We start from the raw sequence: 56,869 nt of genomic DNA, 5'->3' as shown, positions 1-56,869 counted from the left end.
CTCTGGCGGCCGGCGCACCTGAGCAAGAAGGTCGGGAACCTCTACTACACCGGGCAGTACACTCATCCGGGGATCGGGGTGCCGATGACCCTCATCTCCTCGAGCATCGTGGCACGCGAGATCGCCGAACGGCACGGGGGGTAGGGCGGCGAGGTCATGGTCACGCCCACCCATTACCGGATCTTCAGGCACGGGAGCACGACGTACTTTTACAGCACGCTCTTTTTTCCGCGGTCGGTGAGAGAGGACGTCTTTCTTCTGTACTCGTTTGTCAGGACGGCCGACGACTTCGTCGACGCCGTGCCCCAGCAGACCGCCGAATATTTCGCGTTCAAAGAGCGGTACCTGGGAGCGCTCGAGGGCGAACCGGGCGGCGACCTCGTCGTCGACGCTTTCGTCGACCTGATGGAGCGCAAGGAGATCGAACCGGCATGGGTGGAGGCCTTTCTCCGCTCGATGGAGTCCGACCTCTGGACGGCGACCTATGCAACGGTCGCCGACCTCGAGGAGTACCTGTACGGATCGTCGGAGGTGGTCGGGTTGATGATGGCGCGGGTGATGGGACTCTCCGGGGACGCGCTCGAGGCCGCCCGTGCCCTGGGGAAGGCGATGCAATATATCAACTTCATCAGGGACATTGCAGAAGACCTCACGCTCGGCCGGACCTACTTCCCGCAGGACGAACTGGCGGCCTTCGGTCTTTCCTCGCTCGACCCGGAGACGGCCGCGGCCGCACCGGAGGCCTTCGCCTCGTTTGTCAGGGCCCAGGTCGAGCGCTACTTCCGCTGGCAGAAGGAGGGGGAGGCGGGCTTTGCGTTCATTCCGTTCAGGTACCTGGTGCCGGTGAAGACCGCCTCAGACCTCTACCGATGGACGGCCGAGGAGATCCAGAAAGATCCGTTCGTCGTCTACCGCCGGAAGGTCAAGCCCTCGCCCCTGCGAGCGGTCGGCCGCGCCTGTGCCAACACCCTCGTCCTCACCTGGCCGGGCCGGGGTGAGACGGGGTGAACGCTCCCCTCGCCCTTGCCTATTCGGTCTCCAGGCCGCGGTTCTGGATCTACACCGGCGGCACCTATGTGCTCGGCTACGCCCTGGGGATGGCCTCGTGGACGGCCTTTTTCCTCCCGGCGTACACCCTCTATCTCATCTACTTCTTCTTCCCGGCGAACGTCTTCATCTACGGCGTCAACGACCGCTGGGACCGGGAGACCGACCGCCTAAACCGGAAGAAGGGGGAGAAGGAACATTATCTCGTCGACGCCGAGCGCCGGGACCTCGGCACGGTCCTCCTCCTTGTCGGCGGGCTCAGCCTCCTCCTCCTCGTCTCGCAGACCCTGGAAGAGAAGATCGTCTTTCTGCTCTTCCTCTTTCTCTCCTACTTCTACAGCGCCCCGCCGCTCAGGTTCAAGGAGGTGCCGGTCCTCGACTTCTCCTCCAACATGCTCTATATCATGCCCGGCATCTTCGGGTATCTCCTGGCCGCGGGGACGTTCCCGCCCACCCTCCTCGTCGCGGCGGGCTACCTGCACATCGCCGCGATGCACCTCTTCTCGGCGGTGCCTGACATCGAATGCGACCGGGCTGCCGGGATCACCACGACGGCGGTCTACCTCGGCGAACGGGCATCGCTTCTTCTCTGTCTGCTCTTCTGGTCGGGCTTCGCGATCCTGGTGATGGCGCTCGCGGGTTTCTCGCTCCTCGCTCTGCCGGTCCTCCTCTTCCCCGCGGTTCCCCTCTCGCTTCTTCTCTCCAGGAGGATGCGCATCGATGCGGTGTACTGGTACCTCCCGCTCGTCAACACGGCCCTCGGGGGCCTGGCCTTTACGGCCGTCACCCTCTCGAAGGCCATCTAGGAGAAAATGAGATGAACATTCGTGCATGGCGGGCGGCGACGGCCCTGGGGGCCCTGCTCCTCGGCCTCGTTGGACTCGCCCTGGTGGACTTCGGGGCAGAGAGCGGTGCGGCGTCGGCGTTCTTCCTCGTCCTCATGGCCCTCCCCTCCTATGCCGCCCTCCTCGCCTGGCTCGGGTGGCGGCGGGGGGCGGTGCTCCTCGGCGTCCTGACCGTCCTCCCCCTCCTGGTCGAGGCGGCGGCGGTGGCGACCGGCGTGCCGTACGGTTCTTTCGCGTACGCCGACGCGTTGGGCTGGAAGGTCTTCGGGCTGGTCCCCTGGACCGTGGCGGTGGCCTACCCGCCGGTCTTCCTGGGCGCTGTCACGGCGGCAGGCATCTGTGTCGGACCGACTCTTCGCCGTTTTCTCCCGGCAAGCGCCCTCCTCCTCGTCGCCGCCGATCTCGTCCTCGACCCGGCGGCGGTCAGCGCCGGGTTCTGGGCCTGGGGGAACTCGGGGGTCTACTACGGGATCCCGACGGTGAACTTCGTCGGCTGGGCGATCACCGGCGTCTTCTATGCCTGGGTCTTTCACCGCGGTGCCGGCGGGAGCATGCCCCCGCCGTCGGTGGCCGCGAGTGCGGTGCTGATCTTCGGGTTCTGGACCGGCTATCTGCTCCGCGAGAGTCTTTTTGTCCCGGCTTTCGTGGGGGCGGCCCTCGTCGCGCTCTTTCTTCTCCTCCCTGCCGGGAGGCAGGGAGAGAGGCCGACGGACTGAGGGGGCGACGCGTACCTTTATTATTCAGCGGCGCCAACATTGTAAAGCACCTGTAGAGGTGACGCGCCGCTGTGGCTTAGTGGTATAGCGGCTGATTCGTAATCAGCAGGCCGAGGGTTCGAATCCCTCCAGCGGCTCTTTTCTATCGAGGGTTCAAAGCCCTTTCTTTGATTTATGGTTCTTTTCACAGAAATTGATATTACTTACAGGTAGACTCATAGCGGACCCCTGGGATGGCGATTGGGGGGGAAGGCGAGGAGAAGATCATGAAGAGGGGTTGCAGTCCCCCGCCAATTTTCATCCGTGGGAGATCCGGGGGCATTCGCCTCCCGGCGGAAGAGATATGTTTAGAATCCCTGGAAGGAAGTGCTTCAATTCGAGTGAGTGTTCAAACTTCAGAGAGTTTTGGGATGACCTCAATGAAAATGATCCCGAAGATCGTCTCTGTAGTGGTGAATGAAGATTTGAACACATCGCTCTCTTGTATGGACATGATACGGAGAAGAAAGAAACACTTTCAGAACGATTGGCCACTCTCATCGCAGACTCTTCGCCGCTATCTCGCGCCGGGGGGCCGACTCGATAATCAGAGATTTTCTCGGCTCCCTCCGGTCGTTCTCCCGGAAACCCCCACAGTGAGGATAGGCTGGGGTGGCAATTGAGCAATGTCCTCCGAGTGCGCTGTCGCGATGATAAGGGCCCTCTGAACAACTTTCATCGCTTGAACCAAAGTTTCATGCCCAATTCTACAGAACCCTTAATATGGAAACTGTGAATTTGATTATACGTGTTGTAGGCATAATTAGCTGTGTGGGTGGTTTTTTATCGATAAATTAAATTATATCTTCTTGCCACCAGAGATCAAAACTAATTTAAGCACGAAATGTATAGTGTTGATAGTTGGCAACAACAGATGGTGAGAGTTGTGTTTGGCGAAGAGGATGCAAATTAGGTAGTTTTATAATGCTCATAAATTAATTCTAATTTATGTTTGGTCCTCGCAGGGTGCGCCTTTGGAATTTATTTAAGCGTTTTGTAAGTTATTTTGTTGTTATCATAATTTCAGTCTCGCTAACTGCAGTAGGTGCTTATCTATTCCCTAATGATTCTGTTTTGTTTGTAGAATTTCTTATTGCAGTATTAGTTGCATCGTTATTTATATCGTGTATGTTATACTCCGCAGATCTGTTGGATTCCATCAATAAATTTGCTGAGAGATATTCTTTTATGGACATTACTTTGCATACTATTTCTAAAACTGTGACTTTCGGTGAGATTTCACCTGGCCGTCAGATCGGTAAGGTGGAAAGCGTTCATGATATTGAGAATCATATGAATGCGAAATATAAACAATATCTCATTGAGATTATGTCTGATCAACACGCACCCAATGTGACAGATTGTAAAATATCAATTAATGGTGAGAGGCTAAATCTTTCAGAGAAGGATGCGGGATATGAACTTAATGTTCATAAAACAATTAATGAAAAAAATGGTGATGAATCATTTAAGGGTGTGGCTTGTAAATATCGGGTTCCAGTTGAAATTGAACCAAAAGGTGTCTGTAATCTCAATATTCAATATGATACTACTGCATATGCAAAAGGATTTGATGGTAAAACTGAGTATATCGGACTTAGAATCAATCAAAAAACCGAATATTTACAAATTAAAGTAAAACTGGAGGGAGAAATTAAGAAAAAGTATCAAATTTTTAAAAGTGAAGAGATTAAGGATGGAGAACGTCGATATTTTGAGGTTCTAGATGCTTCAGATCAACGTATGTTGAACTATGAGAATATACTAAAAGAAAAGGGTTCGATTCCCCAGTTTAAGTCAAACCATCTTTTATGGAGTATTTATGGTCCAAAAGTTGGGTACAAATATTTTGTTTACTTTTGTATAAAAAAGATCTGAAGAAATGACTGAGTCTCATAGAGGCTATCCCAAAACTCTCTCATGTCTGCGAATGAAGAGCGGATAGACAAATTGAAAACTCATTTAAAGAATATACATAGTTTTGAGATATGGTGATAGCAAACCCCTGACTAGGAAGTGGTTGCCACCCTCCAGACCTGCCTTGGCAGAAAAATAAAGTTCTACATGGGCGCTCCCTTTTATGAGAATTAACCTTGATCGATCTGGAGAGGTTCTTTAGAGCAGAACATCTATTTTCAGTGTGGATTGATCCTTATTCCTATGATAGTTCGTTTATTTTGATTTAATCGAGGTTAGTAAGGATTACACGGCCATTTTTCTGATGGGATCTCGATTCCGATGGGAGGTCGACATGTTGGCATGCAGCAAGGATCGGGGAGAAGCGCTCCATATGAGGCAAGGTGTTTTTCATGTCGTTGATCGTCTCGTCTCTCATCACGCGATGAGTTTTATATCCTCCCGGCCCTATGCCCCTCCGCGGGGGAAGACAATGGGTGGACAGGAGGATGATAACCCGGTCGGAGAAGAGCGCTCGACAAACAACCGGCAGGGAAGCGCCTCATCGGAGTGGTGCGTCCGGGTCATCGCCTCGTCCAGCAAAGCGCTCTTCACGCTGGCGGTGGTCGGTTCGGCGCTGACCGCCGTCACCCTCTTTATCTCCGGCTTTTTTCTCTCTCTCATCACGATCGTCGAGATGTTCGTCGCATGGAGCGCCGGTGCCGACGTGCTGGTCGAGATCCTCTCCACCTCCATCAAGGTCATCGACACCTTCCTGGTGGCCACGGTCTTCTACGTCATCTCCCTCGGGCTGTACGAACTCTTCATCGCGAGAGCGCCCCTCCCCGGGTGGGTGGAGATCCGCACCCTCGATGACCTCAAGACCAAACTCCTGGGGGTCGTCGTCATCGCCCTGGCCGTCCTCTTCCTCGGCGAGGCCGTGACCTGGCGGGACGAGGCCTCGATCCTCCACTTCGGCCTGGGCATCGGCGCCCTGATCGTCGCGATATCGGTCTATCTGTGGGTGAAACGCTAGAGTAAGGGTTTTCGGATCGATGTTGCTTTTTTCCCGCGGTCCCACCCCCCGCCCGGGCAAAGGTATATATCTCCACACTCCTATCCGCGGATCAGATGTCGTACCGCCCCAACCTCGGTGAGGAATCAGTCCTCAAAAAATGGATCTCCCTGGAGGTCGGCAGGATCAAAGACGGGCTGGTGGCAGAGAAGAAGTCCCTTGCCCGACTGCTCACCGAACCGTCCCCCTCTGCGGTGACGAAAGGGGGGAAGGAGCATGTCTTCGACCGGGAGGTGATCCGGACACTCGGCGAACGTCTGCCCGAGAAGGTCCATCACCGCCTCATGATCCCGATCACCTTCTATTCCACCCTCGACGTCACGGACAGTTATTATCTCAGGGACGAGACCGCGTTCAGGGCCCTGCAGGCACTCGGCGAACTGAGCGAGATGCGCGAGATGCGGGAAGGCAAACTCTGGGTCTCGAACGCGATCGTCTATGCGATGATGCGGAAGTACCCGACGGTCATCGAGATCGGGATGGGATGAGGTCTCGTCTCTCTCGCGCTCCGGCACGCCCCCGGTGCGTATGGTACGGGAAGGCGTGATGATCCGATGTGCCGCCCTCATCGTAGAATCTTTATCGCCGTCTCGCGCCGGGGGGTTGCACCCCCTGGACCCCCCACGACGAAGATAGGCGGGGGCGGCGAGTGAGAGGGATCCATCCGCATGCCGAAGCGAAGCTCAGAACAATATTCAACCGCGTATGCTTGAACCAGGGGTTCGTGCCGAATTCTCCAGAGCCGTGTTTCGTATAGATTTTCGGAATCGTTCCCGAACGATCCTCTCTCGGAGATCGCCGGCTGAACGGGGCCGGGCATTCAGGCCGTGATTTTGCGGGGATGATGACGATCCGGTGCCGGGGCAAATTATATATGACAATATTATAATTTGGGCCTGATGTCTTATGGTTGATATCATGTCTCAGATCTCTGAGATGGTCGGCGGAGTGGTGATCTTCCTGCCGAACATCGTCGCCGCCATCATCATCCTGATCGTCGGGTGGATCCTCGGGCGGGTGCTTGGCAAGGCGGTCTCGGTCTTCCTCGATAAGATCGGGGTGGACGACGTCCTCAGGAAGACGGAACCCGGGGCCGCGATCGAGAAGAGCGGGTTGTCGATCGTGCATCTCTTCGATATCCTAGTGAGAATCTTCATCTACCTCATCGCCATCATGGCGGCAACGAATGTCCTTCAGATCGAGTCGCTCTCGCAGATGATGGCCGCCATCGTCGCGTACATCCCGAATGTCGTGGCCTTTATCCTGATCCTGGTGGTCGGCATCATCCTCATCGACTTCTTCGCGGACTGGATGGAGCGCTACGGAGAGAATATGGAGATCTCCCTGATCGGTCCGATGATCCTGCTGGTCAGGCTCTTCCTGTACTTCGTCGTGATCATCCTCGCGCTGACGCAACTCGCCTTCGACCTGACGATCATCTATATCTTCATCGGGCCGCTGGCATGGGGCGTGGGGCTCGGCGTCGGTGCCGCCATCGCGATCATCGTCGGCTTCGGGCTCAAGGACCGGGCGCCCGAGATCATGGACCGCTTCTTCTGCAAGGTCAAAAAATAATCTTTTTTTAAAAGAGTCACTCGCTCAGTTCGATGATCTCGGCATTCGGGGCATTGTTCCTGACGCTGTCAATCCCCTTCATGCAGGACTCCCTCGACTTGTAGCCCTGGCTGGTGGCGATGACCTGGCCGTTCGAGGCCTTCAGTCTGAACCTGTATTCGCCTCCTTTGTCCCGGTAAACCTCAAATTTCCCTTTTGGCATGGTTCCTCCGGGGGTATGGAGGCGCCTCCCCCATATATATTTTTTTATAAATCGGGGCCGACGGTTCACCGTGGTGTCGGGATCTGTCGGGGGCGTTTCGGCACTCCTATTACGGGATGGAGCCAAGATGTGATCGATGCATCTCACCTGTCCGGCATGCGGTTTCTCCTGGGAATACGGCGGGAAGGCGAAGTACTCCACCACCTGCCCGACGTGCAGGCAGCGCGTCACCTTCGCGAGAAAGAAGTCGGAGACCAGTGAGTTCGGGGTCTCGAAACGGGAATGTCATAACGCCAGCGCCTTCTACGGCCGGCGGATCTATAGTGCCGCCGGAGCCGGGGGTCAGAGCGGGGCCGGTGAGAACAGGGTGCCGGAGGAGTGCCTGGATGAGGTGCTCTGCCGGGACAGCAGAGACCTCTCCTTTCTCCCGGACGACAGCGTCCACCTGATGGTCACGTCGCCGCCGTACAATGTCGGCAAGACGTACGACGACGACCTGGACCTCGAGGAGTACCTCGCTCTCCTGCGCACGGTCTTCGCGGAGGTCTACCGCGTGCTCGTGCCGGGCGGCCGGGCCTGCGTGAATGTGGCCAATGTCGGGAGAAAGCCCTACATCCCGTACCACAGTTATATCATCTCGTTGATGCACGACCTGGGCTTCCTGATGCGCGGCGAGGTGATCTGGAACAAGGCGACCGGGGCCGGGATCTCGACGGCGTGGGGGAGCTGGTGTTCGGCCTCGAACCCGACGCTGCGCGATGTCCACGAGTATATTCTGGTCTTCTCGAAGGGGACATACTCCCGCAAGAAGGGCGAGCACGAGGACACGATCACGAAAGAGCAGTTCCTCGAGTGGACCAAGAGCATCTGGACCTTCCCGACGGTCTCGGCAAAGAAGGTGGGCCACCCCGCACCGTTCCCGGTCGAGTTGCCGTTCCGCTGCATCCAGCTCTACACCTTCAAAGACGACGTGGTCCTCGATCCCTTCGCCGGCGCGGGGAGCACGGGACTCGCGGCGTTGCAGGCGGAGAGGCGCTTTGTCTGCGTGGACTCGGACGAGGGGTATGTCGGGCGTGCGAAGGAGCGGTTGCGGGCCGAGGGATGGAGTGACTGAGGCGTTCGAGACCGCCCGTCTTCGTCTGGTCCCGGCGACGGCGGCGCACCTCGTCGCCGACGTCGATGCCGACGCCGCAACGCTTGCCGGTCTGCTGGGCGCCGCCGTCCCCGACGACTGGCCGCCCGAGACGCTCCCCGATGCCCTCCCGCTCTTCCTCTCCTGGCTGAAGAATGACCCGGAGAGCGTGGGCTGGAATCTGTGGTACGTGATCTCCGCTGAGGGGGTGCTCGTCGGTTCGTGCGGGTTTGTGGGGCGGCCGTCGCCTGACGGCGAGGCGGAGATCGGGTATGCCGTCCTCCCGGCGTACCGGGGGTGCGGGTATGCGACCGAGGCGGTGGCCGCCCTGGTGGAGTGGGCGTTCGGGTGTCCTGAGGTGGTGCGGGTGACGGCGCAGGCGGAAGCGGGGAATGGTGCTTCGGTGCGGGTGCTGGAGAAGTGCGGGTTTGTGCGTGATGGAGTGGGGGATGAGGAGGGGTGTGTGAGGTTTGGGGTGGGACGGGGGGAAGATGGACAGCATCGGCTTGATTAACTGCAGAAGGCGAGTTGCCTGAGAGGAGATAGGATTTTCCCTCTTATTGATGACCATTCACTCAAAGATTATATATTGATAATACGTCTCGCAAAAATAACTTGTATCTGGCAATAGTCTTGTTTTAATCTCCTAGAAGGCAATATTCTGTATAAAATCTACATTCGATAGTGCTTTTTATTTATGAAAGGACTATCAACAAAGGGAGATCTGGCCAATGGTGGATGGCGATTACTTCACGATGACGATCCTTGGACGAACCATCGAGCATCTCGGTACACAGATGTACAAGCATCGTGCCCCCGCAATTGCAGAACTTGTGGCCAATTGCTGGGACGCAGAAGCGAATTCCGTGTGGATAACCATTCCAGAAGCGGATCAGTATAACGCCGTTGGAAGCGTAATTACGATTATTGACGACGGCGAGGGAATGGATGCTGATGCAGTTCAGGGTCGGTATCTTGTTGTAGGACGCAACCGCCGCGCTGAAGATGGTGGAGAAAAGAACGGCCGAAAGGTAATGGGGCGGAAGGGGATCGGCAAACTTGCCGGTTTCGGCTTAGCCGAAAAAGTTACCGTGACAACGTGGACAGGAGTCATGGAAAAGGCTATTCAGTTCTCCATGGCTCTAAACCAACTTAGGATTGATGCAGGTCAGGCCCGAGAAATAAAGTTCGATCGATATGAGGTGGATAAACAAGAGGGGTGGCCCACATCCGGTACTCGAATTGAGTTGTCGGATTTGCGGCATAAAACGCCAATCGAGATCTCCACTCTCAAAGAAACGCTCGCCAGACGCTTCTCTCGGACCACTCGTGGAGAAATGACTATCCTGATCAACGAAGAGCCGTTAGTAGAGCCGAATATCGACACTATGTATGTTTTTCCGGAAAATGGTGAATATGAAACTAAAAAACTTTCTGATGGGAATATTGTTCAATATCGCTATCGCTTTGCAAACAAACCGTTGCGATCTAAGGAACTCCAGGGTTTTGTTATCTATGCGAACGAACGGACGGCACAAGTTCCGCCGTTTTTCTTCAATGTGGAGTCGACCGCATCGGCTCAGCACTCCACAAGATACGTAACCGGTGAAATAATTGCGGATTTCACCGATTCAGGAACTGATAATGATTCAGACGTTATTTCAACGGATAGACAGGAGTTGGATTGGGAAAAGGAAGAACTCAAAGAACTCCATATGTGGGGAGAAGAACTTGTTCGAAAGGTGCTGCGTGAGTGTGCAGAAATGCGTGGGGGTTTACTTGAGAATTGGATTATGAATGAACCGGAATTTACTGAACGGTTGTCTCTGCTTGATCCAAGCACACGTAAGGAGATTAGTAAATTCCTGAAGGTTTTGGGGGAAAAATCGGAGGAACAGGATGGTCGTACGAAAGATCTCGCGAATTCGTTGATCCGTGCATACGAATTCCGTGCATTCCATGATGTGATTGACGATATCGAACAAGTAGGTCAGGATCCGGAGAAACTTGAGGAGTTGTTGGGTCGCCTGTATGATTGGAAGGTATTAGAAAGTCGGGCTATCCTTGAGATCATTAAAGGCCGATTAAGCATTATAACCAAATTGGAGCGGATGATTGTTGGAAATTCCCCTGAAACGGCATCGAGTAGGACTGATGACAATCTTCACGACTTGCTGGCAGAATATCCGTGGATCTTTAATCCGGAATGGCAGGTTTATGTGGAAGAAAAGTCTATCGGCAATACGCTCCGCGAGTGGGGTAAGACAGACTGTCCGGAGGATATGGAAAGCAAAAGGGTCGACTTCCTTGCTTTCGATAAGAATAGCGACGATCTGATTATCATTGAACTGAAGCGGCCGGGACATGCGGTTGAGTTCAACGAAATACAGCGCTTGGAACAGTACCAAGTGGAGTTGATGAAGGCGAGGGAGCCTTGTCGACGCGTTCTGGTCTATGGTGGGAATGTCAATATCCCTCAAAGCAAGTGGGAAGAGATGAAAAGCGCAGACGATTTTGAGGCTTTAGAATGGAGTAAGATGTTCAAAAGAGCAAGGACATTTTACACCCACTATGAGGGCGTGCTTAGCGGGGACGTCACCTCTGGGGAATTTCAAAGCAAGAAAGTTGAGATTGCGAGGACGCGAGCAATCCTTGATCGGGGTTCCGCCCATAGATCTAAGGAGGATAGAATACGCGGTCTCGGAAGCTCCGACGTATGATTATATTTTAAAAACATCAATCGAACCTGAATATAGTCGGGCCGCTTCAACTGCCACGACACCGCTGGTGTGCCAGCCCTGAATTGAGATGGGGGGGATCATTCCTCCTGGTCATGTTGGTCTGATTCCTGTTTCAGAGAGTGTCTTTCTCGGTTTTTGTCAATATTACAGGAAACTACCAAGCGTTGAGATTATTCGACATTATCGGAAAAACCGGGCAGAAGTACGCACGGTGAAGGCAGTTGGATCAGGTGTTTCCGTTGTGTAGGTATAGGATGTCCTTATGAATCGAGAGGGATTTAGCCGGCAACCTTATACCGGTACGGAACGTAATAAATGATTGATATATGAAAAAGCAACCGATTGCCGTTGACCTCTTTTCCGGATGTGGAGGGATGACCCTCGGCCTCAAAAAAGCAGGATTCAATGTTGTCGCCGCGGTCGAGGTCGATAAAAAAATCGCTCAAACTTACAAAGACAATCACCCCAAAGTCAAGATGTATGATGAGGACATCCGAGATTTGGATTATAACAAACTCATTGAGCCTTTCGGATTGAAGCGGGGAGATCTCGATCTCCTGGCCGGTTGTCCGCCCTGCCAAGGTTTTTCAAGAATAAGAAGATTGAATCAACCTGAAGCGAAACCCGACGATCGAAATGATCTTGTGAACAATTACGCTTCAATTGTTGAAGCTCTTTACCCGAAAACCGTGATGATGGAAAATGTTCCGGGTTTGGAGCGAGATACCAGATTTGAAGAACTCCGTAAAAAATTGGAAAAAATGGGATATAAAATAAGCCGTGCTGTCTTGCGCTTGGAAAATTACGGTGTTCCGCAGCGAAGAAAACGTCTGGTATTAATCGCTACAAGAACCGGAAAATCTCCGAATGTTGATGATATAAAGAAGGTTCCGCAGCGTACGGTAAGAGACGCAATCGGACGCCTTCCTCTTCCCGAAGATAGTGAAAATCCTATTCATAAATTAATTTTAAAATCGGGTGAAGTGGTGAGAAGAAGAATTGCAGCAATACCCAAAGACGGCGGGAGCAGATCTGAGTTGCCCGACGATCTTGTGTTGCCGTGTCATCGAAATTCGAAAAGTAAGGGATTCAAGGATGTATACGGCAGAATGTCTTGGGATAATATATCTCCGACCATTACGTGCGGCTGCTTTAATCCGAGTAAGGGCCGATTCATTCATCCTGAACAAAACCGACCCATCTCAATCTATGAGGCATCCCTCCTTCAGACATTTCCGAAAAATTATAAATTTAATCCGGAGTACGGGTTGACCTTGAACGCGGTAATGATCGGTAACGCTTTACCGCCGAAGTTTGCAGAGGCGGCTGCGAAATATGTCAAGAAACTCCTATAATGACCGATATATTCGATAAGAAAAAACGTAGCGAAATCATGTCCTCTGTGAAAAGCAAGGACACACAACCGGAACTTATCGTTCGCAGAATCCTTCGTTCGATGGGGTATGGGTATAGGCTGCACCGAAAAGATCTTCCCGGCACACCGGACATCGTTTTAACGAAATATAAGAAGGTTATTTTTGTCCACGGTTGTTTTTGGCATGGACATGAAGGATGTTCTCGGGCGAAACTTCCGCAGACCAATAGAAAATTCTGGCAAGAAAAAATCGAAAAAAATATTTTACGGGATCAAAAGGCATTTCAGGATCTGAGATCTCTTGGATGGACCTCACTTATAATTTGGACATGTGAAATCCGGGACGAAGAGAAACTAAAAGAAAAAATTACTAACTTTTTATTGGAGGATCGTATTGGACGGAATGATTATTGATATTTGTATATTGTATAATAAACTATAAAATGCCTTTTTATCGTCTATAAAATTTTCTTTATCAATATAGGGCTCTTATTTACAATTTATATCAAAAATACCCCTATAATGTTTTTGAAATTGATATGGGCACTAGAAATAAGAGAGATACCTATTTAGTATATTACTATTCATTTTCAATACAAGATATCGGTTTGATAAGATAATCCTGCCGTCATTAATGTTGGTGAAGGGAATGGACATAAATGAAGTACTAAAAAATAATTTGACCCCTGAACAAAAAGCAGCAGCGGAAGACACGACAAAAGAGGTCATCTGTTTGGCGTGTGCCGGTTCCGGTAAATCCCGCACTCTTGCATATAGGATCGCACGATTGCTTTCAGAAGGGGAAAAGCCGGAAAGCATTGTTGCATTCACATTTACAGACAAAGCCGCTGAAACCATAAAAAGAAGAGTCGCTAAGGCACTTATGGACGTCGGCATCAGTACCGATGTTATGGGCGCCATGTATATTGGGACAATTCATAGTTATTGTCAGTATATCCTTGGGCGGATAGATCCCGTTTATCGACAATACGAGGTTCTGGATGACAATCGGTTGATATTATATCTTATGTCCAGGTATCTTGAGTTGGGTCTTAAGGATCTTCGTTCTCGGGCTTGTAGAAATAGATATTTTGAAACGATAAAGCAGGTTTCAAATTCATGGAAAGTCGTAAACGATGAAATGATCAAAATAGAAGAGGTCGAAGAGCATGATCCGGAATTGGGGGCATCATTAAATAGGCTAAGCAGGTGTCTTCAAAGAGATCAATATCTCGATTTCTCCCTCATGATACGAAAGGTAGTCGATGCATTTGATGATGGAAACCCTAATGCTCTCTCTGCAGTGGATCAACTTAAACATCTCATGGTAGATGAATACCAGGATGTTTCTCCCAGTCAAGAATATTTAATCCGTCATTTGCATCGTCTCTCTGAAACATTATTCGTCGTTGGAGACGACGATCAGGCTATTTATGGCTGGAGAGGTGCCGATGTTAGTAATATCATAAATTTTCAAGATCGATTTTCTGAAGCTTCAGAACACACACTCTCGGAAAATTTCAGAAGCACCTCATCAATTGTCGAAGTTTCCAACGCGTTTATCTCTGCCGAGCTCGGCCCGAGTAGAATCGATAAAATGCCACATGCAGCACATAACATAACTCCGAGTGATATCCGAGTTATTGGTTTCAGCGACAGAAAAAGTGAGGCCACATGGGTTGCAGAACGAATAAACAGCCTACTCGGAACCGCATATGAAGAACCGGATGGGGAAGTGAGAGGACTAACTTTTTCTGATTTTGCCATTTTGATGAGATCAACACGAGAACTTGAAAATGACAAATCTCCTCGTCACTCTGCATTCACTCAGGCACTCAAGGAGCATCAAATTCAGTATAGTTTAGAGGCCGGAGGAGGCCCGTTCGAACGTCCTCAAGTGAATGTTCTTAGGGAAACCTTCAGACTCCTTAGAGATGGTTCTCCCAATCGTTCAGACGTAAGGACTTACTTTGATAACAGCATATTGCTGGCCTACCCTCATGCTGATTTCGAATCTGTCGTAAAGGTACTTACAGAATGGGGACGTCAGATTCATACACCTCTTGAAGGAACACGTCAGAGGATATATCCACAAAATTTGGTATTTGAACTCCTCGGAGCATTTGGAATCGCTGAGTCGAATTTCAGTGACGAAATCATGAGGGATATTGGTTTGTTCAGCAAAATGATCCAGGACATCGAAGCCGTGTATGTGAGTGTCGATTCTCCTGATCGATTCCAATCGATTCTCAATTTTTTGGACAACGCCGCTGAGACCGGTTACGACGTTTCGACAGACGACATCGTCCGAAGGCCTAATACCGTTGCGGTTTCTACGGTTCATAAAGTAAAAGGTCTAGAATACCCTGTGGTTTTCTTAGTCGATGCTGAAGCACAACGTTTCCCAGGAAATAAGAAAAAATATCAGGGATGGTTACCTGAGGCCATAATTAAAAACGCCTTAAACCGAGGGGCATATCAGAGGAATTACGATGAAGAAGCCAGACTATTCTACACCGCACTCACCCGCGCTGAAAGATATCTCTACGTTACCGGCGCTAAAAAGTTACCTGGCGGAAAAAGTGAAAGAAAACTCTCTAAATATGCATTAAGGCTAAAACACGATGAGATATCACATGATCCAACCCAGATGCCAAAGGGACTGATTTCATATCCGCAAAAACAAAAAATAGATGAAGCGGTTCTTCCCACAAGTTTTTCAGAAATTCGTTATTATCTCCATTGCCCTATGGACTATCGTTTCAGAAAAGGATTCGGTTTCACGCCCGCAATTCCAGAAATGTTCGGTTTTGGTCAAACAGTACATACCTGTATTCAAAAGCTTCATACTGAATTTACTGATGGCATACCCACATCGGAAGACGCCGAATCAATGGTAAAAAATACCTTCCATCTACAGCATGTACCGAGAAGTGGTGATCCTGTACTCAAACCAGGGCCTTACGAAAACGCTGAAAATGCAACTGTGAAAATTGCGCAAAATTATGTTGAGAATAACGGTAAGGACTTTCAAACAAGTAGGCAGGTGGAAGCCCGTTTTGAAATTCCCGCAGAGGGGTGTGTCATTTCCGGCTCAATCGATCTGTTATTAAAAGAAGATCCTACTGGGACTATTATCGGAGCGGAAGTAATCGATTTCAAAGCAATGGAAGGAAAAGACGATCCTTTTGCCAATGAAGAATTAGAGTGGACGGAATTGGCTCTCCAGGTGCAGTTGTATGCCAAAGCGGCACGGGATGTATTGGGAGAAAATGCCCGTACCGGCTCTGTACATCTTTTGAAAGACGATAAGCGCATGGAGGTTCCAATATTTCAAGACGCGATCGACGCGGCTGTCATGAATGTAGAATGGGCTGTTAAGGGAATTCTCGATGGTGATTATCCTATGCGTCCCCATCCTGATAAATGTGATAAATGCGATTTCAAAGACCTGTGCCCTAAGATTCCTCAGGAATTTCGCTCAGGTGCGGGGTTGCCTCCAGAAATTCATTTAATAAACGGAAATAGACGAGTACTCGCATTCAGCAAGTTTGAGGGGTTTCAGGGAGGGGATTGAGTTTAAATCGAGATTATTATTGTTTTAGTGATATGTCCCGGTAGTTTATTGCTGCAGGATTTCTCCCTCTTCACTTTCACCTCACCACAGAAACCTTATCACCTTCCTCTTTTATGCCATAAAAAGCACAAGCACCGAAAAAATCCCTTGAAAATGTGAAGTAGGTAATTACAAGGAGGGCAAAGCAATCCTCAGCATCCCGGTGGGGAAGAACGACCGCCTCTTCAGTCTCTACTACCAGAAGGCGATCTTCTTCTCTCTTTCTATTTTCCCTTCTCTTTCGTCTCCCATGCTCTTCATTTATATTCTCTCCCTCAGAGGAGTGATGATCCCTGAAGTTCCCGAGGAGATCATACCGTCCGCCTTCCCCCATCTCCACGGTGAAGGTGAGGCCCTTAGGCTACCCCCCACGTTCACCCCCAAGACAATAAAAACCAGAAGCACAGATGCACCCCCAACCCGAGGCCCTATGAAAACACCCATCCAAAAAATATCCGTCACCCGAGAACCCCACCGGAGGAACCCCCCATGACCCTCCGCGCCTACGCCGACCTCCTGCGCATCCACTTCGCCTTCGCCTGGCCGCTCCTCTTCTGCTCAGGCCTCGTCCTCGCCTTCGGCACCTACCAAAACTTCTCCTGGCCCCTCGTCGTCACCGCCGCCCTCATCGGCCTCTTCGGCTTCGAGGCCGGGATGGTGCTCAACGACTACGTGGACCGCGAACGCGACACGCGGGACGTCGAAGGACGACTGACCCGGTACTGGCGGCTCTTCGGGACACGCCCCCTTGCCGAAGGAGAGATCCCCGCGACGCACGCCCTCGGCCTCTTCCTCATCCTTGCTCTTCTCGCGCTCGCCCTCATCGCCACCCTGCCCTACCCCCACTCCCTCTGGGTGGCCGCGATCATGGGATACAGCTACGCCGTCGAGGTCTTCTACCAGGTGAAGAAGCGGGACCAGACGTTCCCGATTGCCCAGGTCGTCGGGCGGACCGACTTCGCCCTCTTCCCGGTCGCGGGCTACCTCGTCGCGGGGACGCCGGACCTCACCGCCCTCCTCTACTTCCTCTTCTTCTACCCCTACGCCCTCGCCCACCTCGGCGCAAACGACCTCGTCGACGTGGAGAACGACCGGGCCAGGGGGATGCGGACGGTCCCGCTGCTGTACGGGATGCGTGCAGGGGTTCTCTGGATCGCCGGGTTCACCGCGCTCCACGGCGTTGCGGCCCTCCTCTTCGCCGGAGTGCTCGGCCCGACGGCGCGGGCCGGACTGCTCGTCGGGTTTGTCATGCTCCTCGTTGCGAACTTCGTCATCCTCAGGAAAAGGACGCCGGAGGCGGCGATGCGGGTGCTCCCCCTCTTTCACCTGGCGATGACGGTGTACGCCGCGGGGATGGTCCTCGGGGCCGTGTGGTGAACCGCAGTGCGGAAAAAAAGGGAATGAATCATACGCCCGGAAGGGCGTCGGGTTCTACTGCCGCCGCATCCGCCGGCGCCTGAGGAGGAACCCGCCGCCGACCGCGATCGCCGCCAGGGGGAGAGCGGGCGCCGCCTGCTGCGTCATCGGCACGGCCGTGGTCTCCTCCGCCGTCGTCACCGGCGTCGCGGGCGAGGCCGTCGCCGCCGGTGTCGGAATTGTTGTCGGTTCTGCCGGGACTTCCGCTACTCCGGAGATCGCGTAGAGGGAGAAGCCCGGACTCGTCGCCGTGAAGCCAACCTGCCCGTCGGCCGTCGCCCCGACCGTCGTCGGCAGGGCGGTCCAGGTGGCGTTGGCATAGTGGTACAGCACGACGTCGGTCGGGGAGAGGCGGTGCTCCTCCAGCCATGCGACCGGGACCGTGAAGGTGACTGTCGCGCCGGTGATGTTCGTGTACCGGGCCGGCACGAGATCGACGTACTCGAAGACGCTGCCAGGCGCCGGAGGGACGCCGGATCCCGGAGAAGACCGCACCGTGCCGGTGACGATGATCCCGGAGATCCCGGTGCCGGTGACATTGACCCGGCTCACGGCCGATCTCCCGCTCACGGTCACGTCGCGTGTGGTGAGCGACTGCGCCGCCGGTGCCGTCCACGAGTCGTCATCGTCGCCGCCACCCGACGACGGCGCCCTGACCGTGACCGTCCCGGTCGCCCGCGTATACCCGCCGGCATTGAACGCCTGCAGCGTGACCGTGTAGGTGCCCGGCGTCGTGTAGGTGTGCGACGGGTTCTGGTCGGTCGAACCGGCGGGCGTGAGACGCCAGACGTCGTTCAGGCTGGCGTCGTTATCGGTACCGCCCATGACGACGACACTCCCGTCGGGGAGGGCGACGCCGGCGTGATAATACCGTCCCGACCACGCGGCGTCGGGCAGTCTCGTCCAGGTTGCGCCGTTGTCCTCCGACCGCCAGACGTCGTGGAGGGGCGTGCCGTTCCACCCGCCCATGAGGAGGACGCTCCCGTCGGGCATGGCGACCATGCTGTGGGAGGTCCGTCCCGCCCACCCGGAACTCGCGTTCATCAGCGTCCAGGTCACGCCCCCGTCCGTCGAGCGCCAGGTGTCGTTCAGGCGGGCGGTGCCGTCGAGACCTCCCGTGAGGATGATGCTCCCGTCGGGCATGGCGACGCTGCTGTGGAAGATCCGTCCCGTCCATCCCGAACTCGCGTTCTGGAGCGTCCATGTTGCGCCCCTGTCGGTCGAGATCCAGGTGTCGTTCTTCCACTGGGGGTCGGAACCGCCCATCAGGACGATGCTCCCGTCGGGGAGGGCGACGGCGGCGGAGTCGCCCCGTGCCGTCCACCCCGAACTCGCGTTCTGGAGCGTCCAGGTCATGCCCTTATCTATCGAGATCCAGGTGTCGTTCCTGCTCGCGGTGTCCGAACCGCCCATGAGGACGATGCTCCCGTCGGGGAGAGCAACGCCGGCGTGATGGGACCGTGCCGACCACCGGGCATCCCTTGCTTTCGTCCAGGTTTCGCCGCCGTCGGCCGACCGCCAGACGTCGTTCAGATTGGTGGTCTCGTCCCACCCGCCCATGATGATGATGGTGCCGTCGGGCGTCGCCACGCTGCTGAAACAGATCCGTGCCGGCCACGCGGCATCAGGGAGCGGCGTCCACTCCTCCGTGTAGTCCTCGTCGCCGAAGAACCAGGTCCGCCCGGTCGGATCGCCGGTCGACGTGTCGGTGAAGGCGACGGTGAGAGGCGCGGTGCCGGACAGCGGCGTGCCGGTGAACGCCGCCGTCGGTGCGACCGGTGCCGTGGCCGTGATCTCGCGGGTCGCCCGCGTATACCCGCCGGCATTGAACGCCCGGAGGGTGACGGTGTAGGTGCCTGCGGCCTCGTAGGTGTGCGTGGGGTCCTGGTCGGTCGACCCGGCGGGCCGGAACTGCCAGACGTCGTTTCTATCGGTGCCGTCGTACCCCCCCATGACGACGACGCTCCCGTCGGGCAGGGCGACGGCGGTGTGGCCGCTCCGTCCCGTCCACCCGGCATCGGGCACCCGTGTCCAGGTTGCGCCGTCATCGGTCGATCTCCATATGTCATTCGTACACCCGCCGTCATACCCTCCCATGAGGAGGACGCTGCCGTCGGCAAGCGCGACGCTGCGGGGCTGCATTCTTTCCGACCACCCGGCGCGGGGCAGCTCCGTCCATGTCCTGCCGCCGTCCTCCGACCGCCAGACATCGTTGCGTAATCCGCCGGTGGGGCCGCCGCTGGAACCGCCCATGAGGAGGATGCTCCCGTCCGGCATGGCGACACTCTCCGGGTACATCCTTTTCGACCACCCGGCGTCCGGCAGCTTCGTCCACGTCACGCCGCCGTCCTCCGACCGCCAGACATCGTTCAGAAATCCGGTGTCGTCGCACCCGCCCATGAGGACGACGCTCCCGTCGGGGAGGGCGACCGCCGTATGGGCCTGCCGCGCCGTCCACCCTGAACTCGCGTTCACCTGCTCCCACGTAACGCCCCTATCGGTCGAAACCCAGGTGTCGTTCTGTTCGGCGATGCCGTCGAAACCGCCCATGAGGACGATGGTGCCATCGGGGAGAGCGACGGCGGTATGGCCGGACCGTGCCGTCCACCCTGAACTCGCGTTCACCTCTATCCACGTCCTGCCGCCGTCTGTTGACTGCCAGGTGTCGTTTGTGTAGGCGGGCCATTCACGGCCGCCCATGAGGACGATGGTGCCGTCGGGCAGGGCGACCGTCGCAGGGAAACTCCGCGCCGACCACCCGGCGTCCGGCAGAGGTGTCCAGGCCTGCGTGTAGTCCTCGTCGCCGAAGAACCACGCACGCCCGGCCGGATCGCCGTCGGAGGCGTCGGCGAAGGCGACGGTGAGGGGGGCGACGCCCTCCGTCGGCATGGCGGTGAAATCTGCCACAGGTGCGGCAGCGCTTCCCGTGCCGACAAGAAGCAAAAATGCCACAATAAATGTACAAAATATCCGTACAGGGTTGTTCTTGGGGTAATTGTTCATCGATATTTGAAAAATTCAAATGTATATACGCATTCCGCTCTTTTTCCCGGTTTGTATGTATGAGAACAGAGGAAAATTCCCTGTCTCTCACGAATGCCCCTCCCTTAACCCCCCAGAAAGTCGGAGAGTACAGGGGCAACCCCCTCCTCACCCTTCCCCGAAGACCGGGAGGTGCACGCCCGTTCGGTCGTCGGGCGCCCTCTCTGTCGCCATCCAGACGAAATCCACGACGACCGCCTCCACGACGAGGTAGACAGCCGCACGCTCCCGGAGACATCCCGGCCGCGACATGGAGGTGGAGGGCCGGTGCCGTCATCACCGGGGTAGACAGTGCCGGTGCCGACGCTCTCCCGGCCGCCGGTGACCCTCTCCACATGGGGGACGGGCGGGAAGACCGGCCTCAGCGCCCCGAGCACCCGGACCACGTCGCAAGCGGTCCCCTTCTCCCCGACAAAGCGGTTGAGTCCTTTGAGGAAGCCCCCCCTTTGTCGATCCGCAGGGAGAAGATCGGGCCTGAGGGGGGATGAAGGCGTTCCTCGCGGGACGGTTCAGGACGATCCTTCGTCCAGCATCATCTTCACCTGCTTTCGGAGAGGAGGCAGGTACTTTTCGACGATACCCCACACGACCTCGTCCGAGACCGTGGCATACCCGTGGATGAGCCGGTTCCTGAACGATATGATGCGGGAAGCGTCGGGGATCTCATCTTTCAGAGCGGGATATCTTTTGACCGCCTGGTTCAGCGCTTCCCCGATGATCTCGAACTGGCGCTCAACTGCGGAGCGGAGCATCGGGTCGTTCCGATAAATCGTCGAAGGTTTTCCCGTCAACAAATGCCGTGATCAGGTCTGCGGCCGCGGCCACGTCGTAGAGGTACTTCCTGATCTCATGGGGCGGCATACAGAGGGACCCTGGACTCTTCCACTGCTTTTCTGAAATAGGGATTTTTGATGGGCGCCATCTCCACCACGTCGACGGGACGGGCGAAGAGTGCTTCGAGGTCGCGGGCGAGGTCGAGATAGGCGTCGGCGTGTTCGGCCAGCGCCATGGCCTCGAACTCGACGACAAAATCGAGGTCGCTCGTACCGGGGTCGAACCCCTCCCCGGCCGCCGACCCGAAGAGTTCGAGCGTTTTGACGCGGTGCGTCCTGCAGATCTCTGTTATCTCCGGTATTTTTTCTGCGACGATCCGGTGCATCCTCTCTCCCTCCTGGCTATTGATTGAGTGATACGCGTGAGATGATATGGCTTTTCCTCTCCACCCTCTCCGGGGAGCGCCGGACCGGAACAATCCGGCAAAAAAAGTCTCGGACCCAGACCTTCGGGCCGGGGTCGTCGAAAGACTATCCTGTACTGAAATAGGACCGAATGCGGTCTTTCACATTCTCTCTTAAGTTCTCGTAAAAGATCGCGTAGTCGTACATATGGTACACCCCCGGCGGGAAGGTGACACTCGTCGCCGGCAACTCTTCGGGATGGGAGACGTCCGTGACCACCAGCGCATTGCCCTTCACCTGTGCCGCCGCGAAGTGCGGGTGCCTGACCGGGTGCTCGGGATCCTCGTGCCTGAAGAATGCCGCGCCGAGATTGGCGGACGCGGGTGCGAAGGCGGTGTCGGTCCTCCAGGTCAGCGGGTTCACCACGAACGTTCCGGGGATCACCGTCGGGGCCTCAGTCTCCTTCCCTTCCTCGTCCGAGACGGTGTTGTAGGTGATGAAACATCCTGTCTCCGTCGCACTCGTGCCGACCTTTATCAGCGGATTTTTCTCCAGGTCGGCCGGCGTGATCGAATACCCGATGACATACGCCGCCACGAGTTTTTCCAGCGCGGCGGGATCGCCGGTGAGCAGTTCTCCGTCCTTCGAGAGTTCGACGACCCTGACCGAACCCTGGCTGTGCGCCGCCAGAATGATCGGCCTCTCCCCTTTATTGAAGTGCTCCATGAAATACGCAAAGGCCGCGACGATATCGCGCTGTCCCAGATCGAAGATCGGCCGTGCATCAGTCAGCATCAGCGGGTTGATCTTCACGTTGTTCTGCCGGTAATAGGGTGCGTAAATATTCGCCTGCCCGTCGAATATGCTCGCCTGCTCGACGATGGTCCATTCAGCCTTCTCCCGCAGGCGGGGATCGCGTATGTCCATCAGATAGGTCGACTCGTCCGAAAGAACGGTCGGGTAGACCCAGAAGACATCCACCGGCTGGTTTTCCGTGGTGAAGTGGGCAGGCAGGGAGAGCCAGCTCTCCGGGTCCGCGTAGTCGGGGGCGTCAGGCACGTCCCTCCCCGGATCGAAGGGGGGCAGGGTGACCGGCACCCCGAGCTCTTTTCCGCGCAGATCCTCCAGGGACGAAGTCCTTTCGTCCGTACGTCCGGTCTGCGTCATGTCTTCTTCTCGAACGCATCGATCCTATCGCCGACATTCTGCTCCAGGTTCCGGTACCAGAACGCGTAGTCGTAGCGGTGGTACACGCCCTCTGAATATGGACCGATATCCAGATCCTCGCCCGCCGGGATCGTCGTCGTGAGCGCCCCGGTCCCGGGATCGATCCGTGCGTCGCAGTAGTGTTCCACCTCGCGGAGGAACGCGCCGGTCGAGTCGTTGTAGAAGCGTGCGCCCAGGTTCTCCGAGGCGGGCGCATAGGTATCGTCGGTCGTCCAGGTGAGCGGGTTGATGCAATGTGCGCCGGGCATCAGCATCGGACCGCCCGCGGAGGTCGGCGACTGCGTGTTGTAGGTGACCACGACGCCGGTGTCGTTCGCGCCCTCCGCCGCCGTCAGTCCCGCCGCTTCGAGGTCGGCGTCGGTGACGGTGTAGCCGATGAGGTATGCCGCGACCAGACGGTTCCGGAGATCGTCGTCGTCGCCGAAACGGTTCTTGATCAGTTCGATCAATGCCATCGTCCCCTGACTGTGGCCTGCGATGATGAACGGACGACCGTCGTTGAGGTTGGCGATATAATAGTCGAAGGCCTCCTGCACGTCGGCCGCACCCCGTTTGAATTCTTTCGTGTCGGTCGCAAGCGAACCCTCGTCCATCTTCACCTGCGTCGACATCTGCCGGTAGTACGGAGCGAAGACGTTGGCGTGCGGTTCGTACACGCTTGCCTGCGCCGTGAAAATTCCCTGCGCCAGCGCCCGTTCCTCGTCGCCGGTCACATCCATGAACCCGGTGGCATTGCTGCTGACCGTCGGGTACACATAAAAGACGTCCACCGCTTTCTCTGCGGACGGCAGCGAGAGCCAGTAATACGAATCGGCGTAGTTCGGGTCCTGACCAGGACCGACCACGTCCGCCGGAGGCGAATCATCTGCCGGAGGAGACGGTTCTCCGCCTGTACAACCGCTGGTAAAAATGAAACAAACTCCCATCAGTACGATGAGAGGAATCAAAGAGTGAGTGATCTTTGTCATCGTAAAATCTCCTGATTGATTCGATGTACGGTTCTGAAGCAGTTTTTCAGGGTTCTCCGTGCAGGGAGCCGTACAATAGTAGCATCCACGGTGCCATAAAAAATAAATTTTCCGTGCGCTCGATTTAAAATTAATATTGTATTAAACATTCTTTCGAAGATATCATAATTTCCTGTCTCATTTTATCTTCTCACGAGGCTCTTCACTCCCGGATGTGAATCCGGTGCCGGCCATACCTCCGCCTTCCCGCCCCAATCACCCCACCACGATGAAGATCGGTAGGGCGGCGCCACGCCTGCCTCCGGTTTTATATCCCCCGCGGTCCTCTGGTGGACAATGATCCCCGAATCATTCACCTGCGACCTGGTGGGATGGGACCGATCGGTCGTTCTCTCCCGTGCCCTCGCGGCGAAGGTGAAGGCCGCCGGCTACCGCCCCGACCTCGTGATCGCCATCGGCCGCGGCGGGTATGTCCCGGCCAGGATCGTCTGCGACCGTCTCCTGATCGACACCCTGACCAGCATCAAGATCGAGCACTGGGGGGTTGCGGCGAGAAAGAAGAAGGAAGCGGTGGTCCGCTACCCGCTCGCGACCGATGTCGGAGACCTTTCGGTGCTCATCGTCGACGACATCACCGACACCGGCGAGACCCTCCAGCGTGCGGTCTGGTACGTGGAGGAGTTCGGGCCGCGGGAGGTGAGGACCGGCGTGCTCCAGCACAAGCACACCTCATCCTTCGATCCCGACTATTATGCCGAGTATCTTGCCGGATGGCGGTGGGTGGTCTATCCCTGGGCGCTCCACGAGGACCTGACCGGCTTCACCGAGAAGGTGCTCCTGGAAGAGCCCCTCACCACGACGGAGATCAGGGCGGCGCTCGCCAACCGGTATGAGATCAGGGCCGGCGAGGATGAGGTCGCGGAGGCCCTCGCCGACCTGCTGGTCATGGGGAAGGCGGTGGAGGAGGACGGGTCGCGCTTTCGCCGGGGGTATGAGTGGGACGAGGCGTGAGTTCGAGCGAGGTGAGAAACAGCCTGATCGCCGCGGCGCAGAGGTCCGGGGCCTGGAAGAAGAGGTCGTGCCCCGCCCCGCGGACCTGGACGAGCCAGCACCCCGGTATCCCGGCCGCCACCCGGAACGCATCCTCCGGCGGGCTGAGTTCGTCGTCGGTCCCGACGAGGACCAGCGTGTCCGCCCTGATCCGGTCCAGGCGTCCGACGCTTCCCGGCCACGAGAGGATCGCCTGCCGCTGCCCGCGTATCGATGCGGGATCGAAGAGGCCGGAGGTGTGCAGAAACTCCAGGTTCTTCCTGAGGTACGCGGCCAGTTCCGGGTGACGGGCCGCGTACGCCGCCCCGTACAGTCTCCTGAGGGTGAGGTCGACCGGGGCGGTGTCCTCCGCGATCTCGCCGAGGAATGCCGTGAGGGCGGCGTGCCGACGGGGTTCGATCGCAGGGAGGGTCGAGACGAGGACGAGTCCGTCCACCCGCTCGGGGTAGCGGATCGCGAGTTCCTGCGCGACGAACGATCCCATCGAGTGGCCGCAGAGATGCACCCGCGCGATCCCGAGGGCGTCGAGGAAGGCGCGGGTGTCTTCCGCGAAGAGTTCGATGGAGAAAGGCCTCCCGTCGGCACCCGTCTCCCCCATGCCGCGGTTGTCGAAGACGATCACCCTGAAGCCCGCGGCGAGGGCCGTGATGATCCGGGGATCCCAGTCGGCCATCCTTCCCGTGTATCCCGTGATCATGAGCAGGGGTGCGCCGCTCCCGTACTCCCGGTAGCCGATCCTGATCCCGTTCGCCGTCACGTACCCGACGTCGGGCAGTTCATTTTTCTCGTTCATGGGTGCAGGTACGTGAATATCTCCCCCCGGGTCTTATGGTTTTGCCCGGCGGGGGGCCGCCCCCTTGCCGGGCATGATACGGCCGTTTCGGCCTCCGTTTTGCGATCGGTCCGGTCAATCCGGGCTCATTTCGGGCGTGTTTTGAGATGCCCGAAAACGGGGTCTGTTTCCCGGATGCTCTGAAATCCAGAGAGTAGAAACGCTCGCCGAGGGCCGATATGAGTGGGGGTGATAGGATCCTCCGGGCCCCTCTGCCACGCCGAACAGCGGCCGGGAGAATCGCGTGGAAATCGGCGCGATTCCGGGGGGAGATCCATCCACCAGCACCCTTATCTCCCCGCAGCGCCCGAAGACACCATTACCACAGGGGGGATGTGTCCATGTCAGACCAGAAGATCATCGGGATCGATCTCGGGACCTCGAACAGTCAGGCGGCGGTGATGATCGGCGGGAAACCGACGATCGTCCCGTCCGCGGAGGGGGCGACCTGGGCGGGGAAGATGTTCCCGTCGTACGTCGCCTTCACGAAAGAAGGACAGGTGCTCGTCGGTGAACCGGCCCGCCGGCAGGCGGTCACCAACCCGGAAGGAACGGTGATGGCGGCAAAGCGGAAGATGGGGACCGACCATCTCTACCGGATCCGCGGGACCGACTACACGCCCCAGCAGATCTCCGCCTTCCTCCTCAAAAAGATCAGACGGGACGCCGAAGCCTTCCTGGGCGAACCGGTGAGCAAGGCGGTGATCACCGTGCCCGCCTACTTCGACGACAACCAGCGGACGGCGACGAAGGACGCCGGGACCATCGCGGGCCTGGAGGTGGTGCGGCTCATCAACGAACCGACCGCCGCCTCGATGGCCTACGGCCTGGACAAAGGGGGCGAGCAGAAGATCCTGGTCTTCGACTTCGGCGGCGGCACCCTGGACGTCACGGTGATGGAGTTCGGGGAGGGGACGTTCCGGGTGCTCGCGACCGCGGGCGACACCCATCTCGGCGGCACCGACATGGACGACGCGGTCATCGACTGGATCGCCGACGAGTTCAAGAAGCAGGAGGGGATCGACCTGCGCGAAGACCGGATCGCCGTGCAGCGCCTGAGGGAGGCGGGGGAGCGGGCGAAGATCGAACTCTCGGCCGTCCTTGAGACCGAGATCAACCTCCCGTACATCACCGGCGGGGCGGCGGGGCCAAAGCACCTGGTGATGAAACTGACCCGCGCAAAACTCGAAGGCCTGGTCGGGCCCATCATCGAGCGGTGCGTCGCCCCCTTCGACCGGGCCCTCGCCGACGCAAACCTGACGACCGATGAGATCGGGAAGGTGATCCTGGTCGGCGGCCCGACCAGGATGCCGGTCGTCAGGCGGTTCGTCGAGGAGAAGACCGGACGACCCCCCGAGCACGGCGTCGACCCGATGGAGTGCGTCGCCGTCGGGGCGGCGGTCCAGGGGGCGATCCTGGCCGGCGAGATCACCGACATGGTCCTCCTCGACGTCACCCCGCTCACCCTCGGGATCGAGACCATCGGCCATGTCAGGACCGCCCTCATCCCGCGCAACACCACCGTCCCGACCAGGACGAGCCAGATCTTCACCACCGCCGCCGACCTCCAGACCGCAGTGACCGTCAACGTCCTCCAGGGCGAACGCCCGATGGCGCAGGACGACACGAGCCTTGGTCAGTTCAACCTCGTCGGCATCCCCCCGGCACCGCGGGGCGTCCCGCAGATCGAGGTCACCTTCGACATCGACGCCTCCGGGATCCTCAAGGTCTCGGCGCAGGACCGCGCCACCGGCAAAGAGCAGCAGATGACCATCACCGCCTCGACCAAACTCCCTGATGCCGAGGTGGACCGGATGGTGAAGGAGGCGGAGGAGTACGAGGCCGAGGACCAGAGACGACGGGACGAAGCGGAGGTGAGAAACGAGGCCGACGCCCTCGTCTACACCGCGGAGAAGACCCTCGCCGAACTGGGAGAGCGGATGGGTTCGGGGCCGAGGGTAAAGGTCGAGGGAGCCCTCGCCGACCTGAAGAGCGCCCTTGCCGGGAAGGAAATGGACGCGGTCAGGGCCGGCCTAGAGAGACTTCGGGCCGTCCTCCAGGAGGCCGGGAGGGTCATCTACCAGGAGGCGGCCGCAGCGCCGGGCCAGGGCGGGGGGACGGTCTACGACGCCGAGTACCGGATGAAGGACGCGAAGTAAGGAGGACGACCACCCTCTCCCCGATAGGTTCATCGCTCGCCGGTGTCCATCTTCCACTAACCAGGTGACCGGCATGGTGCAACCGACAAAACTCGGACGGGCAGGCCCGTCCCTCATCACCTATCTCTCGATCATCGGATTCTTCGCGATCTTCTCCACGACCATCTCGAAAAATCCCGTGCTCCCCCTCTTCTCCAGCGCCCTCGGCGCGGACGAGGCGATGATCGGCCTCATCGCCTTCGTCTCCCCCGCGGCCGGGATCCTCTTCTCCTTCCCGGTCGGGGTGATGGCCGACCGCATCGGCCCGCGGCGTCTTCTGATCGCCTCGGGGGCCGTCTTCCTCTCCGCCCCCCTCCTCTACCTCCTCGTCGTCGACCCCCTCTGGCTCATCCCGGTCAGGTTCTTCCACGGCCTCGCCACTGCCATCCTCGGCCCGGTCGCCGCGATGATGATCTACTCGGCCTACCCCGATGCGAAGGGGGAGAAGAGCGGCATCTACTCCTCGGCCACCCTCGTCGGGAGGACGATCGCCCCCCTCGTGGGCGGCATCCTCATCTCGGTCTTCGCGGCCTCGGCCGGGCTCATGAACTACCGCCTCGTCTACGTCGCCGCCTTCCTCGCCTCGCTCCCGGTCGTCCTGCTGATCTTCGGGATCAAGGAGGGCGGGAGGCCTGAGGGGAGCGATCGCCGCGTCACGCTCCGTGAGTTCGGCGAACGCCTTGCAGGCTTCGGGAAAAACCGGCTTCTCCTCTCCACCGCCCTCGTGGAGATGGCGACCTACTTCGCCTTCGGGATCTTCGAGACCTGGCTCCCGCTGTACCTCACCGGCGCCGGGGTGCAGGAGTACCTCATCGGCCTCCTCTTCGCCCTCCAGGTGCTGGCGATCGCCCTCTCCAAACCCTTCTTCGGGGCGCTCTCCGACCGCACCGGCCGGCGGATGCAGATCGTGCTCGGTCTCCTCGCGATCGCCGGCTGCATCGCCGCCATCCCCCTCACCGCTGCCGTGCCGGTGGTGATGGCGATCGGGATCCTCTTCGGCCTCGCCCTCTCCCTGGTCACCGTCTCGACCGGCGCCTATGTCGCCGACGTCGCCCGCACCCACGAACTCGGCGCCTCGGTCGGAGCGCTCGGTTCGATCATGGACATCGGCCACGCCTCCGGCCCCCTCGTCGCCGGCATCGTCATCGGGAGCGTCGGGTATGCGGCCGGGTTCGCCGTCCCGGCGGTCCTTGCCCTCGCCGTCGCCGCCCTCTTTGTCCTGGCCGGGAAGGCCGGGGGGGAGAGCGCGAACGGTTGAACGTCTGAATCCTGACGCTTCCCGGTGGACGCCCCCTCACTCTCCGGTTTCCGGGATAGACTCGCACCTATTATAGCAGACCGGGACATTTTTATGAGCATGAAATCCCGGCAGGCACGGGGCACCTGTCTTATCTGCAAGGGTGGCGTGACCCCGAGAGGCGTGTTAAGACACAGCACAACGTGTCTTCAGTCATCAGGATGGCCGGAAGGAGACAAACCTTCACTTCTCATCAAGGTCCGCGACCTGTACGACGGCACCTACTGGCTGCTGGTGCTCGCACGCCGCGACGCTCTCCTCGACGACCTCGACCGGTTGCTCCGCGACGTCTGGGTCGAGTGCTGCGGCCACCTCAGCGCCTTCACCATCGACGGCCGGGACTACGTCTCTGACGAGATGCTCGAAGGAGAGTCCATGGAAGTGCCGCTCTCAGGCCTGGTCGCGCCGGGCAGCACCTTCCTCTACCGATACGACTTCGGTACCACCACCGAACTTGCCCTCAAGGTGGTGGCCGAAACCCCGGTGGCGCCGCCGGACGGGCCGCTCTGTCTCGTCGCCAGGAACAACCGGCCGATCGTTCCCTGCGACCGCTGTGGACATGACGCGGAGTTCATGCTGGCCGAAAGCATGGACGAGGGGGGCCCGCACTCTTATTGCCGCAAGTGCCTGGCTTCGGCCGAAGCCGGGTTCGAGTGGGTGGAGCGTATCGCCAACTCACCGCGGGGCGGGATCTGCGGGTATGTCGAGGACCCGGTCACCGCGATCAGGTGGTATCCGCCGGGATGGGATGTGGCCGAACTTGTTCCCGGAGACCTGGAGGAGGCTCCGGACTCCGTCGCCCCGGACGAGGAGTCACGTGAGTATGCGGCAGAGGTCGGTGCCGCCGCGGATGCGGTCCTCCTGGACATCGGGGACGAAATCGACGCGTTCATCGGAGAGGAAGAGAAAGCACGCGGCGAAGAGTTCGCCTTCATGGCGGGGGAGAGCGTCACGACCTTCTGCACCTTCATGTACCTTTTTCACGGGGTTGAGATCAGGGAGTGGGACGCCCGGACCGTGCGCCGGTGCCTGCTTGAAGAGATGGTGCAGAACCCCGACTACCCCGAAGAGTGGCCGGAAAATTTCGTTCCCATCATATGCCGGTTCATTGCCCGGATGGAAGCCTCCGGCCGCATCACCAACGCCGCCGACCTCATCGTCGCACTCGAAGAGGCGGCACCTGAATTTATCAGTGCCGTGACCTCCCCGGAGAAGGGCGGTGACCAGATCCGTCGTATCCTCGAAAAAGCAAGGGACGGCGGTATCGATCCCAACGACACGGATGCGCTTCTGCATTTTATTTTCAACGAGTATCTGGAGATGGCCGGGGTGGACCCGGACGACACGGAACGCCGCGAAGAAATGACACGCCGGGCCGAGGAGGAGTTGTTCGACGACATCACCGACGACCTGCGAAAGAACATGTGCCTGATCAGGTGTGATGAGTTTTGCAGCCGTTTCGAGGACGACACCGTCCTCGATCGTTGTGTCTCGATCGTGCATGCCCTGCGCGACCATCCGGACGCACCGCTCTTGCGGGGAGACATGCTCCTCTGGAGTGCGGCGGTCGTGTATGCGGCCTGCCAGGACGCCCGCCTGATCAGGCCGGGACGGGGCGGCCCTCCGCTGGGCCGGGAGATCGGGTCGTTCTTCGGTTTTGAGGTCTCGTCGATCCGGAGCAAAGTGAAGGCGTTGCGAGGGTTCCTTCCCGCACAATAAACCGTATCAACCAGGAGCACGGAGTACTCCGTGCTGAGCATGATCGTGATCGGTATTGACCCCGGCGTGGCGAGGACGGGGTACGGCGTCCTCAGGAAGGGCGGGCGGTACCCCGTGCCGCTGGACTACGGTTGTATCGAGACTGCGGCCGACCACACGCAGGCCGAGCGTCTGCTGGAGATCTACGAGCGCGTCTCCGCACTCTTCGACGAGTACGAACCCGCATGGGTCGTCCTGGAAAAGCTCTTCTTCTCCAAAAACGTCACGACTGCCATGCGCGTCAGCGAGGCGCGGGGCATCCTCCTCCTCGCCGCAGAGCAGCGTAAGATCCCGATCGCCGAGTACACCCCCAACCAGATCAAACAGGCGGTCACCGGTTCGGGGCGTGCCGACAAACACCAGGTGCAGGAGATGATGCGGCGGCTGCTCAGGCTGCGGGAAGTGCCGCAGCCCGACGACACCGCCGACGGCCTTGCCGTCGCTCTCTGCCACATCAATATGGTACGATAAGATGATCGCACACCTTTCCGGAGAACTGGCATCCACCGGCGAGCGGTGGGTGGTGATCGACGTCGGCGGCGTCGGGTACCGCGTGCAGGTGACCGAACCCGCCCTGGCGAGTCTCAAGCAGACGCAGGAGACGCGAGGGCGCGTCATGCTTCACACGCACATGGCAGTCCGCGACGACGACATCCAGTTGTTCGGTTTTCTCTATCCCGGCGAACTCGAACTCTTCACGATCCTGATCGGGGTCAGCGGCATCGGGCCGCAGATCGCCATGAACATCCTCTCCAGGATCTCGTTCGAGGAGTTCGCCCTGGCCGTCCTCAACGACGACGAGAAGGTGCTCACCCGGATCCCCGGCATCGGCCCGAAGAGTGCGAAACGGCTTATCCTTGAACTGAAGGAGAAGATGAAGAAACATGCGGCGACGCTCTCCCTTGACCGGCGTCCCGCCGAGGTCTGCGACGCGGCGAGCGCCCTGGTGTCGCTCGGGTTTTCAGCGCACGAGGCGCAGGAGGCGATCGACGCCGTCCTGCCCGGTCTGGGTGACGCTCCGACGGTGCAGGCCCTGATCCGCGCCGCTCTGGCCTCTCTGCGGGGGCGTGGATCGGCATGACCGACCGCATTCCTTCGCCCGGCATGCTCCCCGGCGAGACCGACGAGGCGGCGATCAGGCCGGGGTCGCTGGACGAGTTCGTGGGGCAACCCCGGATCAAGGAGACGCTTGCCATCGCCATCGAGGCGGCAAAGAAACGGGGCGAGTCTCTCGACCATATCCTCTTCTCAGGGCCGCCGGGCCTTGGCAAGACGACACTTGCCGGGATCGTGGCGCGGGAGATGGGGGTCGGGATCAGGAGCACCTCGGGGCCGGTGCTGGACCGTCCCGGCGACCTTGCCGCCCAGTTGACAGCCCTTTCCAGCGGCGACGTCCTCTTCATCGACGAGATCCACCGTCTCAACCCGGTGGTCGAGGAGATCCTGTACCCGGCGATGGAGGACGCCTGCATCGACGTGATGATCGGCGAGGGGCCGGGGGCGCGGTCGGTGCCGCTCCCGCTCGAGGAGTTCACGCTGGTCGGTGCGACGACGAAGATCGGGTTGCTGGGCTCTCCGCTGAGGGACCGGTTCGGTCTGGTCTTCCGTCTCAACCTCTACGAGGTGGCCGACCTGGTGGGCATCGTGCAGCGGAGCGCTCTGATCATGCAGACCCCGATCACCCCGGACGGGGCACACGAGATTGCGAAGCGGAGTCGAGGAACACCCAGGATCGCAAACCGGCTGCTCAGGAGGGTGCGGGACTTTGCGGTGGTCAGGGGCGACGGCACCATCGACGGCGATACGGCCGACCGTGCACTGACGATGCTCGGCATCGACGGCCTTGGCCTGGACGACCTGGACCGCCGGATCCTCTCGGTGGTCGCCGACGATTTCGGCGGCGGGCCGGTGGGTGCGAGGACGATCGCCATCTCGATCGGCGAGGAGGTGCGGACGGTCGAGGAGGTCTACGAACCGTACCTGATCCGGATCGGGTTTCTCAAGCGGACTCCCCAGGGCCGGGAAACGACCGATGCCGCCCGGTGGCATATCGGGTTGATCTGAGGGACAGGTTCTGGAGGGCTCCGTCCGGTCGACGTGCCGCCTTCAATTGCAGAATGTTCACCGCCGTCTCGTGCCGGGGGGCGGTGCCTCCGAACCCCCCACGGATGGAAGATAGCAGGGGGGCGGTGATGAAACGGGATCCACACCGATTCTCCTGTCTTATAACAGAGTGATCAAGCAACGGAAAATTTTCATCCCGTATGCTTGAGGCGTGCTTTCGCTTCTGTAGAATCGGGCATGAACCTTGGGCTCAAGCATACGGGATGAAAATTTTCTGAGCTGCGCTACGGCGTGTGGGCGGGATCCCAATCCTCGCGACAGGATCTTTGGAAGATCTGGTTTCATCGCCGCCCCCGGCTATCCTCGTCGTGGGGGTCCGGGGGCAGAGCCCCCGGCGCGAGATTGCGGGAAAGATTTGACGATTAGGGGCGGCCGATCCATCAGAGGAATTTTCTATCCGCTGCGTATCGGCTTCAACGGGATATGGCAAGTTCAAACGCTCATGAAAACCTGAAGAGAGGATCGTCAGGATCATTTTCATGGTAAACCATCCTCTTTTCATCATCGCAACCCCCCTGTGACCTTCATCCATCGCCTTCCCTCATGCTCAACACCGGGGGGTCTCCCCCCGGACCCCCGGGATTGCGATAGGGTTGGGAAGGTGGAGAAATGATCACAGAGAGGGGGGTGCAGTCCACCCCCCTATCGTGATGCGGGGGGACCGGGGGGCGGCCAGCCCCCCGGCGCGAAGATGTGGGAAGGCGTGGTGGAATGATCAGACCGGCCGCCCTCAATTGTAAAATTTTCCCTGCCGTCTCGCGCCGGGGGCCGTGCCCCCGGAACCCCCACGGATGAAGATAGCCGGGGGGCGGCAATAGAGGGAGATCTCCACCGATTCTTTCGTCTTGAAATGAGACCATACATGACAAGAAATTTTCATCCCGTATGCTTGAGCCTGAGGCTCATGAAAAATTCTACAGAGCCAGTAACGGGAAATTTTCGTCTCGTATACTTGAGTCCAGGGTTCATGCAAAATTACCATGAAAATGATCCTAATGATCGGCTCTCCACGTTTGGATGATGGCCGGCCTTCTTCAGAATCTCTCAAGGGCGATACATAAAGAAAAAACACCCCTTCTGAATGATTCTGTCCTCTGCCTTCCCCGCCCAATCGCAATCCCGGGGGTTCCGGGGGCAGCGCCCCCGGCACAAGGGTGGATGAAGGCACGTCGATCTGATGTGCCGCCCTCAGTTGCAACATCTTCCCCGTTATCTCACACCTGGGGATTGCACCCCCCGGACCCCCCACGACGAAGATCGGTTGGGGCGGCGATGGAACGAAGTCTCCACCAGTTCTCCTGTCTTGAAAAGAGAGAGAGCACGTGACAAGAAATTTTCATCCCGTATGCTTGAGCCCAGGGCTCATGCCCGATTCTACAAAGCGAAAAAAAGAGATTATTTCTTGCCGTTGATCCTGATGACGTGCCAGCCGAACTGGGTCTTCACCGGGCCGACGACCTCGCCTTCCTTCCCGGCAAAAGCGGCCTTCTCGAAGGGTGCGACCATCTGCCCCTTCCCGAACCATCCGAGTTTTCCCCCGTCCCGTCCGGACGGGCAGATGGAGTGTTTCCGTGCCAGGGCCTCGAAGTCCTCCCCTGACCTGACCCGCTCGATCAGTTCGTGCGCCTCTGCCATGCTCCCGACCAGGATGTGGGATGCGTTGCACTGTACCACGGAGAAAGATGGGACGTCAGGAGATATGAATTGCATGAGTCGCGGGTGAAAAGGCTCAGGATACTTTGGCCCCCCCCTTGACGATCGCACGAACATCCCGACCGCCGTCACCGGTTCCGACTCCCGGATACCTGCCGGTCGTGCTCCTCTCCGCGGCCTGTCTGACGGCCTCTGCAAGTTCACTGAAAAAGACCGGGCCGTTTCCGTCTTTCTGGATCACCCGGAGTGCTCCGGCGGCGAGGGCGGCTTCATGCACTTCTTTCCGTGCGTCTCCGGTCATCAGGATGCAAGGAATGTCATAACCGTCTTCCCGAATCTTTCTGAGAAACTGGACGCCGTTCATGCCGGGCATATCAAAGTCAGAGATACAGACATCGAAATATTCTGTTTCAAGGGTGTAAAGGGCATCTATAGCAGAGAAGTCAAGGGAGACGGTGGCGTTGACGGTGCTTTCAAGAAAAATCCTGATAATCTCGAGAAGCCCGGGGTCATCGTCTACCGCGAGGACACGGATCTCAACAGGGGGGTATGGGGGCATGATTTGGTAATGATGTATCCTGGTATTAATATATTTCTATCGCTGCAGGATCCATGTGAGAATATATTCCGCCGCACCGGAGTTTCCGGCTGAATATCTCTCATTTATCGGTGAAGACATTCCTGAAATTGAATGTATTGAATATGCAGATTATATTTATATTTGATCTCATTTTGAATGGATATCTGCCTATTCCTTCCTCTCGGTATCTTAGAATCTCTTGAGGGCGAAATCATAAGTCTGAAATTCTTCGAAGTCAAGGAATCGTTTATTTCAGATGCCGCTAAGGTGTTAGGTATGAAAGCAAAGGTCCTTGCTGGAGCCGTCCTCCTGGTCCTTGCCGCCTGTTTGATCGGTGCAGGATGCACCTCGGCAGACCAGCAGGAGACTCCCCAGACAACGCCTGTCCCCGAGACCACACCCGAAACACCGGCCCCGGCCGAGAACGAGACCGTCGGAATGCCGAACCCCGCCGCCGTCTGGTGCGAGGAGATGGGCTACGGGTATGAGATCAGGAAGGACGCCGACGGGAGCGAGTACGGCGTCTGCATCTTCGAGAACGGTACCGAGATGGACGCATGGGAGGCATACCGCGCCGCCATGACCACGCCCGCTTTCGTCTTCAACGAGACCGCCGACACCACCTCCGTCGAGGTGGCCGCCGGCAGCATCGTGCAGGTCGACCTGAGAGAAAACCCGACGACCGGGTACGAGTGGAACGCCACCATCTCCGACGGCCTGAACCTCATCAACGACACCTACACCGTCGACTCCCATCCTGAGGGCATGGTCGGTGTCGGCGGAACCCGCACCTGGCTCCTGGAGACCGCCGGTGAGGGCGAGCAGACCTTCTCCGCGATCTACAAGCGCCCGTGGGAGAACACCACCGGGACCGAGGAGAACTTCACCCTCGTCCTCAACGTCGTCCCCCGCGCCTGAAGGGCGCCGCACCCTTCCGCTCTTTTTTCGCGTCTCATTGATATAGGAGGAGAGGCATGCCTCTCCCGGGAGAAGAATCATGAAAGTCACTGCGTTTGTCGGGAGCCCGCGGCCCGGCGGGAACACCGAGGTGCTCGTCAGGGAGGCCCTTCAGGGTGCGGAGGATGCCGGGGCCGGGACGACCATGGTCTACCTGAACGATGCGACCTACCTGGACTGCCAGGGCTGCGGCTTCTGCAATGACAACGAAGAGTGCAAGCTCCAGGACGACATGGTCGGGCTGTACCACATGATCGAGGAGGCCGACGGGATCATCCTGGGCTCGCCGGTCTACTTCGGGATGGTGAGCGGGATCACCAAGAGCTTCATCGACCGGTGGTACGCCTTTATGGGTCCGGGGTTCACCTCAAGGCTCAGGCCCGGCAAGAAGGCGGCGATCATCCTGGCGCAGGGCGACCCGAACCCCGACGTCTACGGCCCCATGGCCACCCATCTCGCCGTCACCATGGAATTTTTCGGGATCGAGGTGGCGGCGCCCCTCGTCGGTGCGGGACTCTTCGATATCGGCGACGCCGCAAAGGACAAAGAACTGATGCAACGGGCATACGAAGTGGGGAGGCGCCTCGTCTCAGGCTGAGGTCTCTTCCCCCTCACACCTGGTCAGGTAGGTCTCGGCCTCGGAGAGGAACCGCTCGGTGCCGGTATAGAACTCGCGGGCCAGGAGGAAGATCCTGGCGGCGTCCCCGACCGCAGAGTGAGGACGGATGGAGGGGAGGTACCGGTCGGGAACTGCATACGCGAATCGGTTCGACCGTATTGCACCTTTATCAGTCCCAAACCCGATGATGCATGCGGAACGGTCGAGAGAAAGGAAATCCTTCATCTGCAGGGCGGCCCTGATATCGCGCTGGAGGTCGGTGCACCGGTACGGGGCGAGGTCGAACCCGGCCCGGTCAAGGGCCTGGCACTCCATGTTCTTGGCAAAGAACGCGAATCTTTCCACCTCCTCCTGGAGACAGAGCCGTTCCATAAACTCCCCGAGGTCTCTGAAGGACGCCGTCACGGTTCTGCGAGCCGCCCGCCACCCCTCGCGGTCGAGGCGGTGGCCCGGGTCGTACGCGAGGTCGGAACGTCTCTTCCCCGGATTCACCACATGGGTCACCACCCCGGTCTTGCGGCCGAGGGCGTCGGTCGTGTTGAGCCAGACCTCGACCTCGATATCGTACCTCGAGGTAAACCCGGCAAAGTCCGCCCGGTCGGTCATGGGGTCGTAGATGACCGCTCCGACCTCGATGGGCATGACCAGGGCGCGGTGCGTCCCGTACACATGCCCGAATTCCATGTCGACGCAGGCGACCCGGCCGCTCTTCTGGTTCATCTAATCGAGGGGTTCGAAGGCACTTTTGGGGGCGTTGCATCGGGGACAGACCCAGTTCTCAGGCAGGTCGTCGAAGGGAGTGTTGGGGGAGACTCCCTGCGTCTGGTCCCCGCTCCTCGGGTTGTAGACGTAGCCACACTTCGTGCACCTGTACATCTGCATGCATCCCTCAATGGCGGTGCCCTCATATATGCCTTCTGTGGAGGGATCCAACCGCCGGTACCAGAGGTGCATCGACTCGCACCGCCCGCAGATCTGGGTGTTGTTGATCATCGTGCCGCCGTACCGGTACCCCGCCCCGGCGAAGAGGCGGTTGACCGGTTCCCACGCCGCCCGCGCGATGGTGTAGGCGACGAGCATCCCGGCCCGTCGCATCTCCGTCTCCATCAGGTGCAGGAGGTGCGCCGAGAGCCCGAGACCCCGGCACGACGGACTGACCGCGAGGTCGGTCATCTCCACGTTCTTGCCCGCCGGGTCCGTCTCGGCCGAGGAGGCCCCGACCACCTCATCGTCCCGCTCGACGACGAAGAACCTGACATTCCCCCTCATTGCCGATCTGATATAGGCCGGGTCGTCGATCGGGAAGGGATAGGTCGCAAAGGTCTGTGCATAGAGGGCGGCCAGACGTTCGGCGTCCGCTTCATCCGCCTCCCTCAGCGTATACCCCGGCGGGAGAGGGCGAGGGCGGCGTATCACGGTCTTCGTGGGAGGGACGGGTGGGAAGGGGACCATATTCCTGGCCCTCGCCGGGTCGAGGAAATAGCCGAGATAGTAGCCGTCTTCCACGCCCCTGAAGAGCCCGGGCACGCGTGCCTCAACGTGGTATCCCGCCTTGAGAAACCTCTCCAGGGCACCCGCATGGACGCGGCAGAAGACTTTGGTGTAGCCGTGCTCCCGTGCGAGGTCCAGGAGGCGGCCAGGCATCATCGCGGTGTCGGCAGGATCGAGTTTGAGCAGGTAGACGCGGTTGTTGGCCGGACCGTGCTGGACCCGTGATCTCCCGACAGTCACCACTCTATCAGGCATCGATGCGCCGCTCCATCCGTTCGGTGTTCTCCGGGACCAGCGACGAGGTCTCGTCGAGGTCGGAGAGGATCTTTGCGATCCCGACCGGCCCCGGTTCTTCGGCATTCTCTTCCTTGAGCTGGAGGGTGCACTCCGCGCAGTTCCCGTCGCAGTAGACCGGACAGTAGTTTTTCGGTTCTTGATAGGTGGTGATCACCCCCTCGTAGTTGCGCAGCACCACTTTGTTATCGGCCCAAGAGAGGACATACGTCGGCATCAGGGGGATCTTGCCCCCGCCGCCCGGTGCGTCGACGACGTAGGTGGGGACCGCAAACCCGCTCGTGTGCCCGACCAGGTTCTCGACGATCTCGATCCCCCTGGCGACCGAGGTCCTGAAATGGGAGAGCCCTTCGGAGAGGTCGCACTGGTAGAGGTAGTAGGGACGGACCCGGTTCCTGACCAGTTTGTGCGCAAGGGTCCGCTGTAGCCGCGGGCAGTCGTTGACGTTGGCGAGGAGGACGGTCTGGTTGCCGAGGGGAATGCCGGCGTCGGCAAGTATGCTGAGCGCCGCCTCAGAGGACGAGGTGATCTCTTTGGGGTGGTTGAAGTGGGTGTTGATCCAGAGGGGATGGTGGGTGCCGAGCATGCGGGCGAGGTCGGCGGTGATCCGGTACGGGAGGACGACCGGCACGCGGGTGCCGATCCGCACCACCTCCACGTGCTCGATGGCGTCGAGTTCGGTGAGGATCCGGTCGAGGGTCTCGTCGGGGAGCATGAGCGGGTCGCCGCCCGAGAGGAGGACGTCGCGCACCCGCGGGTGTTCTCTGATGTAGGCAAGGCCGGCCTCGATCTCCTCGTCGGCCGGGACCGAGTCGATGTCGCCGACCTTTCGTTTTCTCGTGCAGTGGCGGCAGTACATCGCGCAGAGGTTTGAGACCAGGAAGAGCACCCGGTCAGGGTACCGGTGGGTGATGCAGGGCGCCGTCATATCGGCGTCCTCGGCCAGCGGGTCTTCGAGGTCGTAGTCCTCCACCTCGAGTTCCCGGACCGACGGGAAACATTGCATGAAGACGGGATCGTTCCTGAAGTCCTCAGGGTCGATGAGAGAGAGGTAATAGGGAGTGACGCAGAGCGGAAACCGCTCGACGGTCCGTTCCAGTTCGGCCCGTTCTTCGGGCGGGAAGGTGATCCCGAGGGCCCGCTCGAAGGTCTCGATCGATCTGACCGAGTGGCCGACCTGCCACCGCCAATCTTTCCACCTGGCAACGGCCGTATCGGCATCGATCCGCATGGCGATCTCATGTGCTGTCGTCGTGTCGGTGTTCATCTGAATACTCCGACCTGAAGATGGATGGCATATTATACATATAATGGTTGGAATATTTATTTATAGAACGTTTTTTCGTAAATGGTGATTTTAAAATATTTATCTGGCGTTGCGGGGCTGTGGAGGTGGGGCGGAGAGATTTATCGGGAACCGCTGCAAACCTGTTGGGCGCAGATGTATTACCACCTCATCCTCACCGACGCCTGCAACCTCTGCTGCTCGTACTGTCGGGCCAAGGACTTCGAGGAGAGCGACCCCTTCGGGGAAGGGGTGACCTTCGACGAGGACGTCCCGCCTGAACTCTCCTTCGACCTCAACCATCTCTACCGGTTCCTCGCAGAAGATCCCGAGGCGGTGCTCACCTTCTATGGGGGGGAACCGCTGATGCGCCTCGACCTGGTCAGAGAGGTGATGGACCATGCCCCGGTCGGTCGGTTCATGCTCCAGACCAACGCGATGCTCCTCGACCGCCTGGAACCGGAGTACAGAAATCGTTTCTCGACGATTCTCGTCTCCATCGACGGCCCCGAACCTCTCACCGACGCCCACCGCGGGAGAGGGGTCTACCGGCGGGTGACGGAGAATGTGCGTGTCCTCCTCGACGGCGGCTACACCGGCGAACTCATCGCCAGGATGACGGTCACCGAGGAGACCGATATCGAGGAGGCGGTCCTCCACCTCGCAGAGAACTCCGACCATTCGTTCTCCTCCGTCCACTGGCAGATCGACGCCAATTTCTGGGGCGATTACTCGAAGCGAGACTTCGGCCGCTGGGCTGCGTCGTCGTACAACCCCGGCATCCGCCGCCTGGCCGCCCGCTGGGTGGCGAGGATGAGAGAAGACGGGACGGTCCCGAAGTGGTACCCCTTCCTCGGCGTGACCGCGGACCTCCTCCTTGGGCGGGAGAGCGGGCTCCGGTGCGGATGCGGGTATGCGAACTACGCCGTCATGACCGACGGGACGATCATCCCGTGTCCCTGCATGGTCGGGATGAAGGAGTGGTACCTCGGGCATGTGGCTGAGACCAGGCCGCAGGATCTCCGCCGGGTTCCGGTCGGCGGTGCCTGCACCACCTGCGATCTTGCCGGTTTCTGCGGCGGGCGGTGCCTGTACTCCAACGTCCTCAACCCCTGGCCCGCGGAGGGGCGGCGACTGGTCTGCGGGACGGTCCGAAATCTCCGCGACGCTGTCGTCTCGGTTCTCCCCGAGGTCAGGGCGCTGATCCGGGGAGGGGTGGTGACGCTCGACGACTTCGCGTTCGAGCGGTACAACGGGTGCGAGATCATCCCGTGACCGGAGCGGGGGGAATCGTTCCTGGAAGAAGTGCTGGGGAACCGGGCATGCGTCGAGGGCCCGCCTCAAGCATACCTGATGAAGCAGATTGCGGCTCTGGAGAGATCTTCCTGACGGTTCTCTTCGACGGGGGGCTGACCGCCCCCCGGAACCCCCACGCGAAGAGCGGCGTGCTCCCGCTGATAAACGAACGGCTCTTTCCCGTTCGGGTTCTATCTCCGGGGTCATGAAGTCAGAACGGCGTGGTGATCAGAATGTGCCGTTCCTCATTCGTGGATCTTTTCTGGTATTTCGCGAGAAGATAGGACTGGGAACGGCATCACATGTGATCCCGTCGAGTGATGATCGTCCCTCCTCCGTCTCGCTCCAATCTTTGGGGTCATGAAGTCAGAACGGCGTGATGATCAGAATGTGCCGTCCCCTCGTCACAGGATCTTTTCCACCTATCCTCTCCGGCGGTGTCCGGGGGTGCAACGGTGCCAGGTGAGGATCGCAAGGCCGGTCACAACCTCTCCGGCGGTGTCCGGGGGTGCAACCCCTGGCGCGAGATCCCGGGACAAATTCTACGATGGGGGCGGCACGCTCGATCATCACGCCTTCCCTCATGCTTCCGCCGGGGGCGTTCGTCCCCCCCGCAGAGAAGCGGTGAAGAGGCTTTCCATCCCCTCCCTGATCGAAGCCTTCAGGTACTCAGGGGGAGAGACATTCTCTGATGCGACCGACCTCCCTCGACGACTACCTTGAGGAGTTCATCGCGGCCGACGGGACGCCGACCTGCCGCGACGAGGCGACCTGCGGCGGCGTGACGGTCCCGCGGTATACCAACGAGTTCTGGACGGCGCGGCAGAGGCAGGCGTCGTCGATCCATGAGGTCTCGTACCGGGCGTGCTTCAAGCCCCAACTCCCGCGGTTTTTCGTCGAGCTCCTGACCGATCCGGGCGACCGGGTCTACGACCCCTTCAGCGGCCGGGGGACGACGGCGGTGGAGGCCGCGCTGCTCGGCCGGCGGGTCGTCGCAAACGACGCCAACCCGCTCTCCGGGATCCTGGCGCGGCCCCGCCTCTCCCCGCCCGACCTCGACGAGGTGCGAGCGCGGCTGGAGGAGATTCCGCGGGGCACGGGGTTGTGCGCCGGGACCGACCTCTCGATGTTCTATCACCCGGAGACCGAGGGGGAACTGGTGGCCCTCCGTGCGTACCTGATCGGGAGGGGCGACGAGGAGGACGACATCGACCGCTGGATCAGGATGGTGGCGACCACCAGGCTCACCGGCCACTCGAAAGGCTTCTTCTCGGTCTACACCCTCCCGCCCAACCAGGCGGTCTCGCCCGAGAGCCAGCGGCGGATCAACAAAAAGCGCGGGCAGGTGCCTGAATACCGCGACACCCACGCCCTCATCCTCAGGAAGTCCAGGCGGCTCCTCGGGCGGATGAGCGAGGACGACCGTGCGGCCCTCCGCCGCGCCGGCGAAGACGCTCTCTTTTTCACCGGCGACGCCGCCTCGACGCCCCGCATCCCTTCCGAATCGGTTGCCCTCACCGTCACCTCGCCTCCCTTCCTCGATATCGTCCAGTATGCGCGGGACAACTGGCTCAGGTGCTGGTTCAACGGCCTGGACGCCGCGGCGATCGGGGAGGGGATCACCATGGCCAGGACCGTCGAGGAGTGGACGGAGACGATGGGCCGGGTCTTTGCCGAACTCTTCCGGGTGACGAGGCCGGGCGGCCGGGTCGCCTTCGAGGTCGGGGAGGTGCGCAACGGCAGCGTCTCCCTGGACGAACACGTCGTCCCGCTCGGGGTGACGGCCGGGTTCCTGCCCGAGGGCGTGATGGTCAACACCCAGGTCTTCACCAAGACCTCCAACATCTGGGGGATCAGGAACAACCGGGGCGGGACGAACACGAACCGGATCGTTCTCTTCAGGAAACCGGGGCACTGTTGAAGATTTTTTTGGTTCTGTAGAATCGGGCATGAACGTGGGGTTCAAGCATACGGGATGAAAATTCTCGTTGGTCTCGAGGGCGTGTGGATCCATGCTCCTTCGTCGGAGCAGGATCCTCCCTCGGGCCATCACCTCCTTGCCGCCCCCGTCTATCCTCGTCGTGGGGGGTCCGGGGGGCAAAGCCCCCCGGTGCGAGACAGCGGGAAAGATCCTGCGATGAGGGCGGCCGATCAGATCGACGTGCCTTCCCGCAACACCGCGCCGGGGGCACTGCCCCCGGACCCCCGGAATGGCGATAGGGCCGGGAAGGCAGAGGGCAGATCATTCAGAAGATGAATCTATACTGTGCGTACCAGTCCTGAAAGCGTTTGGTGGATTCAAACTCTCATGCAAACACGGAGAGATGATCGTCAGGATCATTTTCATGGTAAAACATCCTCTTTTCATCACCAAAACCCCCTGTGAACGAAATCCTTCCCCTTCCTCCATGAATCACGCCGGGGGCGCTGCTCCCGAGCCCCCGGGACGAATATGTGGGAAGACGTGATGGAATGATCAGGCGTGCCGCCCTCAATTGAAAAATCTTCCCCACCGTCTCGCGCCGGGGGGCGGCGATGAAACCCTGTCTTCAAGATACCCTGCCGCGAGGATAGGGATCCGCCCACACGCTGAAGCGCTGCTCAGAAAGTTTTCAATCGCGTACGCTTGAGCCCCCTCTTCATGCCCGATTCTAAAGGGCTCCAATATCAGAATACGCCAGGAAGAGTGCGAAAAAATTCGAATATATCGATTCAGATATATATCGCCGCACCCATGATCGACTATGGACCGCTGGATCCTCATGCCCCTTCTCGGGGCCGCCCTGATCATCCTCGTAGGAGGCCTTGCGCTCTTTCTCCCCGACGCCGGAGGGGAGATCGAAGAGAGCGGGCTGCGCGCCTTCTCCTCCGACGACGAGGTGATCGGTTTTCTCAAAGAGCATGTCCGTGACCGGGCGAGCGGTTATGGGGGCGATATCATGCCCAATACGGCGACCGAGGGCATGATGCCCCCTACGGCGGCGCCGGCCGAGTCCGCCGGGGCCGGCGACCATTCCTCGACGAACGTCCAGGTCCCCGGGGTGGACGAGGCCGACATCGTCAAGAACGACGGGGAATATCTCTACATGCTCAGGGACGGGGGGTTCGTCGTCGTCCGCGCCGTCCCACCCGATGAAGCGGCCGTCGTCGCCCGGATCGCCGTGGACGGTCGGCCCCGGGCCCTCTTCCTGGAAGGCGACCGTCTCGTCGTCTTCACCGAGGTGGTGGAGGACGACCTCGTCACCCCCGAGGGGAGCGTCGCCCCGGTGCCGGTGCACCGGACCGTGACCCGGGCCGAGATCTGGTCGGTGAAAGACCGGGCAGACCCCCGGATCATCGACACCGTCACCATCACCGGCGGCTTTGAAGATGCGCGACTCATCGACGGCGAGGTCTGGCTCATGACCGTGGAACACCCCGGCGCTCCGGTCTATCCTCTGCCCGAGGCAGGTGGAGTCCGTCCGCCGATCTACACCCCGCCCGTGCCCCAGCACTCCTACGCCTTCCACACCCTCGCCTCCTTCCCGGTCGCGGGCGGGCGCGAGGCGTCGGCGGTCTCGTTCCTCCTCGGCGAGGGAGGGACGATGTATGTCTCCGAAAAGAACCTCTATCTCGCCTATCATGACCGTCCGGCAGGCCGGTCGGTCCTCCACCGCTTCGCCCTCACCTCCGGCGGTGCCGCCTATGCCGCGACCGGCATGGTCAACGGTACGGTGAAGAACCAGTTCTCGATGGACGAGGCCGGTGACACCCTCAGGGTGACGACGACCTCCTTCCAGGGGGAGAGCACAAGCGGGGTCTATCTCCTCGACGACCGGATGGAGGTGCGGGGAGCCCTCGAGGGGATCGCTCCGGGCGAACGGATCTATGCGTCCCGTTTCATCGGCGACCGCCTCTACCTCGTCACCTTCAAACAGATCGACCCCCTCTTCGTCATCGACCTCTCCGGGGCGAAGCCCGCGGTCCTCGGCGCCCTGAAGATCCCGGGCTACTCCGAATATCTCCACCCCTGCGGCGACCACTGCCTCATCGGCGTCGGTCGGGAGACGACGGTGAACGAGTGGGGCGGCACCGTCACCGGCGGCCTGAAGGTCGCCCTCTTCGACGTCGGCAATGTCTCGGCCCCGGCCGTCATCGACACGGCGGTCATCGGCACCGGCATGACACAATCCCCGGCCCTTGCCGACCACAAAGCCTTCTTCTTCGACGAGCGGCGCGGCGTCCTCGTCCTCCCGGTGTACGACGCGGAGTACCGGGCACCGTGGACCGGGGCCTACGTCTTTACCGTCTCTGAAGAGAGCGGCATCGACCATATCGGGACCATCGCTCACGAATCCTCCTGGGAAGGGCGGGTGGAGAGGACGGTGCGGTTCGGCGAGACCCTGGCCACCGTCTCCGAACTCTCCGTCGTCCTGACCGACCTCCCGGACTGCACCCGCACGGGTTCGGTCGTCCTCGGGGAGTCGAGTGTGCTGCCCCCGCCGGTGATGACCCCCGCACCGTCCCTCCCTGCCGAAACGTCGTACATCCAGGAAACATCACAATAAAGGAGCAACGGCGTGGGCGAAGCCATTATGATGGTCCCAGAAAAATCAAGAGAGACTCATGCAGAATTTCCGGGAAACAACAGAAGAAAGCAGATGCCGCTGGGAGACCAATGCCGATTACTGGGATGCCCGAATGGGAGATGATTCCAATTTTTTTCACCGCACGATCGTGCGCCCCCATACGGAACAGTTGCTTGATATCACGGAGGGGGATCTGGTGCTGGACATCGCCTGCGGGAACGGCAATTTTTCTCAGAGACTTGCGGAGAAAGGAGCCACTGTCGTTGCGTTCGACTACAGCGAAAACCTGGTCGCCCACGCAAAAAGACGCCGGGCGGCATATCCGGATACGATCTCCTTCCATATCTGCGACGCCACGGACGGTGAGCAACTGCTGTCCCTGAAACAGGGGAGGCCTTTCGATAAGGCGGTCGCCAACATGGCGATCATGGACATCGCGGATATCGAGCCTCTGTTCAGGGCGGTCGGGGACATGCTGAAGCCAGGCGGGATATTTGTATTTTCGACGCATCATCCCTGCTTCGTAAAACCGCAGGATACCTACCTGACCCCATGCATCCATGAGGGTGAAGCAATCCGGGGACAACCGGTCCTGCAGTATTACTATCACAGGTCGTTGCAGGACATTTTCCAGATCTGTTTCCAGGCAGGCTTCGTGATAGACGGGTTTTATGAAGAGCCGGACGATGATAAGGAATACCCGGTCATCGTGATCGTGCGGCTGAGAAAACAGCCGAAAAATCTCAGTTGCCCTTCCTGAGTGCCGCTTTGGCGACAAGAAACGATGGAACCCGCAGATGGCAGAGAATACGGGGGTCTGTCTCGTCTGCACCAATATGCGGGACGGGTTCCTCAAGAGATATGACCGTCAGCCCGTTTCTTTCGAGGACCCGGAAATAATCAGACAGGGGGCGATGATAATGAAAGGTCTCGCCCCAGAAGTCCAGGCTCTCGGTCTTCTGGTGGAGATAGTCCCGTACCATTTTGTAGGGCCGCGGACCCGATTCGTCGCCGACCCAATCGCTGCAGAAGAATGCAGGGTGCGTGATGGAGAAGACAAACATGCCGCCGTCCCTGAGTATCCGGGAAAATTCGCCGGTACAGGTCTCGATCTCCGGCAGATCCATCAGGACCATGTTTGCGACAACAATATCCATGGACCTGCTCCGTACAGGGAGGGGCCGGGTCAGATCCGTGACGGCGTACATGACCAATGGGTGCGCATTATCTCTGCAGGCCAGGCGGATCATTTCGGGAGAGCCGTCGATCCCGATGACAGTCGCTCCCGCAGACGCGAGTTTTTTTGCATACTTTCCGTTTCCGCACCCGGCGTCAAGGATTTTTTTATTGCGCACGTCGCCGAGCATGACATCGACGACCGGCAGGTAGATCGAAGCGTGAAACGTCGAGGCCGCCGACCGGTCGCCGGCATACCTGCCCGCAGCACGACCCCAGAGCCTCAGCGGTTCTTGTTCCCGGTCAGGACGTTTTTCATCCGTGCGTCTGGCTGTCAAGGGACAGTTCCCCTTCTTATCAGGAATATTTCGTGAGCTTCCCAAAAATCTGTTTTCCTCCCTGGGTTTTAATTCGGGATAATATCTGCATCCCCAACAACCGGTTCAACCATCACGGATGTGATAATGCGAAATGCCTGACTCCGGAGAGCTCCAGTTCTTGAGTTCGCTGGCGGGCGACAAAGCCCCCTCCCGGCGAACGAGATGAGAAAGGTGGCGAATACACTCCTTTTCCATCAATATCTGGAAACTCATTGACCTGAACATAAAGAAATGACTCCACAGAGCCGAATGTTTATTCATTCGCAAACCATACTTTTTTCCTGGAAATGGTTTCCATGAATGCGTCCTTCCTCCTGATTATCCTTTCAGATGCCGTCCGGAGCCTTCCATGACAGGCTTCTTCTCAGGAAAAGCTGCGTATTATGCGAAGTACCGGAAAGGATACCCGGCAGAGATGTTCGATTGCATCACCTCCCGGTTGAGTCTCATGCCTTCATCGGAGGTTCTCGATCTCGGTTGCGGAACAGGAAACATGGCTATTCCGCTCGCACGGCAGGGTTTCCACGTCTATGCCGTCGATCCCGAACCTGAGATGCTTGCCGAGGGCAAACGGTGCGAACGCGATGTGTCTGTCACCCGTCCCATCTCCTGGTTGATCGGGGCCGATACAACCATAGGCAGGATGAGTTTTCCGCCGCTACGCCTCTGTACGATGGGCCTCAGTTTTCACTGGATGGACAGGCCGACGGTACTCCGGACACTCGACGGTCTGATCGAGCCGGGCGGCGGGATCGCATGCGTGGACAGGAATGACAGTCTCTTTTCGCACCTCGGGAGCGGATGGGGCTGTGTGGTGTATGAAGTGCTTCGGGAGATACTGGGGGAATCCTGGGATTCCTCAGGACTCAAACACAGGCAGATGGAGCGGCACGAAAATTTCTTTCTAGAATCGCCGTTCCCGGTTGTCGAAGAGTACACATTCCCGGTTCAGGAAGAGATGACCATCGACAGGATTATCGGCCTTATATTGAGCCAGTCCTACATCGATCCTGTTCTGCTTGCGGAGCGAAACGCGGAGTTCAGGGACCGGCTAACCCGACGCCTTCTCGAAATCGAACCTTCGGGAAAGTTCACCGAAATGTTCACGGTCCACCTCATACTCGCGACGCGAGAGTGAAGGGGATCGATCAGACGAATTCTTAGGGAAATATCTTCCTGCCTAAGATCGTATGGGAAGTCACGGCGTCAAAACTGTTATCAGGAAATGGAAGTGAAAGCGTGTCTCCGACAAGAAAAGTGCAGATATTTGTCTGCGGTTTCGTTTTCATTCGTGCAAAAGCAATAAAATCCGCATCGTGATCAATGCCGAATATGTTGCTTTGCTTTAGCAATGTACCGAGTCGGTGAACGAGGAGGCCGGGCCCGCAGCCGACGTCGAGGATCCGGATCCCGTCTTTAAGACCCATCGCCGAAAGGAGAGGCCGGCGATACTCTTCCTGGAATTTTATGTCCCTGGTGGCATAGAGGGTTTCAGCAGTCTGGATCTCTTTGGACCATGACGAAGAAAGGGATTGCATCGGCGTAACTTCCTTTATTCATTGCAGCGGTGCCAGGCATATAATTTTGGAGGCCTGCTTCCGGTGCAGTAACGAAATCTTAAGAAAATGGCCCTGTAGAATCGGGCATGACCCTGGGGCTCAAGCATACGGGATGAAAATGATCGTGGTTTTCCAGGGTGTTTGGATCCGTGTTCCTTCTTCAGAGCAGGACACCAGATGGGACCGTCACTTCATTGCCGCCCCCGCCCTATCATCTCGCGAAATACCAGAAAAGATTCTGCGATTGAAGGGCGGCCGATCATTCTGAAGGAGATTCTGTACTTCGTATATCAGTTGTGAGGGATTCCGGTGAGAAGAAATCCCCATGCAGACCTCTCGGGTTCATCGTCAGGATCATTTTCATGGTAAATCCTCATACTCGAGTTGATGTATCCCTGATCTTATGAAGAGGTACACAGAGATCCACTACCTTCCTAATGATTTAGCCGGGGGACTACGCCCCCGGACCCCCGCTCAGGATTGGACCTCAAAGGGGCAAACCTGCATTTTGAAGAGGAGACTGCCCTCCACCCCCTATCCTAATGGCAGGGGGACCGGGGGGCGGCAGCCCCCCGGACGAGACACTCCAGAATAGGATTTCTACAAAGCCAAGAAAATAACCTTTTCATAATCATTGCCCGTTTAGGATTTGTGCGGGCTTCGATTAACCCCATCAATTTTCAAAAAATATGCCCGCACCCCGCTGCGCATCTGTTTATTCTCTTGATTTTTACATTGTCTCCCCCTCTTCCGGGTGCCTTCTCCTATTCTCTCCCTGAATGATAGTCCCCACTCCAGCGATCGTTGATCTTCTATCGGCATCTGTTTCGTATCGAATGAAAACCAGGAGAAGAAACATTTCGCATAACTTCGCGCGTGGGTTGTCGCCCGGACACAATCTTGCATGGAACGCCGTTCCAATCATGACGAATGGCCGTTCTGTCAGCGATCATGCCCTGCCAGGTGCAGAGTGCCTGAGCGGAATGCGGTGAAAACCGCACGCTCCGTTCAGAGAAGGGTGCGCTGGAGCAGTCCTGTTCCCCTCCAATTTGGCGGCACCGCGAGTTTCGACATCCTCATGTTCCGTCCCTGTTCGTGACAGACCAGACCATCATGCCGGTGTAGACCTCTGCTTCGGAACGATACGTGCCGTCGGGCGAGGCATCCCTGTAATACTCCCTGATCTTTTCCCTGGCGTCGTCGGAAAGAACCCGTTCGTTCCCCAGGAAGTCAATTGCCGCTTCAGCGGCTTCGACCCAGCCCTGCTCACGGTTTCGTGACATGTGATTGAACTTCACGATCGGCCGGTAACCAGGCGCGTAGAGGTACATGAAGGGGTACAGCAGTCCAGGCCCGTGGGCATGGCCACGCGGCTCCTCGCCCAGAATATTTCTGAAAATCTCCTGGTGGGCGGTGTCCGAACCCCTCCCGACGAAGTTGCTATAATAGCAGAACCGCTTCGAGCATGCCATCATGCGGTCGAAGGTCTCGACATCCCTGACGCCGGGCGTCATGGACGCGATCACGAGGTCGAACGCGCCCCTGAACCCGAGTCTGTCGATATCGGCCGTCCACCAGGAACACTCGATCGCGTTGATGGTCAGGCCCTCGTTTCGGGCGGTTTCCCTGAGGCGGTCGAGCATCCCCGTCGAGATGTCGAGGGAGGTGACGTCCGCACCGGCGCAGGCGGGAGACGACGGTGAACGGATGGGGCGGCACCGTCACCGGCGGCCTGAAGGTCGCCCTCTTCGACGTCGGCAATGTATCGGCCCCGGCCGTCGTCGATACCGCGGTCATCGGCACCGGCATGACACAATCCCCGGCCCTTGCCGACCACAAAGCCTTCTTCTTCGACGAGCGGCGCGGCGTCCTCGTCCTCCCGGTGTACGACGCGGAGTACCGGGCACCGTGGACCGGGGCCTACGTCTTTACCGTCTCTGAAGAGAGCGGCATCGACCATATCGGGACCATCGCTCACGAATCCTCCTGGGAAGGGCGGGTGGAGAGGACGGTGCGGTTCGGCGAGACCCTGGCCACCGTCTCCGAACTCTCTGTCGTCCTGACCTCGCTGCCCGACTGCAGCCGCGCCGGGGCGGTCGTCCTCGGGGACTCGCCCGCGCCCCCGCCGGTGCGGACCGGGGCACCCGTCCCCCCTGAGGTGAGTGTATGACGATCTCTACCCTCAGGGAGGGAGTTTGACCGGCACCGGTGATTTTTAATCCCATATTTTTATCTTTCCAGCCAGAGAGATATTCTGAAGTCATGGATATGGATGATCCCGACCTTGCCGCGGTGCTGGCGTCTCTCCCCATGCCTGTCGGCGTGGTCGACCGGGAAGGCCGGGTAATCAGCGCAAACGCGAGGTTTCTGTCGGTGCCGGAGGAAACGTTCTCTTCGCCGGACTTCTCGGCCTTCCTCGCCTCTGCCGCAGAGGAGGGTTCCGCATCTCTGTCACTCTGCATCGGTCCGGACCTCTGTGAGGTGCGGGGGACGGTCGTCCCGGGATCAGGAGGCCGCCGGGTGACCATCACCCTTCTGCCCGACACTTCTGCGGAGCACCAGGCCGGCAAACGTCTTGCCACCGTCAACGCCATCATCAGAGCGACCGCCGACCCCGACACTCTCGCCGGGGTCCTGACCGAGGTGGCGCGGCTGACCGTCGGGCTCCTCGACTTCGATGCCGGAGCGGTCTACCTCACCGACCGCTCAGGCGGACCGGCGCGGCTGCAGGCGTATCACGGCCTATACCATCTCTACTTCCCTGAAACTCTCGGTTCTGATGAGTGGGAAGCCCACTGGCAGACCGTCTTCTGCGAGGGCCGCGCCTCCTATACCGAGGCCTATCTCGGCGTCCCTCACGAGGAGGGGGAACTCGGGGTCTACTCGGTTGCGGCCGTCCCGGTGCTCGGGCCGTCGGGTGCGGTCATCGGGGCGCTTGCCGCCGCGAGCAGCAGCCCCCACCGCTTCACCCCTGAAGAGCAGGAGACGCTCGAGGCGATCGGTCGTGAGATCGGAGGGTTTGTTCACCGCGCCGCCCTCACCGAAGACCTCGCCGCCGCCCGCGAGGAGGCCGAGTTCTACCTCGACCTGATGACCCATGACATCAACAACGCCAATATGGTCTCGCTCGGGAGCCTGGACCTGCTCATGGAGGGACTTACCGGGGAGGAGCGCGCCCTCGCCGGGCAGTGTCTCTCCGGGATCAGGGAGAGTTGCGAGATCATCAAGGACGTCAGGGTGATCAGGGCGTGCCGGAAAGAGGAGCCGGCCCTCCGTCCGGTCTCGCTCGACCGGGTGGTCGGGGCCGAGGCCGCCCGTCTCCAGGGGCCTGAGGTCTCGTATGAAGGGAACGGCATGCTCGTCTTCGCCGACGAACTTCTCGGCCGGGTCTTTGGCAATCTCTTCGGCAACAGTGTCAAGTTCGGTGGAGAGAAGGTATGCATCACGGTCTCGGCGAAGGAGGAGGGAGACCGTGCGGTGATCACCGTCGCGGACAACGGTCCCGGTATCCCGGACCCGGCCAAGCCCCGGGTCTTCGAACGACTGTACCGCAGCGGCTCGCAGAAGCAGGGGCGGGGAATGGGACTATATCTTGCCGAGGTGCTGGTCAGGCGATACGGCGGCGAGATCCGGGTCGGCGACCGCGTGCCGGGCCGGCCCGGGGAAGGGGCCGCCTTCTCCTTCACGGTGCGCCTGGCCGATTCCGGCGGCCGGGGCGGTACTGTCCCATCATAAGATAGGCCGGTACGCCGGGGACAGGCGGCGGGGCCAGGAACGTGATCCCCTCCTCGTCGATCGCCTCGACGACCCCGACGGCAAGGGCCCACCCCGCGGCGTCGCAGACCGCGGCGGCCGTCCCGGTCGGGTCTTCGGGCACCTCTCCTCTGACCTGGAGGTCGGGAGAGAGACGTGTCCTGACCGCACCTTCCATATAGGCTGCAAAACGTTTTTCGCGGTACCGCCGTCGCTCGCCTCTTGACCGCTCTTTTGCATGGGACGAGGGAGGAATCCGGTGAAACTTCGGGCCGAACCGCCCCTTGAACGGCCCGAGGACCGGTTCGAGTTCCTTCTCTCGCTGGATGGCGACGATATGGTCGGGCCTGAGGGTCGCCACCGAACGGCGCTGGAAGGCGACCCCGCCCCGCCCCTCCACATAGCCGCAGGAGTCGACGATCACCGTCTCCGCGCCCGCCGCATATGCCGCTCCGAGCAGGTCTTCGAGGGCCTTGAAGGTCTCGTCCAGCGCCCGTGTCGGGGTGAGCGCGCCGGTGAAACGGAGCCTGACCTCGCCGCCGGGCAGGGCGACGCCGAGCGTTCCAGGCGGTCCGAGGGCGGCCTGACCGGCGTCGGCGTCCAGATAGGCCGTCCTCTCCCCGAGGGTGTCGAGGAGAAAAGAGGCCAGGGTAGTCTTGCCGGTGTCGGTGGCCCCGAGGAGATAGACGGTGCCCGCCGCTCCTCGCCGGGTGAGGGCCCGGGCCAGTTCCTCCCATTCCGGTACCTGGATCGCCATCCCGAGCAGGTTCGGCGCGCACGCATCTTCAAATATTCGCTTCCCCACAGGGGTGACGCAACGGAGGGGATGGAAAAGATGACACTGATGGACTGCTGTCAGGTGCCGGTGGTGACGGTCCCGCCCGAGACCCCGGTCTACGACGCCGCCAGGATCATGGCCGAGCAGAATGTGGGGAGCATCGTCGTGGTGGAGGAGAAGAAACCGGTCGGGATCCTCACCGACCGCGACGTCACCGTTCGGGTCACCGCCGAGGGCCTGGACCCGACGCAGGTGCCGGTCCGTGCCGTGATGACCGGAGACCTCATGGTCCTCCCGGCCGCCGCCGGCCTGTACGAGGCGCTGGGGAAGGCGCGGGAACGGAATGTCAGGCGTGTGCCGGTGGTGGACGATCAGGGCGCCCTCACCGGGATCATCACGGTCGACGATATCATCGCGCTGCTCGCGGAGGAGATGGGCCGGATCGCGGAGGTGATCAGGGCGGGCCGGCCGAAGATCTGATCCCACTTTTTTCTCAGGCAAACCGGCCCGGACCGCCTCTTCAGCAAGATATTTTTCCGTTCACCATCAGATCTGATAAACAATCGAGAGGATCCCGTGACATCTGCCGACATCATCCAGACCATGCTCGCCCCCGGCCTTATGATCTCCGCCTGCGGCCTCCTTCTTCTCGGCATGAGCAACAAGTACTCGGTGGTGCTCAACCGGATCCGCGTGCTTGACGAGGAGAAACGGGTCAGTCTCCACGACGACCCGGGCCGACAGGGAGGGGAAGACCCGCGCTTTGCGTGCGTGCTCGCACAACTCTCCGAGCTCCAGATCCGTGCCCGCTTCGAGAGAGACGCCATTGTCTGCTACTCGGGAGCGGTGGCGTTCTTCGTCCTCACCTCCCTCTTCATCGGCTTCTCGGTGCTGGGAGGCATCGAGGTTCTCGGCCTCCTCACCATCGCCTCCTTCCTGGTGGGGATGCTGCTCGTCCTTGCCGGTGTTCTCCTCGCCGGGTGGGAGGCCGTCAAGGGCTACCGGATCATCTGTCTCGATATGCAGGACAATTGAAGGGGAGAGGGGCTCTGCCCCCGGCGTGAAGATGTGGGAAGGCGTGCTGATCGGATGTGCCGCCCTCATCGCAGAATTTTTACCGCCGTCTCGCGCCGGGGGGGGCGGCGGCGATTGAGAGGGATCAGCCCACACCCTGAAACACTGCTCAGAGAAATTTTCATCGCGTATGCTTGAACCCGGGTTTCATGCCGAATTACCATGAAAATAATCCAGACGATCCTCTCTTCAGGTTTCCATGAGAGTTTGAACTCGCCATATCCCGTTGAAGCCGATACGCAGAGGATAGAAAATCCCTCTGATGGATCTGCCGCGCCTAATCGTTGAGATTTCCCTGCTGTCTCGCGCCGGGGGGAAACCCCCCGGACCCCCCACGACGAAGATAGCCGAGGGGCGGCACGATGCTCGACTTCGATTCGCTCCTTGTTCGTAAGGATGAGGGTCAAGAACCGATCCAGATCTGATCTGATATTTTCATCGCGTATGCTTGAGGCGGGGCGCTCGCCTCATGCCGAATTCTACAAAGCTCATCTTCACGCCCATTATCCCTGACCAGCATCCATATCTGGGGGCGGCCCCCACCATAGTACCAGGATGACCGCAACAGATAGAGGGGGATTGGCCATCTATACCGACGGGGCATCGCGGGGCAACCCAGGGCCCGCCGCCTATGCCTATCTCTTCGTCAGGGACGGTGAGGTCGTCCACGAGGCTTCAGGGCTTGCCGGTGTCACCACCAACAACACCGCCGAATATATGGCCGTGATCAATGCCCTCAGGGAAGCGAGGTCATGGACCGACGGGCCGGTCGACCTCTACTCGGACAGCGAACTGGTGGTCCGCCAGTTGCGCGGGGAGTACCGGGTGAACAAAGAACACCTCCGCGCCCTCAGGGAAGAGGTCTTCGCCCTTGCCGGAGCGTTCAGCGCCGTCACTTTCTCCTCGGTCCGGCGCTCCGACCGGTATGTCAGCCGGGCCGACGCCCTCTGCAACCTCGAACTCGACCGAAGGGAAAGAGGATGAACGGGAAGGAGCAGAACGTCCCGGTGGTCTCGGCCTCTGAGATCGCCGAATATTCGTACTGTGCACTCTCGTGGCAGTTTCAGCGGAGCAGAAAGGCCCCTGACCCGCCGGTCACGCCGTCGATCGAACGCGGCCGTCGGGTGCATGCCGAGGTGGGCAGGACTCTCTCTCAGGTCGAACAGGAACGGCGGGCCTTCTGGCTCCTGGTCATCGCCGGGTATGCTCTCCTCGCCCTCGCCCTCATCGTCCTGCTGGGAGGGATCCCCGTGATCGGGGCGTTCGGGAACTATATGGAAGTCCTCGCTCTCCTGGCCGGTGCCACGGTCTTTTTTGTCCTTGCCCTCTGGAAATACCGTCAGACCAGGACCGTGCGAGAGGAGTTCGGGATCCCGGAAGGCGAGTTGCTCTACTCGGACCTCGACACCTCTCCTGAGGTGCTCTTCTCTGGGGTTCACCGGATCTCGGGCAGGCCCGACTATGTGCTGAGAGACGAGATGACCGGCGCCTATATCCCGGTCGAGGTGAAGAGCGGCCGGGCGAGAAAACCGTACTGGAACCATATCCTCCAGCTCGCCGCATACTGTCTCCTCGTCGAGGAGCACTACGGCACCTCGGTCCCGTACGGGACGCTGGTCTACGGCAACGCGGGCCAGCACCGGATCGAGTTCACTCCCGAGCTCAGGGTGCAGGTCCTTGCCACGGTGGACGAGATACGGACCTGCCTGAGGGACGGAACCGCGAGACGGAACCACAACGCGGCGGTGCGGTGCCGCTCCTGCGCTTACCGCGCGGAGTGCGGATATGCCCTCCGGGATGAGTGATATGATGGAACTGGTAGCGATCGGGACGATCAGGTCCCCGTACAAAAAACCCGACGACGCCCCGCGTCAGGGGCGGCTGAATGATGTGGAATCCGAGATCGAGGTCTACCCCGAGTATGCGGAAGGCCTGGCCGACCTCGAGGGGTGCGACCGTCTGGTCGTTCTCTACTGGCTGGACCGTGCCGACCGGTCTCTGCTCAGGGCGACCCCGCCAGGCCAGAGCCGTTCGAGAGGCGTCTTCTCGACCCGGTC

55 protein-coding genes, 1 tRNA gene and 1 pseudogene (2 of these 57 running past the window's edge) are annotated in these 56,869 nt (G+C 59.3%); 37 read left to right on the top strand and 20 right to left on the bottom strand.

What is annotated here, in order from left to right; translation table 11 throughout:
* The 9 genes from E2N92_RS05500 to E2N92_RS05460 form a co-directional block, all read left to right on the top strand.
* A protein-coding gene (locus E2N92_RS05500) for a phytoene desaturase family protein (RefSeq protein ID WP_220682686.1) crosses the window boundary here: on the top strand, positions 1-144 show its 3' portion. 1,332 nt of this gene lie to the left of the window's left edge; the window shows 144 of its 1,476 coding nt (coding positions 1,333-1,476); its start codon lies beyond the left edge, outside the window; its stop codon occupies positions 142-144.
* A 12-nt stretch (positions 145-156) separates the two neighbouring features.
* Positions 157-1,008, top strand: a complete 852-nt coding sequence (locus E2N92_RS05495) for a phytoene/squalene synthase family protein (RefSeq protein WP_220682685.1) — start codon at positions 157-159, stop codon at positions 1,006-1,008.
* A complete protein-coding gene (locus E2N92_RS05490; RefSeq protein ID WP_220682684.1) occupies positions 1,005-1,853 on the top strand; it encodes a prenyltransferase in 849 nt (282 codons plus the stop codon). Before E2N92_RS05495 ends, E2N92_RS05490 begins: the two co-directional genes overlap by 4 nt.
* An 11-nt stretch (positions 1,854-1,864) precedes the next feature.
* Entirely contained in the window at positions 1,865-2,608 is a 744-nt protein-coding gene (locus E2N92_RS05485; protein ID WP_220682683.1) for a carotenoid biosynthesis protein, read from the top strand.
* A 65-nt stretch (positions 2,609-2,673) separates the two neighbouring features.
* Positions 2,674-2,745, top strand: a tRNA-Thr gene (locus E2N92_RS05480).
* A gap of 850 nt (positions 2,746-3,595) precedes the next feature.
* Positions 3,596-4,525, top strand: a complete 930-nt coding sequence (locus E2N92_RS05475) for a hypothetical protein (protein ID WP_220682682.1) — start codon at positions 3,596-3,598, stop codon at positions 4,523-4,525.
* A 511-nt stretch (positions 4,526-5,036) separates the two neighbouring features.
* On the top strand, positions 5,037-5,579 hold the full coding sequence (locus E2N92_RS05470; RefSeq protein ID WP_220682681.1) for a YqhA family protein: 543 nt from the start codon (positions 5,037-5,039) through the stop codon (positions 5,577-5,579).
* A 95-nt stretch (positions 5,580-5,674) separates the two neighbouring features.
* Complete coding sequence (locus E2N92_RS05465; protein ID WP_220682680.1) at positions 5,675-6,106, top strand: DUF61 family protein; 432 nt, start codon at positions 5,675-5,677, stop codon at positions 6,104-6,106.
* Between the two features lie 418 nt (positions 6,107-6,524).
* On the top strand, positions 6,525-7,193 hold the full coding sequence (locus E2N92_RS05460) for a mechanosensitive ion channel family protein (protein ID WP_220682679.1): 669 nt from the start codon (positions 6,525-6,527) through the stop codon (positions 7,191-7,193).
* A 16-nt stretch (positions 7,194-7,209) separates the two neighbouring features.
* Here E2N92_RS05460 and E2N92_RS05455 read toward each other — a convergent pair whose 3' ends face one another.
* A complete protein-coding gene (locus E2N92_RS05455; RefSeq protein ID WP_220682678.1) occupies positions 7,210-7,395 on the bottom strand; it encodes a YegP family protein in 186 nt (61 codons plus the stop codon).
* A 136-nt stretch (positions 7,396-7,531) separates the two neighbouring features.
* On the opposite strand from E2N92_RS05455, the gene E2N92_RS05450 reads away from it, so the two are divergent.
* The 6 genes from E2N92_RS05450 to E2N92_RS05425 all read left to right on the top strand — a co-directional run bounded on the left by E2N92_RS05450 (position 7,532) and on the right by E2N92_RS05425 (position 16,220).
* Complete coding sequence (locus tag E2N92_RS05450) at positions 7,532-8,509, top strand: DNA-methyltransferase (protein WP_220682677.1); 978 nt, start codon at positions 7,532-7,534, stop codon at positions 8,507-8,509.
* Positions 8,502-9,041: a GNAT family N-acetyltransferase gene (locus tag E2N92_RS05445; protein ID WP_220682676.1), complete on the top strand. Its 540-nt coding sequence runs from the start codon at positions 8,502-8,504 to the stop codon at positions 9,039-9,041. Before E2N92_RS05450 ends, E2N92_RS05445 begins: the two co-directional genes overlap by 8 nt.
* Positions 9,042-9,258: 217 nt before the next feature.
* Positions 9,259-11,247 carry an ATP-binding protein gene (locus E2N92_RS05440; protein WP_220682675.1) on the top strand — a complete coding sequence of 663 codons (1,989 nt, stop codon included), beginning with the start codon at positions 9,259-9,261 and terminating at the stop codon, positions 11,245-11,247.
* A 347-nt stretch (positions 11,248-11,594) separates the two neighbouring features.
* Entirely contained in the window at positions 11,595-12,623 is a 1,029-nt protein-coding gene (locus tag E2N92_RS05435; protein WP_220682674.1) for a DNA cytosine methyltransferase, read from the top strand.
* Complete coding sequence (locus E2N92_RS05430) at positions 12,623-13,057, top strand: very short patch repair endonuclease (protein ID WP_220682673.1); 435 nt, start codon at positions 12,623-12,625, stop codon at positions 13,055-13,057. The genes E2N92_RS05435 and E2N92_RS05430 overlap by 1 nt, the downstream gene beginning before the upstream one ends.
* Before the next feature lie 235 nt (positions 13,058-13,292).
* Entirely contained in the window at positions 13,293-16,220 is a 2,928-nt protein-coding gene (locus E2N92_RS05425) for an ATP-dependent helicase (RefSeq protein WP_220682672.1), read from the top strand.
* Between the two features lie 76 nt (positions 16,221-16,296).
* Here E2N92_RS05425 and E2N92_RS05420 read toward each other — a convergent pair whose 3' ends face one another.
* Positions 16,297-16,593, bottom strand: coding sequence for a hypothetical protein (locus E2N92_RS05420; protein WP_220682671.1), 297 nt, complete (start codon positions 16,591-16,593; stop codon positions 16,297-16,299).
* A gap of 155 nt (positions 16,594-16,748) precedes the next feature.
* Between E2N92_RS05420 and E2N92_RS05415 the strand changes: the two genes are divergently transcribed.
* Complete coding sequence (locus E2N92_RS05415) at positions 16,749-17,636, top strand: UbiA family prenyltransferase (protein ID WP_220682670.1); 888 nt, start codon at positions 16,749-16,751, stop codon at positions 17,634-17,636.
* Positions 17,637-17,690: 54 nt separating this feature from the next.
* On the opposite strand, the gene E2N92_RS05410 is transcribed toward E2N92_RS05415, so the two are convergent.
* The 7 genes from E2N92_RS05410 to E2N92_RS05385 all read right to left on the bottom strand — a co-directional run bounded on the left by E2N92_RS05410 (position 17,691) and on the right by E2N92_RS05385 (position 24,090).
* Positions 17,691-20,678, bottom strand: a complete 2,988-nt coding sequence (locus E2N92_RS05410) for a Kelch repeat-containing protein (RefSeq protein ID WP_220682669.1) — start codon at positions 20,676-20,678, stop codon at positions 17,691-17,693.
* Between the two features lie 147 nt (positions 20,679-20,825).
* The gene (locus E2N92_RS05405; protein WP_220682668.1) at positions 20,826-20,969 is read right to left on the bottom strand and encodes a hypothetical protein; all 144 of its coding nucleotides are present in this window, start codon (positions 20,967-20,969) and stop codon (positions 20,826-20,828) included.
* A gap of 257 nt (positions 20,970-21,226) precedes the next feature.
* Positions 21,227-21,469: a HepT-like ribonuclease domain-containing protein gene (locus E2N92_RS05400; protein WP_220682667.1), complete on the bottom strand. Its 243-nt coding sequence runs from the start codon at positions 21,467-21,469 to the stop codon at positions 21,227-21,229.
* Entirely contained in the window at positions 21,450-21,578 is a 129-nt protein-coding gene (locus tag E2N92_RS13700; protein ID WP_281425799.1) for a hypothetical protein, read from the bottom strand. Before E2N92_RS13700 ends, E2N92_RS05400 begins: the two co-directional genes overlap by 20 nt.
* Entirely contained in the window at positions 21,565-21,876 is a 312-nt protein-coding gene (locus E2N92_RS05395; protein ID WP_220682666.1) for a nucleotidyltransferase family protein, read from the bottom strand. The genes E2N92_RS13700 and E2N92_RS05395 overlap by 14 nt, the downstream gene beginning before the upstream one ends.
* Positions 21,877-22,021: 145 nt before the next feature.
* Complete coding sequence (locus E2N92_RS05390) at positions 22,022-23,062, bottom strand: DUF3089 domain-containing protein (protein WP_220682665.1); 1,041 nt, start codon at positions 23,060-23,062, stop codon at positions 22,022-22,024.
* Positions 23,059-24,090 (bottom strand): DUF3089 domain-containing protein, encoded by a 1,032-nt coding sequence (locus E2N92_RS05385; protein WP_220682664.1) that lies wholly within the window; start codon positions 24,088-24,090, stop codon positions 23,059-23,061. The genes E2N92_RS05390 and E2N92_RS05385 overlap by 4 nt, the downstream gene beginning before the upstream one ends.
* Before the next feature lie 336 nt (positions 24,091-24,426).
* On the opposite strand from E2N92_RS05385, the gene E2N92_RS05380 reads away from it, so the two are divergent.
* Positions 24,427-25,101 carry a phosphoribosyltransferase gene (locus E2N92_RS05380; protein WP_220682663.1) on the top strand — a complete coding sequence of 225 codons (675 nt, stop codon included), beginning with the start codon at positions 24,427-24,429 and terminating at the stop codon, positions 25,099-25,101.
* Here E2N92_RS05380 and E2N92_RS05375 read toward each other — a convergent pair.
* Positions 25,034-25,933 carry an alpha/beta fold hydrolase gene (locus E2N92_RS05375; protein WP_220682662.1) on the bottom strand — a complete coding sequence of 300 codons (900 nt, stop codon included), beginning with the start codon at positions 25,931-25,933 and terminating at the stop codon, positions 25,034-25,036. The genes E2N92_RS05380 and E2N92_RS05375 overlap by 68 nt on opposite strands.
* Before the next feature lie 380 nt (positions 25,934-26,313).
* Here E2N92_RS05375 and dnaK point away from each other — a divergent pair, with 380 nt between their 5' ends.
* The 6 genes from dnaK to ruvB all read left to right on the top strand — a co-directional run bounded on the left by dnaK (position 26,314) and on the right by ruvB (position 33,289).
* Positions 26,314-28,131, top strand: coding sequence for a molecular chaperone DnaK (dnaK, locus tag E2N92_RS05370; RefSeq protein WP_220682661.1), 1,818 nt, complete (start codon positions 26,314-26,316; stop codon positions 28,129-28,131).
* A gap of 73 nt (positions 28,132-28,204) precedes the next feature.
* A complete protein-coding gene (locus tag E2N92_RS05365; protein ID WP_220682660.1) occupies positions 28,205-29,428 on the top strand; it encodes an MFS transporter in 1,224 nt (407 codons plus the stop codon).
* 99 nt (positions 29,429-29,527) lie between these two features.
* Positions 29,528-31,186, top strand: coding sequence for a DUF6398 domain-containing protein (locus E2N92_RS05360; RefSeq protein ID WP_220682659.1), 1,659 nt, complete (start codon positions 29,528-29,530; stop codon positions 31,184-31,186).
* A gap of 39 nt (positions 31,187-31,225) precedes the next feature.
* A complete protein-coding gene (ruvC, locus tag E2N92_RS05355; protein ID WP_220682953.1) occupies positions 31,226-31,696 on the top strand; it encodes a crossover junction endodeoxyribonuclease RuvC in 471 nt (156 codons plus the stop codon).
* 1 nt (position 31,697) lies between these two features.
* Positions 31,698-32,306 carry a Holliday junction branch migration protein RuvA gene (gene ruvA / locus E2N92_RS05350; RefSeq protein WP_220682658.1) on the top strand — a complete coding sequence of 203 codons (609 nt, stop codon included), beginning with the start codon at positions 31,698-31,700 and terminating at the stop codon, positions 32,304-32,306.
* Positions 32,303-33,289 carry a Holliday junction branch migration DNA helicase RuvB gene (ruvB, locus tag E2N92_RS05345; protein WP_220682657.1) on the top strand — a complete coding sequence of 329 codons (987 nt, stop codon included), beginning with the start codon at positions 32,303-32,305 and terminating at the stop codon, positions 33,287-33,289. The genes ruvA and ruvB overlap by 4 nt, the downstream gene beginning before the upstream one ends.
* A gap of 1,455 nt (positions 33,290-34,744) precedes the next feature.
* Here ruvB and E2N92_RS05340 read toward each other — a convergent pair.
* The 3 genes and pseudogenes from E2N92_RS05340 to E2N92_RS13785 form a co-directional block, all read right to left on the bottom strand.
* Positions 34,745-35,023, bottom strand: a complete 279-nt coding sequence (locus tag E2N92_RS05340) for a peptidylprolyl isomerase (protein ID WP_281425798.1) — start codon at positions 35,021-35,023, stop codon at positions 34,745-34,747.
* Positions 35,024-35,078: 55 nt separating this feature from the next.
* A complete protein-coding gene (locus E2N92_RS13565) occupies positions 35,079-35,279 on the bottom strand; it encodes a hypothetical protein (protein ID WP_246589328.1) in 201 nt (66 codons plus the stop codon).
* A 6-nt stretch (positions 35,280-35,285) separates the two neighbouring features.
* Positions 35,286-35,561, bottom strand: a pseudogene (locus E2N92_RS13785) (response regulator); the annotation flags it as partial.
* 297 nt (positions 35,562-35,858) lie between these two features.
* On the opposite strand from E2N92_RS13785, the gene E2N92_RS05330 reads away from it, so the two are divergent.
* Both E2N92_RS05330 and E2N92_RS05325 read left to right on the top strand, forming a co-directional pair.
* The gene (locus tag E2N92_RS05330; RefSeq protein WP_246589325.1) at positions 35,859-36,500 is read left to right on the top strand and encodes a protease inhibitor I42 family protein; all 642 of its coding nucleotides are present in this window, start codon (positions 35,859-35,861) and stop codon (positions 36,498-36,500) included.
* Between the two features lie 79 nt (positions 36,501-36,579).
* Complete coding sequence (locus E2N92_RS05325) at positions 36,580-37,137, top strand: flavodoxin family protein (RefSeq protein ID WP_220682654.1); 558 nt, start codon at positions 36,580-36,582, stop codon at positions 37,135-37,137.
* Here the strand turns inward: E2N92_RS05325 and E2N92_RS05320 are convergent.
* The 3 genes from E2N92_RS05320 to kamA are packed head-to-tail and all read right to left on the bottom strand — an operon-like array spanning position 37,129 to position 40,210.
* Entirely contained in the window at positions 37,129-37,878 is a 750-nt protein-coding gene (locus E2N92_RS05320; protein ID WP_220682653.1) for a hypothetical protein, read from the bottom strand. The genes E2N92_RS05325 and E2N92_RS05320 overlap by 9 nt on opposite strands.
* The gene (gene ablB / locus E2N92_RS05315; protein WP_220682652.1) at positions 37,879-38,904 is read right to left on the bottom strand and encodes a putative beta-lysine N-acetyltransferase; all 1,026 of its coding nucleotides are present in this window, start codon (positions 38,902-38,904) and stop codon (positions 37,879-37,881) included. It abuts the gene before it with no gap.
* Positions 38,897-40,210: a lysine 2,3-aminomutase gene (gene kamA / locus E2N92_RS05310; protein WP_220682651.1), complete on the bottom strand. Its 1,314-nt coding sequence runs from the start codon at positions 40,208-40,210 to the stop codon at positions 38,897-38,899. The genes ablB and kamA overlap by 8 nt, the downstream gene beginning before the upstream one ends.
* A 174-nt stretch (positions 40,211-40,384) precedes the next feature.
* Here kamA and E2N92_RS05305 point away from each other — a divergent pair, with 174 nt between their 5' ends.
* The 4 genes from E2N92_RS05305 (at position 40,385) to E2N92_RS05290 (ending at position 46,852) form a co-directional block, all read left to right on the top strand.
* Positions 40,385-41,503: a TIGR04084 family radical SAM/SPASM domain-containing protein gene (locus E2N92_RS05305; RefSeq protein ID WP_220682650.1), complete on the top strand. Its 1,119-nt coding sequence runs from the start codon at positions 40,385-40,387 to the stop codon at positions 41,501-41,503.
* A gap of 712 nt (positions 41,504-42,215) precedes the next feature.
* Positions 42,216-43,445 carry a DNA methyltransferase gene (locus E2N92_RS05300; RefSeq protein WP_220682649.1) on the top strand — a complete coding sequence of 410 codons (1,230 nt, stop codon included), beginning with the start codon at positions 42,216-42,218 and terminating at the stop codon, positions 43,443-43,445.
* Positions 43,446-44,268: 823 nt separating this feature from the next.
* Complete coding sequence (locus tag E2N92_RS05295) at positions 44,269-46,071, top strand: beta-propeller domain-containing protein (protein ID WP_220682648.1); 1,803 nt, start codon at positions 44,269-44,271, stop codon at positions 46,069-46,071.
* Positions 46,072-46,129: 58 nt separating this feature from the next.
* Complete coding sequence (locus E2N92_RS05290) at positions 46,130-46,852, top strand: class I SAM-dependent DNA methyltransferase (RefSeq protein WP_220682647.1); 723 nt, start codon at positions 46,130-46,132, stop codon at positions 46,850-46,852.
* On the opposite strand, the gene E2N92_RS05285 is transcribed toward E2N92_RS05290, so the two are convergent.
* Complete coding sequence (locus E2N92_RS05285) at positions 46,836-47,606, bottom strand: class I SAM-dependent methyltransferase (protein ID WP_220682646.1); 771 nt, start codon at positions 47,604-47,606, stop codon at positions 46,836-46,838. The two genes, E2N92_RS05290 and E2N92_RS05285, sit on opposite strands and share 17 nt — an antisense overlap.
* A 391-nt stretch (positions 47,607-47,997) precedes the next feature.
* Between E2N92_RS05285 and E2N92_RS05280 the strand changes: the two genes are divergently transcribed.
* Entirely contained in the window at positions 47,998-48,786 is a 789-nt protein-coding gene (locus tag E2N92_RS05280; protein WP_220682645.1) for a class I SAM-dependent methyltransferase, read from the top strand.
* 22 nt (positions 48,787-48,808) lie between these two features.
* Here the strand turns inward: E2N92_RS05280 and E2N92_RS05275 are convergent, their stop codons facing one another.
* Together E2N92_RS05275 and E2N92_RS05270 are read right to left on the bottom strand one after the other, a co-directional pair.
* Positions 48,809-49,186 (bottom strand): class I SAM-dependent methyltransferase, encoded by a 378-nt coding sequence (locus E2N92_RS05275; protein ID WP_220682644.1) that lies wholly within the window; start codon positions 49,184-49,186, stop codon positions 48,809-48,811.
* A gap of 1,097 nt (positions 49,187-50,283) precedes the next feature.
* Positions 50,284-50,916, bottom strand: coding sequence for a class I SAM-dependent methyltransferase (locus E2N92_RS05270; protein ID WP_281425804.1), 633 nt, complete (start codon positions 50,914-50,916; stop codon positions 50,284-50,286).
* Between E2N92_RS05270 and E2N92_RS05265 the strand changes: the two genes are divergently transcribed.
* The gene (locus E2N92_RS05265) at positions 50,907-51,377 is read left to right on the top strand and encodes a beta-propeller domain-containing protein (RefSeq protein WP_220682642.1); all 471 of its coding nucleotides are present in this window, start codon (positions 50,907-50,909) and stop codon (positions 51,375-51,377) included. The genes E2N92_RS05270 and E2N92_RS05265 overlap by 10 nt on opposite strands.
* A gap of 98 nt (positions 51,378-51,475) precedes the next feature.
* Positions 51,476-52,942, top strand: coding sequence for a sensor histidine kinase (locus E2N92_RS05260; protein WP_220682641.1), 1,467 nt, complete (start codon positions 51,476-51,478; stop codon positions 52,940-52,942).
* Here E2N92_RS05260 and E2N92_RS05255 read toward each other — a convergent pair.
* Positions 52,890-53,717 (bottom strand): Clp1/GlmU family protein, encoded by an 828-nt coding sequence (locus tag E2N92_RS05255; RefSeq protein WP_220682640.1) that lies wholly within the window; start codon positions 53,715-53,717, stop codon positions 52,890-52,892. The genes E2N92_RS05260 and E2N92_RS05255 overlap by 53 nt on opposite strands.
* 69 nt (positions 53,718-53,786) lie before the next feature.
* Here E2N92_RS05255 and E2N92_RS05250 point away from each other — a divergent pair, with 69 nt between their 5' ends.
* From E2N92_RS05250 to tsaA, 5 genes are all read left to right on the top strand, one after another.
* Positions 53,787-54,218, top strand: coding sequence for a CBS domain-containing protein (locus tag E2N92_RS05250; RefSeq protein ID WP_246589323.1), 432 nt, complete (start codon positions 53,787-53,789; stop codon positions 54,216-54,218).
* Positions 54,219-54,314: 96 nt separating this feature from the next.
* Positions 54,315-54,773, top strand: coding sequence for a DUF2721 domain-containing protein (locus tag E2N92_RS05245; RefSeq protein ID WP_220682639.1), 459 nt, complete (start codon positions 54,315-54,317; stop codon positions 54,771-54,773).
* A gap of 594 nt (positions 54,774-55,367) precedes the next feature.
* Positions 55,368-55,796: a ribonuclease HI family protein gene (locus tag E2N92_RS05240; protein ID WP_220682638.1), complete on the top strand. Its 429-nt coding sequence runs from the start codon at positions 55,368-55,370 to the stop codon at positions 55,794-55,796.
* On the top strand, positions 55,793-56,617 hold the full coding sequence (gene cas4, locus E2N92_RS05235; RefSeq protein ID WP_220682637.1) for a CRISPR-associated protein Cas4: 825 nt from the start codon (positions 55,793-55,795) through the stop codon (positions 56,615-56,617). The genes E2N92_RS05240 and cas4 overlap by 4 nt, the downstream gene beginning before the upstream one ends.
* 4 nt (positions 56,618-56,621) lie before the next feature.
* On the top strand, positions 56,622-56,869 hold the 5' portion of the coding sequence (gene tsaA / locus E2N92_RS05230; RefSeq protein WP_343222865.1) for a tRNA (N6-threonylcarbamoyladenosine(37)-N6)-methyltransferase TrmO. Its footprint extends 163 nt past the window's final position; only the first 248 of its 411 coding nucleotides appear in the window; it begins with the start codon at positions 56,622-56,624; its stop codon lies off the right edge, out of view.

This window comes from Methanofollis formosanus (genome assembly GCF_019633745.1).
GTDB classification, from domain to species: Archaea; Halobacteriota; Methanomicrobia; order Methanomicrobiales; family Methanofollaceae; genus Methanofollis; species Methanofollis formosanus.
This window is presented reverse-complemented; position numbering and strand designations above follow the sequence as displayed.

Excerpts from the sequence above, each read along its gene's own strand:
- E2N92_RS05495 (WP_220682685.1), top strand. The coding sequence starts at position 157 with ATGGTCACGCCCACCCATTACCGGATCTTCAGGCACGGGAGCACGACG.
- E2N92_RS05485 (WP_220682683.1), top strand. The coding sequence starts at position 1,865 with ATGAACATTCGTGCATGGCGGGCGGCGACGGCCCTGGGGGCCCTGCTC.
- E2N92_RS05475 (WP_220682682.1), top strand. The coding sequence starts at position 3,596 with ATGTTTGGTCCTCGCAGGGTGCGCCTTTGGAATTTATTTAAGCGTTTT.
- E2N92_RS05470 (WP_220682681.1), top strand. The coding sequence starts at position 5,037 with ATGGGTGGACAGGAGGATGATAACCCGGTCGGAGAAGAGCGCTCGACA.
- E2N92_RS05465 (WP_220682680.1), top strand. The coding sequence starts at position 5,675 with ATGTCGTACCGCCCCAACCTCGGTGAGGAATCAGTCCTCAAAAAATGG.
- E2N92_RS05460 (WP_220682679.1), top strand. The coding sequence starts at position 6,525 with ATGGTTGATATCATGTCTCAGATCTCTGAGATGGTCGGCGGAGTGGTG.
- E2N92_RS05455 (WP_220682678.1), bottom strand. The coding sequence starts at position 7,395 with ATGCCAAAAGGGAAATTTGAGGTTTACCGGGACAAAGGAGGCGAATAC.
- E2N92_RS05450 (WP_220682677.1), top strand. The coding sequence starts at position 7,532 with ATGCATCTCACCTGTCCGGCATGCGGTTTCTCCTGGGAATACGGCGGG.
- E2N92_RS05440 (WP_220682675.1), top strand. The coding sequence starts at position 9,259 with ATGGTGGATGGCGATTACTTCACGATGACGATCCTTGGACGAACCATC.
- E2N92_RS05435 (WP_220682674.1), top strand. The coding sequence starts at position 11,595 with ATGAAAAAGCAACCGATTGCCGTTGACCTCTTTTCCGGATGTGGAGGG.
- E2N92_RS05430 (WP_220682673.1), top strand. The coding sequence starts at position 12,623 with ATGACCGATATATTCGATAAGAAAAAACGTAGCGAAATCATGTCCTCT.
- E2N92_RS05425 (WP_220682672.1), top strand. The coding sequence starts at position 13,293 with ATGGACATAAATGAAGTACTAAAAAATAATTTGACCCCTGAACAAAAA.
- E2N92_RS05420 (WP_220682671.1), bottom strand. The coding sequence starts at position 16,593 with ATGGGGGAAGGCGGACGGTATGATCTCCTCGGGAACTTCAGGGATCAT.
- E2N92_RS05415 (WP_220682670.1), top strand. The coding sequence starts at position 16,749 with ATGACCCTCCGCGCCTACGCCGACCTCCTGCGCATCCACTTCGCCTTC.
- E2N92_RS05410 (WP_220682669.1), bottom strand. The coding sequence starts at position 20,678 with ATGAACAATTACCCCAAGAACAACCCTGTACGGATATTTTGTACATTT.
- E2N92_RS05405 (WP_220682668.1), bottom strand. The coding sequence starts at position 20,969 with ATGTCGCGGCCGGGATGTCTCCGGGAGCGTGCGGCTGTCTACCTCGTC.
- E2N92_RS05400 (WP_220682667.1), bottom strand. The coding sequence starts at position 21,469 with ATGCTCCGCTCCGCAGTTGAGCGCCAGTTCGAGATCATCGGGGAAGCG.
- E2N92_RS13700 (WP_281425799.1), bottom strand. The coding sequence starts at position 21,578 with ATGCCGCCCCATGAGATCAGGAAGTACCTCTACGACGTGGCCGCGGCC.
- E2N92_RS05395 (WP_220682666.1), bottom strand. The coding sequence starts at position 21,876 with ATGCACCGGATCGTCGCAGAAAAAATACCGGAGATAACAGAGATCTGC.
- E2N92_RS05390 (WP_220682665.1), bottom strand. The coding sequence starts at position 23,062 with ATGACGCAGACCGGACGTACGGACGAAAGGACTTCGTCCCTGGAGGAT.
- E2N92_RS05385 (WP_220682664.1), bottom strand. The coding sequence starts at position 24,090 with ATGACAAAGATCACTCACTCTTTGATTCCTCTCATCGTACTGATGGGA.
- E2N92_RS05380 (WP_220682663.1), top strand. The coding sequence starts at position 24,427 with ATGATCCCCGAATCATTCACCTGCGACCTGGTGGGATGGGACCGATCG.
- E2N92_RS05375 (WP_220682662.1), bottom strand. The coding sequence starts at position 25,933 with ATGAACGAGAAAAATGAACTGCCCGACGTCGGGTACGTGACGGCGAAC.
- dnaK (WP_220682661.1), top strand. The coding sequence starts at position 26,314 with ATGTCAGACCAGAAGATCATCGGGATCGATCTCGGGACCTCGAACAGT.
- E2N92_RS05365 (WP_220682660.1), top strand. The coding sequence starts at position 28,205 with ATGGTGCAACCGACAAAACTCGGACGGGCAGGCCCGTCCCTCATCACC.
- E2N92_RS05360 (WP_220682659.1), top strand. The coding sequence starts at position 29,528 with ATGAAATCCCGGCAGGCACGGGGCACCTGTCTTATCTGCAAGGGTGGC.
- ruvC (WP_220682953.1), top strand. The coding sequence starts at position 31,226 with ATGATCGTGATCGGTATTGACCCCGGCGTGGCGAGGACGGGGTACGGC.
- ruvA (WP_220682658.1), top strand. The coding sequence starts at position 31,698 with ATGATCGCACACCTTTCCGGAGAACTGGCATCCACCGGCGAGCGGTGG.
- ruvB (WP_220682657.1), top strand. The coding sequence starts at position 32,303 with ATGACCGACCGCATTCCTTCGCCCGGCATGCTCCCCGGCGAGACCGAC.
- E2N92_RS05330 (WP_246589325.1), top strand. The coding sequence starts at position 35,859 with ATGAAAGCAAAGGTCCTTGCTGGAGCCGTCCTCCTGGTCCTTGCCGCC.
- E2N92_RS05325 (WP_220682654.1), top strand. The coding sequence starts at position 36,580 with ATGAAAGTCACTGCGTTTGTCGGGAGCCCGCGGCCCGGCGGGAACACC.
- E2N92_RS05320 (WP_220682653.1), bottom strand. The coding sequence starts at position 37,878 with ATGAACCAGAAGAGCGGCCGGGTCGCCTGCGTCGACATGGAATTCGGG.
- ablB (WP_220682652.1), bottom strand. The coding sequence starts at position 38,904 with ATGCCTGATAGAGTGGTGACTGTCGGGAGATCACGGGTCCAGCACGGT.
- kamA (WP_220682651.1), bottom strand. The coding sequence starts at position 40,210 with ATGAACACCGACACGACGACAGCACATGAGATCGCCATGCGGATCGAT.
- E2N92_RS05305 (WP_220682650.1), top strand. The coding sequence starts at position 40,385 with ATGTATTACCACCTCATCCTCACCGACGCCTGCAACCTCTGCTGCTCG.
- E2N92_RS05300 (WP_220682649.1), top strand. The coding sequence starts at position 42,216 with ATGCGACCGACCTCCCTCGACGACTACCTTGAGGAGTTCATCGCGGCC.
- E2N92_RS05295 (WP_220682648.1), top strand. The coding sequence starts at position 44,269 with ATGGACCGCTGGATCCTCATGCCCCTTCTCGGGGCCGCCCTGATCATC.
- E2N92_RS05290 (WP_220682647.1), top strand. The coding sequence starts at position 46,130 with ATGCAGAATTTCCGGGAAACAACAGAAGAAAGCAGATGCCGCTGGGAG.
- E2N92_RS05280 (WP_220682645.1), top strand. The coding sequence starts at position 47,998 with ATGACAGGCTTCTTCTCAGGAAAAGCTGCGTATTATGCGAAGTACCGG.
- E2N92_RS05275 (WP_220682644.1), bottom strand. The coding sequence starts at position 49,186 with ATGCAATCCCTTTCTTCGTCATGGTCCAAAGAGATCCAGACTGCTGAA.
- E2N92_RS05260 (WP_220682641.1), top strand. The coding sequence starts at position 51,476 with ATGGATGATCCCGACCTTGCCGCGGTGCTGGCGTCTCTCCCCATGCCT.
- E2N92_RS05255 (WP_220682640.1), bottom strand. The coding sequence starts at position 53,717 with ATGGCGATCCAGGTACCGGAATGGGAGGAACTGGCCCGGGCCCTCACC.
- E2N92_RS05250 (WP_246589323.1), top strand. The coding sequence starts at position 53,787 with ATGGAAAAGATGACACTGATGGACTGCTGTCAGGTGCCGGTGGTGACG.
- E2N92_RS05240 (WP_220682638.1), top strand. The coding sequence starts at position 55,368 with ATGACCGCAACAGATAGAGGGGGATTGGCCATCTATACCGACGGGGCA.
- cas4 (WP_220682637.1), top strand. The coding sequence starts at position 55,793 with ATGAACGGGAAGGAGCAGAACGTCCCGGTGGTCTCGGCCTCTGAGATC.